Here is a 57,671-nt window from a genome sequence, read left to right as displayed (position 1 = left end):
AGGACGAGAACGGACGGTGGCGGGACGTCACGTCCGCGGAGTTCCGCGACGAGGTCCTGGCCCTCGCCAAGGGGCTGCTCGCCCAGGGCATCCGCTTCGGTGACCGGGTCGCGATCATGTCCCGCACCCGCTACGAGTGGACCCTGTTCGACTTCGCCCTGTGGACGATCGGCGCGCAGGTGGTGCCGGTCTACCCGACCTCCTCCGCCGAACAGTGCTTCTGGGCGCTGTACGACGCCGAGTGCACGGCCGCGATCGTGGAGCACGAGGACCACGCGATGACGATCGCCACCGTCATCGACCGGCTGCCGCAGCTGCACCGGCTGTGGCAGCTGGACTCCGGCGCGGTGCAGGAGCTGTACGACGCCGGCGCCGCCATCGAGGACGAGGTGGTGCACCGCCACCGGCAGGCGGTGACCCCGGACTCGGTCGCGACGATCATCTACACCTCGGGCACCACCGGCCGCCCCAAGGGCTGTGTGATCACCCACGGCAATTTCATGAACGAGGCGGACACCGTCATCGAGCGCTGGGAGCCGGTGTTCCACTCCAAGAAGGGCGACGAGGCGGCGACCCTGCTGTTCCTGCCGCTCGCGCACGTCTTCGGGCGGATGGTGCAGGTCGCGGCGATCCGCGGCGGGGTCCGCTTCGGCCACCAGCCGCAGATGAACGCGGCCGCCCTGCTGCCGGACCTGGCCGCGTTCAAGCCGACCTTCTTCCTCGGGGTGCCGTACATCTTCGAGAAGGTCTTCAACGCCTCCCGCCGCAAGGCCGAGAAGGAGGGCAAGGCGGGCCCCTTCGAGAAGGCCGTCGACGTGGCCGTGAAGTACGCCGAAGCCCTGGAGGCCAAGGCCTGGGGCCTCGGTCCCGGTCCCTCGGCGGGGCTGCGGATGCAGCACCAGCTCTTCGACAAGCTCGTGTACTCCAAGATGCGGGCGGCGATGGGCGGCCGCATCAAACAGGCCATGACCGGCGGCTCGGCCATGGACCGCAGGCTCGGGCTGTTCTTCGCCGGCGCGGGCGTGCACATCTACGAGGGGTACGGCCTCACCGAGTCGACCGCGGCCGCCACCGCCAACCCGCCCGAGCGCACCCGCTACGGCACGGTCGGCCAGCCGATCCCGGGCATGACCGTGCACATCGCGGACGACGGCGAGATCTGGCTGTACGGCCCCACCGTCTTCCAGGGCTATCTCAACAACGAGAAGGCCACCGACGAGACCCTGCACGACGGCTGGCTCGCCACCGGCGACCTCGGCTCCCTCGACGAGGACGGCTACCTCACGATCACCGGCCGCAAGAAGGAGATCCTCGTCACCTCCGGCGGCAAGAGCGTCTCGCCCGGTGTGCTGGAGGAGCGGGTGCGCGACCATCCGCTGGTCTCGCAGTGCATCGTCGTGGGCAACGACCGGCCCTACATCGCCGCGCTCGTCACCCTCGACCAGGAGGCCGTCGAGCACTGGCTGGCCATGCGCGACAAGCCCCGGATGTCCCCGGCCCAGCTGGTGCGCGACACCGACCTGGAGACCGAGGTGCGGCGTGCCGTGGTGGCCGCCAACACCCTGGTCTCCCAGGCCGAGTCGATCCGCACCTTCCGTATCCTGGCGCAGCCCTTCACCGAGGAGCACGGGCTGCTGACCCCGTCGCTCAAGCTGAAGCGCAAGGCGATCGAGACGGCGTACTCGGGCGAGGTCGAGGCGCTGTACCGGGCCTGACGGCCGGGCGGCCGGTCAGCTGATCGTCACGCGGAAGATCTTGTCCGAGCCGTCCGCCGCTCCTCCGTTGTTGTCGCAGTTGGTGGTCGACAGCCACAGCTGGTCGGCGCCCGGCACCTTGGTGACCGTGCGCAGCCGGCCGTAGGTGCCCACGTAGTACGCGGTCGGCGTGCCGACGCTCTCGCTGTCCCCGCTGATCGGGATCCGCCACAGCCGCTCGCCGCGCAGGGAGGCCATGTAGACGACGTTGCGCACGATCGCGATGCCGCTCGGCGAGGCCTCCGACACGTTCCAGGTGGCCTTCGGATTGGTCATCCCCGCGGTGGAGCAGGTGCCCTCGCAGATCGGCCAGCCGTAGTTGGCGCCGGGCTTGATCAGGTTCAGTTCGTCCTTGGAGCTGTTGCCGAACTCCGCCTCCCACAGCCGGCCGCCCCGGTCGAAGGCGAGGCCCTGCGGGTTGCGGTGGCCGAGGCTGTAGACGTAGGTGCCGAACGGGTTGCCGGGGGCCGGCTCGCCGTTTGTGGTCATGCGCAGGATCTTGCCGTTGAGGGAGTTCTTGTCCTGCGCCAGGTCGGGTGTCTGGGCCTCGCCGGTGGAGACGTAGAGGTAGCCGTCGGGGCCGAAGGCGAGGCGGCCGCCGTTGTGGTAGCGGTTCTTCTTGATGCCCTGCAGCAGGACCTTGTAGTCGCTCAGCGTGGTCCCGTCGTACGTCATGCGGACCACGCGGTTGCCCTCGGACGCGGTGTGCATGAAGTAGACGTGGTGGTTCGTCTCCCATTTCGGGTCGACGGCGACGCCGAGCAGTCCGCCCTCGCCGTTGGTGGTGACGGCGTTCGGGACGGTGCCGACCTGCGTCCTCGTGCCGTCCTTGGTGACCTTCCAGACCCGGAAGTCGTCCCGCTCGGTGACCAGCGCGCTCTTGCCATCGGGCATCCAGAAGACGCCCCAGGGGATCGTCCAGCCCGAGGAGAGCGTGGAGACCGAGGACGGGACACCGCCGTCGGTGGCGCACGCCTTGGTGGTGAAGGTGACCGTGTTGCTCGCCGGGGAGACGTTGCCGGCCGCGTCGCGGGCGACGACGTTCAGGCTGTAGGGGCTGTTGCAGGCCAGCCCGGTCAGCGTGGTCGAGGTGCCGCTGGTGACGGACTTGTAGACGGTGGTGTCACTGCGCACGTCGTAGCCGGCGACCGCCCGGTCGTCGGTGGAGGCACCCCAGCTCAGTGCGGCGCTGTTCGCCGTGACGTCCGCCGCGGACAGGGTGCCGGGTCTCGTCGGCGGGGTGGTGTCGGAGCTGGGCCGGGTGGTGCAGTCGACGACGGGGCTCGCCGGGGACGTGTTGCCGGCCGCGTCACGGGCGATGACGGTGAGGTTGTAGGTGGTGGCGGGGGTGAGGCCGGTGAGCGTCTTGCTGGTCGAAGTGCCGGGCGCCTCACCGATCTTGTTGCCGTGCTCGTAGAGGTCGTACGCCGTCACGCCGACGTTGTCGGTGGCGGCGCCCCAGGCCAGCGTGAGCCCGTCCTCGCCGATGTCGGAGCAACTGGGCTGACCGGGACGGCTCGGGGCCTGGGAGTCGGTGGCCGCGTCGACGCCGATGCGGTCGAGGTTGGGACCGCCGGCGGCGGTGGTGGCGGTCGCGCGGATCTTCGCGGAGCCCGCGGTGAGCGGGACGTCGACGGTCCTGGTGGCCCAGGTGTTCCAGTCGGCGGTGGCCGGGAAGGAGACGGCCGGCGACACAACCGTGCCGTTGACGGAGATGTCCATGGGACGGTCGGTGGCGGTCCCGTTGGCGTAGCGGAAGGTGACGGCCGTGGTGCCCGCGGAGGCCGCGCGCACCGTGAACTCCACGTACGAGCCTGTGACGTTGGTGTAGTCGACGAAGCCGGTGCCGGTGTACCCGGTGTGGTTGGTGGCCACCGTGCCCTGGACGACGGTCGCGTCCTCCGCCTGGTAGTCGGTGGCCGCGAGCGCGCTCCCCTGGCTCAGTCCGGTGAGCGGCAGAGCGAGGGCGGCGGCGAGGCCGTAGGGCAGAAGTCTGTTGGTTTTCACGGTTGTTCCCCTCAGCCCGTGTACTGGGTGAAGACCTTGAGGTAGTCGTACGGCTGCTGTGTCACGCCGCTGCACGAGTCGCCGTCGGTGCCCGAGCCGCAGGGGCGGTCGCGGTTGACGGACCAGTACGTGAGGCGCCCGATGTGGTGCTGCTGGGCGTAGGCGAGCATGGTCCTGAAGTCGGCGACGCGGACGCGTTCACCGGAGTCGTCGGTCTTCCCGTTCATCGAGGACAGGCCGATGTGGGCGTAGGCGGTGGCGTCGCTGTAGCCGTAGGCCGACTTGACGCGGGCCTTGAGGCCCTCCATGGCCTGGGTGGTGAGGGTGCCCATGTTCGTGGTGCCGCCGCCGAAGTCGAACGGCATGATGCACCAGACGTCGTTCGCCAGGCCCGAGTTGGCGGCCCGTTTGATCATGTCGACGCCGGTGGAGTCGGGGCCGCTGGTCGTGGTGCCGAAGGTGATGACGGTTTTCAGGCCCGGGTTGTTCGCCTTGACCGTCTTCAGCGCGTCGACGACCCGCTGCCGTACGGTCGCGTTGGACCACTCGGTGTTCTCGATGTCGATGTCGAGGGCCTTCAGCCGGTAGGCGTTGATCACCTTCTGGTAGGCGCCGGCGAGCGCCGAGGCGCTGGAGCACTTCTCGCCGAGCTTCGCGCCGCTCCAGCCGCCCACGGAGACCATCACGTCCCCGCCGGCTCCTCTGATCGCGTTGATCTTCGCCTGGTCGTCGCCGCCGGTGAGCGGACGGGAGCCGTCCCACTTGGGGTTGCAGGTGCCGTCCGAGAGGATGAAGGCGAGGGTGAACCACTTGACGCCGGTCGCCGACATCACGGCCGTGGGGTTCTGGGGGCTGCCCCAGCCGAGGTACTCGTAGGGGGCGACGGCCATCCCCGGTGAAGCCGCCGCCGCCTTGAGGGAGTTGACGGGCTTGACGCGGATGAGCCGGGTCTCGCCCGGGCGCAGGGTCGCGCTGTAGGAGTCCGCGATCACGCCCTTGTGCGAGCCGGACCACAGGTCGGTGACGTCACCGGAGCCGGTGAACCCGGCCTGCGACCAGTTCACGCTCACGGTCGCGTTGCCCGAGGTGCCGGTGTTGAACAGGGCCACGACGTACTGGCCGTCGCTCTCCTTCTTGCTCCAGACCTGCCGCACACCGCTGTCGACGATCCGCTTGGCCGCGACCCCGTCCTGGTCGACGCCGATCAGCCGGTCGTTGGTCAGCATCGCCTTGTCGACGGAGTCGAGGTGGGTGAGGTCGGTGCCGAGCAGCAGCGGCGAGGCCGCCATCGCCCACAGGGTGAAGTGGGAGCGCCGCTGGTCGGCGGTCAGGCCCACCTGGTCGCCGTTGCCGATCTCCAGCGAGTCCAGGTCGTTCCAGCCGCCCGGTCCGGCGTACGGCTGCCAGGAGGCCGCCGCGTCGAAGCGCTTGGAGACGTGGGACCAGTCGGTGAGCGGATAGCCGCTGCCGTTGCTCCCCGGCCCGCAGTAGCACTCCACGTCACCCTGGGTGCGCCAGCTGTTGGCCAGTCCGCGCCAGGTGGTGGCGTCGGCGATCGGGAGGTTGTTGGAGAGCGCGAAGGTGATGGGCCGTCCGGTGGCCCTCAGTGCCTTGTCCCAGGCCCGCACGTCGGGGACGTCCTGGCTGCCGACGCCGTCGATCTTCAGGTAGTCGACTCCCCACGAGGCGAACTGCTTGGCCCAGGAGTTCACGAACTCCTGGGAGCCCGGCTTGGAGTAGTCGATGTAGTACATGTTCTTGCAGTTGTAGTTCTTCTCGGTCCTGGACGTGTCCGCGATGTCCTTCGCGTGGTAGGCGGTGCTCTCGATCGGCGTGTTCTTCGTGACGGCGTTCTTCGCGATGCCCGGGGTCACGTAGAAGCCGAACTTCAGGCCCTTGGAGTGGACGTGGTCGGCCAGGGCCTTGATCCCGCCGGGGAACTTGGCCGTGTCGACGGCCCAGCGGCCGTAGTCGTCGACGACGAAACCGTTGGAGTCGCACTTCTGCCAGAAGTCGTCGAGGTTGACCTGCACGAAGCCGTGGTCCTTGAGGCCACTGGCGACCAGCGCGTCGGCCTGCGCCTTGATCTTGGCCTCGGTCGGTGTGCGGCGCACGAAGCTCCAGCTGGACCAGCCCATGGCGGGCCGGACGGACTGGCCGTTGTCGGAGGCGGCCGCCGGATGGGCGGTGCCCACGAGCGGCACCGCCGCGGCGATGAGCAGGCCCGCCACCGTGGCCGTGAGCGATCTGATACGGATCATGACTGTCCCCTGTTCGCGGGTGTGGCGTACGACGTGCCGATCCACGCCTCGTCGATGCGCAGTCGCTGGTAGCGGGTGGTGTCGGTGGCGGCGGCCCAGGTGGTGTCGACCTCGATGCGGACGTACCGGGCGTTCGCCGCGGTCAGGTCGATGCCCTGGATCCCACGACGGCTGGGGAGTTGCCCTGTCTTGACGGCACTCCCCCAGGTCGAGCCGTCGTCGCTCAGATACACCTTGTAGTCCTTGATCCGCGCCGACTGTTCGGTGTCCGAGCGGGCGTAGGCGACGGAGTCCTCGCGCTGGTTGAGCCCGAGGTACTGCACCTTCTTGGCGGAGCCGAGGTCGAAGGTGAGGTTCACGGGCAGCGTCTTGTTGTTGTCCCAGTAGGTGAGGTGATCGCCGTCGCCCGCGGCCGATCCGGCGTGACCGCTCGCCGAGGCGCTCGCGCTCACCTTGACGCCGGTGAGGATGCCCTGACGGCCTGCGGTGGTGACCTTGAAGACGGTGTCGTACGGGTCCCAGCCGGCGAGCCCGGTCAGGGTGAGCACCCCACCCGACTGCGACCACGAAACCGCTTTGCCGGTGCGGAGGTCGGCGACCGAGGCGATCCGGTAGCCGTTGTCGCGGATGCGCAGCGTGCTGGTGCTGGGCGGGGTCAGGACGTGGAGGTACTGGCGGTTCGGGTCGTCCTTCGCGATGGTCGTCACGCCGTGCGCGCCGTCGTTCCAGAAGCCGGGCTTGAGGCCGCCGTACATGTAGCCGCCGCCCTCGGTGCCGTGCAGGGACTCCCAGATGGGGTCCAGGTAGGAGTCGGCGAAGGTGTTGAAGGCGGCCTGGTTGGCCGGGAACCTGCCGTTGACCTGGGCGGTCTCAGCCATCAGTGCCTTCACGGACGAGCCCGCGTTGGTGATGAGCCGGCCGAGGGTCAGCGCCTTGTCCACGGACGGGTTGGAGCCGTCGAACCACCAGGCGCCGGTGGACGGCAGCTTGAAGTCCGCCTCCGTCAAACGGGGTTGAGCGGTGTAGATGGCCTGCGGATAGTCGTAGGCCGGCGTCATCCCCGTCTTCTGCTCATTGCTGATCATGTCCATGATCGGCGTGTCCTCGTTGTTGTTGCTGAGCGTGTAGCCCGGGCGCTTCTCGTAGATCTGCCGGTAGAGGTCGTGGCTCTCCCAGTACGCGTTGTCGTTGTCGATCCAGAAGCCGCCGAGGTCGGGATAGCGGTCCATGACCTCGAAGAAGTTGTCGTAACTGAACTGCCCGAAGCCGTCGTTGGTGGTCAGGTCGACGTTCTTGCCCTTGTAGGAGGAGTACGCGGCGGAGTCGAGCCACTCGTGGCCGCCCTCGTCGTGCCACTGGGGGTCGTTGGTCATGTAGAGAATGACCTTCAGACCCTTCGCCTTGGCCGCCGTGATCAGCTCGCCGAGGAAGTCCCGCTTGGTGGTGCAGGATCCGGGGATCCTGGACGGCCAGGGGCGGGCGTAGCCGAGGCGGCTGTGGAAGCTGGCGAGGACCAGGTACTGGGAGTGCAGTTTCTGGGCCTCCTTCACCCAGTAGTCCGGGGTCCAGCCACCGTTCGTGACGTCGTTCTCCCAGGTGGTGCAGCTGGTGTGGGCGGGCGCGGTGCGCAGGCCCCAGTGCAGGAAGAGGCCGCCGACGGAGTCGCGGAGGAAGTCCTGGCGGGGGTTGTCCAGGTCGAGCGGCTTCACCGCCGTGCCGCAGTCCTGGCTGCCCGAGACGCGGAGGGCGCCTCCTGAGGTGTCGTGACTGTCCGTCAGGCAGACACCGGAAGCGTCCTGGAGGCCGACGTCGTACGGGGAGTCGCCGCCCTTCTGCGCGGTGAACCGGGTCAAGCGGACGCCACTCGCCGCGTTGGCGATGACCGCCGGGCGGCCGTCGTCCGCGGCGAACTTCACGGAGCTGTCGGTGAACTGGACGTTGTCGGCGTTGTGCAGGTACCAGCCGTACGCCGGCCGGGTGCCGATGGCCTTGGGGTTGTAGTCGTTCGGGTCGTTGTCGGGCACCGCGGTGGACATGGTGCCCTTGCCGCCGGGAACCGTGAGGTCGACGTCGGTGAAGGTCACGCCGTTGATCCGGTGGCCGGTCTCGCCCCACAGGGTCGGGCTGAAGGACGGGCTGCTCCCGGTGGCCGTGATGTCGTCGTACGTGATGTCGCTGATCGATCCGACGCCGGGGCTGTTGCCGCACCGCTTTCGTGTGCCGATCTTCTGCATGATCGGCGAGTGGACGTTCGTCATCGTGATGCCGCGGTAGTGGACGTCGGAGATCTTCGCGCCATCCATGGAGACCATGCCGAGGCCGGACTTGTCGGCGCCGTCGATACGGATGTTCTCGAACCGGTAGTCCGAGAAGTCGCCGCAGGTCTCCGAGCCGAACATGAGGGCGTTGCAGCAACGCGCGGACAGGAAGCTGTCGTTGACGCGGACGTGGCCGTTGGGGAGCTTGGCGCCGAGGGCGTAGTCGCTCTTGAAGACCAGGGCGTCGTCGTTGGCGCTGATGTGCGCGTTCGTCACCGTGACGTTCGTCGTGGAGATGATGTTCCAGCCGTCGCGGTCGCTCGCGGTGTCGATGGTCAGGTGGTCCGAGGTGACGTTCTTGCAGCCGTTGACGAGGGCGGCGAAGTGGCCGCCGCGGCGGAGGGTGAGGCCGTCGCCGATCGTGAGTCCGTCGCACCGGGTCAGGGAGATGATCTTGTCGGCCTCGCCGGACTTCGGGTTGCCGGTGATCAGGTTGCCCATGCCGTCGATGACGCCCTGGCCGACGAAGCCGATGTCGGTCAGCCGGTCACCGTGGATCATGGCGTCGCGGAAGTGGCTGTGCCCGTAGTCCTGGTAGGCGTCGTACGGGTTGGACTCGGCCTTGTCGTAGGTGTCGGCGCCGGAGCCCTGGAGGGTGGCGCCCTTGTCGAGCCGGAGCGTCACATGGCTCTTCATGTGGATGGTGTTCTTCGACCTGTAGTCACCGGGCGGGAAGTGGACGACTCCGCCGCCCGCGGCCGAACTCGCGGCGGTGACGGCCTTGTTGACGGCGGGGGTGTCGTTGGCGGAGCCGTCTCCCTTGGCGCCGTAGTCGCGGACGTCGAAGACGGCGGCGGCCGGGGAGGGTTCCTGCGGGTCCTGCGGACCCTGCGAGGCGGCCTGGGCCGCCGGGTGGCCGAGTCCCAGGACGAGGGCGACGACGAAGAGAACGATCGCCGCTCGGGAGCGGGAGCGGGAGTGTGGATCTGTGGGGGGTCGCAAGGTGACGGCTCCTCAGACGAGTTGGTAGCCGCGCAGGTTGGTCAGCAGCAGGTAGGTGTTCTGGAGGGAGCCGGAGGTGTCGCCCAGGGAGCGGTAGATGCCCCACTTCGGGCGGACGCGGTCGGCGAGGAAGGTGTCGACGCCGGTCTTGGACGCGTCGACGACGGTGGAGCCGCCGGACTTCAGGATCCAGCGGACCGAACCCGCCGAACCGTCGCCGACCTTGATCTGGAAGTCGACGTCGGTCCATTTGTCGTGCAGCGGGTCCAGGTCGGTGCGGCCGACGAGAATGTCGTCGACGGCGAGCTTCAGCTCGATGGTCTGCCTGCCGTTCACCCGGCGCAGGGACTGCACGACGATCGGCGAGGTGCCGCTGCCGGGCTGCTTCATCTGCATGATGTGGGTGAAGGTCGTGGTCGCCTTGAGGGAGCTCGGGATGTACATCGAGTAGGTGAGCCGCCAGGTCTGGCCCTTCGTCCACTTCAGGTAGTTGCCGCCGCTGCCGTTGCGCAGCCCGGTGACCTCCTGGCGCTGGCGGTCGGTGGAGGTGTCGCGGTCGACGGTGTGCATGTCGAAACGCCAGTTGTCGCCGGTGGCGTAGATGTGCGGCTGTCCGGCGGAGTGCGAGTCGGCGCGGTCGTCCTCGATCGTCTCGAAGGCACCCAGGCCGTCGCCGCTCGCGGACGGGGCCCACTTCTGCTGCCAGGAGGCGGCGTGGGCGGTGGTCGCCTGCGGCAGGCCGACCGCGGCCGCCGTGGCGCCGCCCAGCGCGGCACCCAGCAACCCCCTTCGTGATGTGCTCATGACACTAATCACCTCGCAGTTGTTCGTTCATGATCAGGAAGGCGCCCAGGCCGTGGAAGTCGTCGGTGGCCCGGGTGCGGGCGACGTAGTACGCGTAGTCGCCGACGTTGGTGCCGACGGAGATGTCGGCGAGACGGGTGCGTCCGTCCGGGCCGACCGAGAGCCTGGCGAGCACGCCCTCGTAGCCGCGGTGCGCGACGGCCTCGAAATGCCGGTCCAGGTATCCCCGCCGGGCGCCGCGGGAGAGGGCGTAGGTGAACATGCTGGAGCAGGACGTCTCGGTCCAGTTGTCGCTCCGGCCGCCCTTGTCGATCACCTGGAACCAGCGACCGGTCGCCGGGTCCTGGTACTTCTCCAGGCCGGCCGCCAGCTTCCGCAGGATCGCGAGGAGCCGGGGGCGACGGGGCTGGTCCGCGGGGACCGCGTCGAGGACGTCGACGAGCGCCATGGCGTACCAGCCGACCGCCCGGCACCAGTGCTCGGGGGCGAGCCCGGTCTCCGGATCGGCCCAGCTCACGGTCCTCGACTCGTCGTAGGCGTGTCTCAGCAGCCCGCTCGCGACCTGGAGGTGGCCTCCGTAGACGGCGAGCTGCCGCGCCGCCTCGGCGTCCGTGGCGCCGCTCTCGCCGAACTCCTCTCCGTACTCGACGAGGAAGGGGTTCACCATGTAGACGCCGTCCGCCCAGAGCTGGTGGGCGCGGCTCGCGGTGTCGGCGTGCCAGAAGCCGCCGTCGTCCGTGCGCGGGTAGGTGGCGAGACGGTCGAGGATCTTGCGCGCGGCCGTGCGGTAGCGGGCCTCGCCCGTCTCGTGGTGGAGGATCACCAGCAGCCGGCCCGCCTGCATGCTGTCCAGGCTGTTGAACGACTGGCCGATGGAACCGTCCGCGCCGACGAAGCGGTCGACATAGCTCTTGATGTACGCGAGGTAGCGGGCGTCGTGGGTGCGCCGGTAGGTGAGGTACTGGCCGTAGAGATACAGGCCGACCGGGTAGGACCAGCCTCCGATGGTGCTCGGCGTGTAGCGGGCCATGGTGGAGTCGACCATGGCGACGGACCAGTCCGGGTCCGCGCGCGGACCGGTGGAGGAGCCGGCGGGGGAGCCGGTGGGGGAGCCGGTGGGGGAGCCGGCGGGCGGGGGCGCGGCGGCCGGCAGGGTGACCAGGGTCGCGGTGGTGAGCGCGAGGGTCGCCAGAGCGGCGCGAAGACGACGGCGTGTCATGTTCCTCCCTCTCCATGAGCCAGGAGACACGGGAAACATCGGATGAAAGCCAATACGAATTCATATCCGTGAACCGAGTTCAGGATTCCGCTCGGCTGGCGCGATCCAGAGTCGCGGCAGGGCCGTCGGCGGTCAATGGTCTGTACCGAAGACGTCGGATGCATTTCCGGCCAATTTCGGCCATCGCCTGCTGACCGGCGGGTCAGTCGGGACGGATTCCGCGGTCAGGAATGCATCGGGCCTCGTGATCGTTGACGATGGGAGTACCACCTGACGACAACCGTAAGGATCAAGAGCTCGTGAGCAGCAAGGTCCCCCCGATCATCCTCAACAACGGCGTCGAGATGCCCCAGCTGGGTTTCGGTGTCTGGCAGGTGCCGGACGACGAGGCTGAGAGCGCGGTCACCACGGCACTGGAGGCCGGGTACCGCAGCATCGACACAGCGGCGATCTACGGCAATGAAGTGGGCACCGGCAAGGCCATCGCCGCCTCCGGAGTGGCCCGCAAGGACATCTTCGTCACCACCAAGCTCTGGAACAGCGACCAGGGCTACGACGCGACCCTGCGCGCCTTCGACACCTCGCTGGACAAGCTCGGCCTGGACTACGTGGACCTGTACCTGATCCACTGGCCCACGCCCTCCCGCGACCTGTACGTCGACACCTACAAGGCGTTCGAGAAGCTGCACGCGGACGGCCGGATCCGGGCCATCGGCGTCTCCAACTTCGAGCCCGAGCACCTGGAGCGGCTGATCGCCGAGACGTCCGTCGTCCCGGCCGTCGACCAGATCGAGCTGCACCCGCACCTGCAGCAGAGCGCGGCCCGCGAGTACCACGCGGAGCAGGGCATCGCCACCGAGGCCTGGTCGCCGCTCGGCTCCGGCAAGGGCCTCCTGGAGGTCCCGGCCGTCGTGGCCATCGCGCGGAAGCACGACCGCACCCCGGCTCAGATCGTGCTGCGCTGGCACCTCCAGCTCGGCAATGTCGTGATCCCCAAGTCCGTGACCCCGTCCCGGATCAAGGAGAACATCGAGGTCTTCGACTTCAGCCTGGACACCGAGGACCTCGCGGCGATCAGCGCGCTCAACGAGGACCGGCGCCTCGGCCCGGACCCGTCGACGTTCAACGCCGCCTGACGCACCAACGCCTCGGTCGGCGGTGGGCCCCCTGTCACGGGGACCCGCCGCCGGCCGTCGTGTGTCCGGCGTGAGCCGTCAGACGGGCTGTCCGATGGGCCGTACGACCACGGTGTTGACGTCGACGCCCTCCGGCTGCCGTACGGCCCACACGACCGACGCGGCGATCTGGTCCGCGGTGAGCAGATGGCCGGGCGGCAGGCTGCCGTAGCCGTCCCAGAACGGCGTCTCCACCCGGCCGGGCGCGATCAGGGTGACCCCGACGCCGAACTCGGTCACCTCACGGCGGGCGTTCTCGGCGAGCCCGGTCACCGCCCATTTCGTGGCCCCGTAGATGTTGCCGGGCCCGTGGACGAACCCGGCGACGCTGCCGACCAGGACGATCCGGCCGCGGGTCTCCTTGAGCGCGTCGATGGAGGCGCGGATGAGCAGGGCGGGGCCGAGCACATTGGTCAGCACCATCTCGGTCCAGCCGGCGGGGTCTCCCGCCGCCACGGTGTCATGGGTGGCGAAGCCCGCGTTGGCGACCACCGTGTCCAGCCTGCCGAACTCCTTCAGCGTGCCGTCCACGGCGGCCCTGATGTCGCCGTACTCGGCCGCGTTGCCGACGAACGTCAACAGCCCCTGCGGGTTGCCCAGTTCCTCGGCGAAGGCGCGCAGACGCGGCTCACCGCGGCCGGTGACGGCCACCCGGTGCCCCGCGTCGAGCAGTTGCCGCGCGACCGCGGCGCCGATACCGCTGCCGCCGCCGGTGATGAGCGCGACCGGTGAGTCGGACATGTCTTCCCCCTGAGTGCTGCTGTCATCTCGTGGACGGCAGGGAGTACATCAGTTGAAGCGTTCTCGAAGTCAAGAGCCGCAGGTACGGCGGTGGTCGGCCGAGGGGAACCAGCGCCGCCACTCGGTCGCGGTGAAGCCCCGCGACACCCGGGCGCACACCGTCCGGGCTGCCCGGCCCGGAGCCAACGGGAGTGTCCTGTCGGCGAGATGGGGGGTGGCGATGTGCAACTCGGCGCCGTCCGGGGTGAGTCCGAGGGCGAGCGCCGGGGCGTCCCCCACGGGAAGGGCCGCGGGCGGGAGAGCGGGCGTGGCTGTCTCCCACACCTGCACCGAGCCCCCGGGGTCGCTCACGGCCACCAGCGAGCCGTCGGCGGAGAAGTCGAGGGCCAGCTGGTGGCGGTTGGAGCCGCCGCCGCGCAGGACGGCCAGTCTGCGCCAGGAGCGCGCGTCCCACAGGGTGATGCGGCCGCGGACGTCGGCGACGGCGAGCCGGTGGCCGTCCGGGCTGAAGGCGCCCTCCGTGAGCCAGTCCTCGCCCTCGACGCCGCGGCCTCCCCCGGTCCGCCTGCCGGTCGAGACGCTGACGAGGGTGCCCTCCGAGGTCAGGGCGGTACGGCCGGTCGGGTCGACCGTGACGACGGTCTGCCGGTCGACGGCCGGTGCCCGCGCGGCCCGCACCGGCCGGCCACGGGTGTCGAACGCGGCGCTCCGTGCCGCGCTGTCCCGCCAGGCGGTTGCCGTCAGTCCCTGGAGCGAGAGGGTGTGCACCGAAGCGGTCCGCCCCTGTTCACGGTAGCGCAGCACGCCCGCGCCGAGGTCCAGGCGCAGGTCGCCCACCGCGGAGGAGTCGACCGGGAAGGTGAGCAGCGGCTCGCGCGCGCCGTCGTCCGCGGGTTCCGGCAGGCCGGGACGCCACAGCGCGACGGAGCCCGGCGTCCAGGTCAGGGCGTAGTCCCCGGCGAACTCCAGGTACCCGCTGCCGGTCAGGGGCAGCCGGGGCCGTTCGCGTCCGGTCCGCAGGTCCCAGGTCACGATCCCTTCGGAGGTACTGGCCGCCACGCCCCGGCTGTCGGCGGTGAAGGTGAGCTCGTCGCCCCGGCACAGGGCGTCGCCGGTGGCGGCGGCCACGGTGACGGCGGCGGGGCGCGCCTCGCGGGTGTCGAGGACGCGCAGCCGGCCGCCGTGGTCCGTGCACCAGGCGAGATAGCGGCCGTCGGGGCTCTGGGCGGGCAACGCCCCGTCGTCACTGCCGCGTTCGTACCGGAACCGTATCCGCTGCCGCGCCACGTCCCACACCTCCAGCGTGGCCCGCGAGCCGGTCGCGCCGTGGAGGAGACGCCGTACGAGCAGGGTGCCGCCGTCCGGGGCGAACTCCACGTCGACGTCCCGCGAGGCGCCGAGCGGCAGCCGGTACGTCGTGCCGCGGGTGAGGTCGCCGACGAGCAGGCCGGTGCCCTCAGGAGCCATGTAGGCGACGGACCGCCCGTCCTCGCTGACGTCGGTGACGCCCTCGGTCAGCCCCCGGAACGTCACCGACCGCAGCCGGCGGTGGGCCGGCACGTCCCACTGGACGAGCGCGTCGCGCACCACAGTGGACAGGATCCGCCCGTCCCGGCTGAGCCAGGAGGGGGCGTTCTGGGTCCGGGCGTCCTCCCCCTGGTCGGGCTCGGTGAACACGTCCCGCTCGCTCTGCGCGGCGGCCGTGCGCAGGGCCTGCCGGGTCTCGGGCAGGTCGGCGGTCCGCCAGGCGGCCAGGGCCAGCCGCATCGCGGTGCGCGGATCGTCCTGGCGCAGCGTGTCCACGAGGGCGGCGGCCCGGCGGGCCTCGGCCTCGTCGCGCTGCCGTGCGCTGACCCCGCTCTGCCGCCAGGCGGCCGCGCCCGCGGCCATGGCCAGGACCAGCAGGACGGCGAGCGCCGCGGTCAGGGCACGCAGCCGGCGGGCGGCGCGGATCGCGGCGCGGCGGCCGTGTTCGTGGGTCTCGACGCTCGCGGCCAGGAAGTCGCGTTCGAGCCGGTTCAGTTCGCCGTCGCCGCCGAAGGCCTCGCGGGCCCGCGTCAGCCGTGTGCCCCGGTACAGGGCGCCCGCGTCCCGCCCCAACGCGTCCCAGGTGAGGGCGGCTTCGGTGAGTCCGCGGTGCAGGCGCAGCCGTTCACGGTCCTCGGCCAGCCAGCCGCGCAGCCGTGGCCAGGCGCCGAGGAGTGCCTCGTGGGCGAGATCGACGGTGCTGCCGTCGACCGTCAGCAGCCGGTTGCGGACGAGCAGTTCGAGAACCCGGGCCGTCGTCGCGTCGGCGTCGAGTTCCGTGCGGTCCACGGGCCGGCGGGTGTCCTCGGTGCCGTCGCCGGGGTGCACCATCCGCAGCAGCAGGCGGCGCAGCGCGGCGGCCTCGGCGGGGGTGCACCGGGCGTGCACGGCCTCCGCGGTGTGGGCGACGGCGCCGCGGACTCCGCCGACGGCCTCGTAGGCGGCGAGGGTGAGCGTCCTGCCGGTGCGTCGGCGCCAGACCTCGCGCAGCGCGTGGGCCATCAGCGGCAGCCCGCCCGGTTCACCGGCCACGTCCGCGACGATCCGCGCGGTCAACGCCCGCTCCACCACCAGTCGTCGAGCGGCCGCGGGACGGACCACGGCCTCCCGCAACGCGGTCGGCGGCATCGGCCCGAGGAGCAGGGTGGAGTCCCGCAGGGCCTCGGCGAGCGGCCCGTGTTCGGCGCACCGGCCGTAGAAGTCGGCCCGCACGGCGAGCACCGCGCGCAGCCGGGACGCCGGGTCGGCGGCCGTCAGCAACTCCCGCAGAAATCCGGCGCGTTCCTCCGGGTCGGCGCAGAGCGTGAAGACCTCCTCGAACTGGTCGACGACGAGGAGGGTGTCGCCGGGACCGTCGTGCGGGGTGAAGAGGGCCCGGTGGGTGCGCAGGGGGTGGGAGCCGGGGGTGAGGAGGCGGATGGTGGCCAGTTCGGGGCTCCGCGTGGCCGAGGGTGCCCGCAGCGCCGGTATCAGTCCCGCCCGCAGCAGTGACGACTTGCCGCTGCCGCTCGCCCCGGTCACCGCCACGACCCTCTTCGCGGCGGTCGTGCGGGCGAGTTCGGCGATCAGTTCGTCGCGGCCGTGGAAGTGTTCGCCGTCCCCCGGCTCGAAGCGGGCGAGTCCCGGATAGGGACCGTCCTCGTCGTCGGTGTCGTCGAGGACCCGCGCGTCGGCCGACTCGTCGCGGGCCGCCCGCCACCGCGCCTCCCACTCCCCCGGATCACCTCCGCACGCGGAGACGTAGACCAGGAACACGGGCAGGGTCGGCAGCCGTTCGCCGGCCGCGGCGGCGGAGAGGGTGGGCGCCGAATAGCCCGCACGGGCGGCCATGGCGCGGTAGGTCGGTGTGCCCGCCTCGTCGCGCAGCTTGCGCAGCTCGTACGCGAGCCGCTGCACGGCTCCCGCTCCAGGATCGAGCGGTTTCTCCCGGCGCCCCATGTCCGTCTCCCCCTTCGCTCACGACCGTCCCGTGTGTCGGCAACTCCCGCGAAATTGATTGACGCCCCGATCCGGGGCTGCCCAACAATCCGCCGGCCCCTGAACTCGTCGGTGCACGCCCGCTCTTCGGGCCCCGTGCTCCCGCCACGCACCGGAGTCAGCCATCGCCGCCACACACTCACCAGGACCCCTGCTACGGCCGGTCCGGTTGCCGTCCGCCCCGTCCGCGCCCCGCGCCCGGTTCCCCCGGCACACCCTCGTCCCGGCCGTGTTCTCCCTCGCCCTCGGCCTGTGGGGCGTCCGGCGCGACGGCAGCATATGGCGGGACGAGGTGGTGACGTACGACATGGCGCGGCGCTCGCTGCCCGACCTGTGGGCGGCGCTGGGCAACGCCGACGCCGTGCACGGCCTGTACTACCTGTTCATGCACGCCCTGTTCCGGGTGTGCGAGGGTGCGGACCCGCTCCTGGTGCTCCGCCTTCCCTCGGTCCTGGCGACGGCGGTGGCCGCGGCCGGACTCGCCCTGCTGGGTCACCGCCTCGCCGGAACGCGCGCGGGCCTGCTGGCCGGCCTCGCCTTCGCCGTGCTCCCGCCGGTCCAGCGGTACGCGCAGGAGGGCCGCTCCTACGCGCTCGTCTGCGCGTTGGTGGTCTGGGCGACGTACCTGCTGGTGCGGGCGGCGGACCGGCGTACGGCAGGTGCCTGGGCGGCGTACGGCACGGTCCTGCTCCTCGCCTGCCTGCTCCACGAGTTCGCGGTGCTGGCCGTGCCCGCGCACCTGTCGGCTCTTCAGCGTCCGGCCCGCCGCCCCGCCCTGCGGGTGGCCCTCGTGGTCTGCGCCGGTCTGGCTCCCCTGGCCGCGCTGAGCACGCGCCAGTCGGACCAGGTGTCGTGGATCGGCGGCCCGGGGGCGGGCGCGCTGCTCGGCTTCGCCGCGACGACCGCACTGGCCCTGGCGTGTGCCCTCCCGCTCCGGCACGGCCCGCTGCCCCGCCTGGCGCTGCCCCTGACGGTCCTGCCCGCGCTGACCCTGCTGCTCCTGACCCCGCTGAAGCCGCTCTACGTGGACCGTTACGTCCTCTACGGCCAGGCGGGCGCGGCCCTCCTGATCGGGGCGGCCCTCGACCGGCTGGGCCGGACCCGGGCGCTCGTCATGGGCGTGGCCCTGCTCGCGCTGCTGCCGGTCACCCTCCAGGTGCGCACCCCGGACAGCCGCACCGACGATGCCGCCGCGGTCACCCGGGCGATGGCCTCGGTCCGCGCCGACGGCGTCCTCTACCTGCCGTCCCGGCGCCGGGTGTGGTCCCTGGCCGACCCGGGATCGGTGCGGCGGCTGCGCGACCTGGCCCTGGCCCGTGGCCCGGCCGCCTCGGGGACCCTGTACGGCACGGAGGTGACCGCCGCCGTCCTGCGCGCCCGCATGCTGGCGACGGAACGGATCGTCGCGGTCTCCGACCCGGTGGGCGAGCCGCTGGACCCCACACCGCTGGAGCGGATCAAGCGCAGGATCCTGGCCGACTGCTTCGCGCCCGGCCGGGTCCAGGAGGTCCGGGGCGCTCGCGTCACGGAGTACGTCCGCGCGCCTGCCCAGGCCCGCCCTCAGCCGGGCCGCACCGCGGTGTGCACGGTGTGCACGGCCAGCACGAACAGATCCGCCCGGCGGTGCACGCTCGCCGCGTCCTCGGGATCGAGCAGCCGGTCGAGGGTGTCGCGGTCGTCCGCGTCCAACTGCTCCCCGAACACGTCCCGCAGCCGCCCGAGCGACGCGGCGATGTACGCGCGGGCCCGGTCGGTCGTCGGCGCCGGAAGATCCAGCATGAAGCTGCGCGTACCGGTGTGCCGCAGCTCCGCGGCGGCCATCAGCGCGGTCCAGTCCTCGACCTCGGCGACGGAGTCGGGCAGCCCGGCCCGCATCCGGGCGAACCACTCCTCCTCCAGCGCGTCGAGCCGCGCCTGCAGGCCGGGCCGCCCGATCCCGATGTCCCGGGGCAGGAAGCGCGCCGGCAGCCCGCCCTCCATCAGCGCCAGGGTGCCGCCCCGCGCCAGCCGCGCGGCGAACGCGGCGATCCCGGCCCGCTGGTCCCCCAGGTGGTGCAGGCTCCGGCTGGCCCAGAGCAGGTCGACCGGATAGTCCAAGTCGTCGAGGGCTCCGGGCAGTTCACCGGCGAGGGTGCCGAAGCGGTCGGCGACTCCGAGCCGCTCGGCCCGGGCCCGCGCCCGCTCCAGCAGCGGCTCGGCCCCGTCGACGGCGACCACCCTGGCCCCCGGGAACGCCTCGGCCAGCAGACAGGACAGCACCCCGGGCCCACTGCCCGCGTCCACGATCAGGCCCGGCTCGGTCTGCTTGTGCCCGAGCCAGGCCAGGGCCCGCTCGTACAGCGGCGTGAACAGTTCCGCCTGGGTCTGAAGATGCCCGGCCATCCGGGACCAGTCGATGTCGGTGTGGTCGTGGTGGTGACCGCGGGTGTCGTCGTCGTGCGCCATGCTGCCAGCCTCTCGTCGGGACGCGGCCAGCGTGCGCCGACGCACCGCGAAGAAGCCGGCGATGTTGCCACGACGGCAAGAAACGCGGCACGGCGGACGGCACGAAAACGGGATGCGTCCACCGCTGCCGGACCCCCAGGATGACCCCATGGACGACGAACTGGTGGAGCGCTTCCTCGACGACGGATTCGTGAGGATCGAGGGCGCCTTCCCGCCCCGCGTCGCCCAGCACTGCGCGTCGCTGCTGTGGCGGGAGACGGGCTACGACCCTGCGGACCCGGCCTCCTGGAAGGACCCCGTGGTGTGGGTGGCCGGGATGGCACAGGGTCCGTTCGCGGCGGCCGCGAACACCCCGGTCCTGCACGAGGCGTTCGACCTGCTGGTGGGCGAGGACCGCTGGCAGTCCCGCTACTCCCTGGGCAGCTTCCCGTTGCGTTTTCCGCACGCGGAGGAACCCGACGACGCTGGCTGGCACATCGAGGGCAGCTACCTCCCCGAGGGCGCGCCGCCCGGCAGGTACCACACCAACCTGCGCTCCAGGGACCGCGCCCTGCTGATGCTGTTCCTGTTCAGCGAGGTCACCGAGTCCGACGCCCCGACCCGTATCAGGGTGGGCTCCCATCTCGACGTACCCCCGGTCCTGGAGCCGTACGGCGAAGAGGGCGCCTCCTTCCTGGAGTTGGGCCCGAAGGTGGACGAGGCCTCGGCGCACCGCCCGGTCGCCCTCGCCACCGGGAGCCCCGGTGACGTCTACCTCTGCCACCCCTTCCTGGTCCACGCGGCCCAGCCCCACCACGGCACACGGCCGCGTTTCATGGCGCAGCCGCCTCTGCTCCCGGCCGAGCCGTACGGGCCGGACCGCCCGGACGGCGACCGTTCGGCGGTGGAGATCGCGATCCGCCGGGGCCTGGCCAAGGGGAACTGACCGGACCCCGGCGGGGTGTCGCGCCGCGTGCTCGGCAGGTCTAGAGCGCCGGGTACGCGTTCTTCATGAGCTCCTGGAACTGCGCCGAGAACCAGTGCCCCGACAGCGGGGCGTTCGGCAGCGCACCGGACATGTTGTTGTTGTTGCGCGGGTTGCCGGTGTACGTCGGGTCGCACATCCGGTCGAAGCCCTTGCCCTCGTCGTTCGGGACGGCAGAGCTCGCCCCGTCGGACTCACCCGGAGGCTTGATCCACACGTAGGCGTCGATCCCTGCGGCCGGAGCCGCCTTGGGACGCTCGCCGAGACCAGCTCCCGACTGGTTGCACCAGTTGCCGACGTGGATGCGCCGGTCGATCCGGCCCCCCTCGACGTAGGTGTCCACGTTCGTCATGGCACCCGGACCGGTCGGCCGGGCGGAACCGCCCCAGCCGTTGCGGGAGGTGTCGATCAGCATGCCCACGCCGGAGGGGAAGCCCTGGTTCACGGCCTCCTGGCGGAAGGCCTGGGCGTAGGAGAGCTCGTCGGTGTACCGGTTCCAGTCGACCCACTTCGACTCGCGCACGGACTTGCCGCCCACGGAGTCGTTGATGGTGAAGTACTGCTCCTTCAGCGCGCTGTAGTTGGCGGTGTTGGTGATGAAGCCCTGCACGTCGTTGATCGTGGCGCCCTCGGCGGTGGCGGCCTGCTTGATCGTCTGGACGGTCGCGGAGAAGTTGTCGTCCCAGCCGAGCCAGCCGTGGTGGCCGGCGTCCACGTAGTTGTAGACGTTGGGGGCGTCACCGAGCTTGTTGAGCGCGTAGCCGACGCCCTTGACGTAGTTGCCGTTGGCCTTCATCGTGTCGCAGTTCGCGGTGGCGGTGGCCCGGGGCGTGACGTTGGTGACGAGGTTGGGCAGCGAGTCGATCTCGATGGTGTTGACGATCCGCAGCGAGGCGTACTTGGAGTCGGCGAGGATCGCGGCGATCGGGTCGATGTACTGCGTCTTGTACTTGTCGATCTCCGTCGGGCCCAGTTCGCCGTTGGAGGCGAGGGCGGAGCAGTCGCGTCCGGGCAGGTCGTAGATGACCAGCTGGACGACGAGTTCTCCGGAGCCCTTCTGCTTGAGCGCCTCGTCGAGGTGGGCGCGCAGGCCCATCTTGCCGCCGGTGCCGTTGATCGCGGCGATCCGGTCCAGCCACACGCCGGTGGGCTGGTTGGAGATGCGGCTGCCGCCGGGTTCGGCGGCGGCGTTGGCGGCCCACTCGGGGTTCACGTACACCTTGGCGCCCGCGTACGGGTTGTCGACCCGGGTGCCGGGCGTGCCGGGGTCGGTCGGGCCCGGGTCGGTCGGACCGCCGCCGTCGACGTTGCAGGTCACCCCGTCAAGGGTGAAGGTGGCCGGGACGGCGTTGGTGCCGCTGTAGCTGCCCTGGAAGCCGAAGCTGACCGAACCGCCGGTGGCGAGCGTGCCGTTGTAGGACTCGTTGGCCGCGGTGACGGCCGTCCCGCTCTGGCTGATCTTGGCGTTCCAGCCGCTGGTGACCTTCTGGTTTCCGGCGTACGCCCACTTCAGCGACCAACTCGACTTGGCTGTGCTGTTGTTGGTGATGGTGACGGCGGCGGTGAAGCCGGTGTCCCACTGGTTCTGCACCTTGTAGTCCACGGTGCAGGGGACGGCGGCGAGGCCTGCGTCCCCGGGGGCCACGGCCAACGCGGTCCCGGAGGCCCCGGCGACGAGCGCCAGGGCAGCGAGGAGCGCTGTTCTCGTACGACTCATGAGTGCGGGTTCCTTCTCGTTCGCGGATGGTGTCCGCCCGGCGGGTGCTATCCGTTCAGGGCGCGCAGATGGTCACGCAGCCCGGTGCCGAACGCTGTGGGTGTGCCGTCGTAGCTGCTGATCAGGGACGGTCCGGTGGAGCAGTCCCAGGTGTTCCAGGTCCAGCCGAGGTACGACAGACCGCGGTCGTCGAACCACTTCATGACCCGGTCGATGAATCCGTGCGCGCAGGTGTTCTCGCCGATCTCCCCCGCCACGAGGGGGACCTGGGCGGCCACCGGAGCGAGCGTGGAGTTCCAGCAGCTCTCGTCGGCGCAGGAGTTGAAGTTGTACACGTGCCAGGCGGCGGCGAGATTGCCCGCCGGGTCGGCAGGTTTGTACGCCCTCCACTGGCTGAGGTCGTTGGAGTAGGCGATCCCCCCGGCCAGGATGAGGTTGGTCGCGCCGGTGCCCCGGACGCTGTCGACGAGGTCCTGCATGCCGGCGACCTCGTACCCGATGCCCGGGCAGCTGCCGCCGTCCCGCCAGCACTGCCACGCCTGGGTGGTCGTGGCGGTGGCGCGGTCCGGGTAGGGCTCGTTGAACAGGTCGAAGACCACCGTGCGGTCACTCTTGAAGGTGTTGGCCACCGAGGCCCAGAAGGACGGCGTGTACTGCATGTCGGGCATCGGTTTCTGGCAGCTTGCGTGCACGTCGGAGCAGCCGGCGGAGTTGCCGGTGTACTGCCCGTGGGTCCAGTGCAGTTCGACCACGGGTGTCATGCCGTGCGCCTTGACCTTGGCGACCAGGCCCTTGACGGCGTTGATGTAGTTCGCCCCGGCGTAGGCCGGGTCGATGTTGCTCAGGCCGAGCCAGCACTCCTCGTTGAGGGGAATGCGGACCGTGTTGGCCTTCCAGTCGGCGATCGCCTTGACGGAGGCGTCGTCGACCGGGCCGTCGAAGATGCCCCGGCCCTGGACGCACATGAACTCGCCACCGGACCGGTTCACGCCGAGCAGACGGCGGGTCGCGCCGGCGGAGTCCACGAGCTTGTTGCCGGAGACCCGGAGCGCGGGGGGTGTCTCCTGGGCCGGGTCCGTGGGCTCTGGTGTGGGTGAGGGCTCGGCAGCCGTGTTGCAGCCGGCGCCGTTGAGCTTGAACGAGGTCGGTACGGCGTTGCTCCCCGACCAGGACGCGATGAATCCGGCGCTGACGCTCGCTCCGGTGGCCAGGGAGCCGTTGTAGCTCTCGTTGGCCGCGGTGACCGTCGTACCGGACTGGGACCATTTCGCGTTCCAGCCCTGGGTGAGCTCCTGGCCGCCGGCGAAGTCGAAGGCGAGGCTCCAACTACTCATGGCGGCCGTGTTGTTGGTGATCCTCACGGCACCCTGGAAGCCGCTTCCCCACTGGCTGGTGACGGAGTACTCCACCGAGCAGGCAGGGGCGGCCCCGGACGCTGAGACCACCGGCACCGTCACGGCCCCGACAAGGGCGACCGCGCCGGCAACGGCTGAGAGTACTGAACGCGGGGGGTGTCGCATGAGCGACTCCTTGCAGATCAGCGCGCCGTTACGGACGCGTCGACTGATGGAATCGCTCCCACTGGTGTCAAGGAAGGTAGCGCCAAGTGACGGCAAAGAACAGAGGGGTCACTTGACTTTCCTTCAGCCCCGTTCGTCGAATCTTTTCGACTCTTCACGAGCCTTGACCCCTTGAACCCCCGTCCTCACTATGGGAGCGCTCCCACTGGTTCAAGCCTTGACTTCTCCGAGCCGCACAAGGAGGAACCAGCAATGCCCCCCACCAGGAGACGCCGGACCGTTCGGCGATTGTGGACCGCTGTCGTGGCGGCCATGGCACTGCCGTTCGCGATGCTGAGTGCGGCTTCAACTCCCGCACAAGCAGCGGCAGTTCAGTGCAGTGTCGACTACAAGACCAACGACTGGGGCTCCGGCTTCACCGCGGATCTGACGATCACCAACCGCGGCACGGACGCCATCAACGGCTGGACCCTGAGCTACAGCTACGCGGGCAACCAGAAGCTGAGCAACGGCTGGAACGGCACCTGGTCCCAGTCCGGCCAGGCGGTCACGGTCAAGAACGCCACCTACAACGCGAACATCGCCGCGGGCGCCGCCGTCACCACCGGGGCGCAGTTCACCTACAGCGGCAGCAACGCCGCTCCCGCCAACTTCGCGATCAACGGCACCAGTTGCACCGGCGCCCACCAGCCGCCGATCACCGTGCTGACCAGCCCGGCCGCGGGCGCGGTCTACACCCAGGGCAGCGCGGTACCCCTGGCGGCGACGGCCGCGGCCGCGGACAACGCGACCATCAGCAAGGTGGAGTTCTACGACAACACCACGCTGCTCGGCACCGACACGACCTCGCCGTACTCGCTCTCGGTCTCAAGCTTGACCGTGGGCGGTCATTCACTGCTGGCGAAGGCGTACGACAGCCTGGGCGCGTCCGGTGAGTCGACGCCGGTCGGCATCACGGTCGCCTCGGGTCCCGCCATCGTCGCCTCGGCCACCCAACTGGCCGTCCAGCAGGGCAAGACGGGCACGTACACCGTGAAGCTGTCCACGCAGCCCTCGGCCAACGTGACCGTCACGACGGCCCGCACGAGCGGCAACTCGGGTCTTTCGGTGACCGGTGGGGCCTCGCTGACCTTCACGCCGTCGAACTGGAGCACCGCCCAGACGGTGACCATCACCGGCAACGCCTCCGGGACGGGCGCGGCGACCTTCGAGTCGACGGCGACCGGGCACGCGAAGGCCTCGGTGAATGTCACCCAGATCGCGGCGACGGGCACCTACAACGCGCGCTTCCTGGATCTGTACGGCAAGATCACCAACCCGGCGAACGGCTACTTCTCCCCCGAGGGCATCCCGTACCACTCGGTCGAGACGCTGATCGTCGAGGCGCCCGACCACGGCCACGAGACGACCTCGGAGGCGTACAGCTACCTCCTGTGGCTGCAGGCCATGTACGGCAAGGTGACCGGTGACTGGTCCAAGTTCAACGGTGCCTGGGACATCATGGAGAAGTACATGATCCCCACGCACGCCGACCAGCCGACCAACTCCTTCTACAACGCCTCCAAGCCGGCCACCTACGCACCCGAGCTGGACACCCCGAACGAGTACCCGGCCAAGCTGGACACCGGGGTGTCGGTGGGTTCGGACCCGCTCGCCGGTGAGCTGAAGAGCGCGTACGGCACGGACGACATCTACGGCATGCACTGGCTGCAGGACGTCGACAACGTCTACGGCTACGGCAACTCGCCCGGCAAGTGCGAGGCGGGACCCACCGACACCGGACCGTCGTACATCAACACCTTCCAGCGCGGTGCGCAGGAGTCGGTGTGGGAGACGGTGCCGCAGCCGACCTGCGACCAGTTCAAGTACGGCGGCAAGAACGGGTACTTGGACCTGTTCACCGGTGACTCCTCCTACGCCAAGCAGTGGAAGTTCACCAACGCCCCGGACGCCGACGCGCGCGCCGTGCAGGCCGCCTACTGGGCCGACAAGTGGGCCAAGGAGCAGGGCAAGGGCTCCGACGTCTCCGCCACCGTGGGCAAGGCCGCGAAGATGGGCGACTATCTGCGCTACGCCATGTACGACAAGTACTTCAAGAAGATCGGCAACTGTGTCGGTCCGTCCACCTGCCCGGCCGGCACCGGCAAGGACGCCTCGATGTACCTGCTGTCCTGGTACTACGCCTGGGGCGGCGCCACCGACACCTCGGCGGGCTGGGCCTGGCGCATCGGCTCCAGCCACGCGCACGGCGGCTACCAGAACCCGATGGCGGCCTACGCGCTGAGCTCCTACGCCGACCTCAAGCCGAAGTCGGCCACCGGAGCGGCGGACTGGAACACCTCGCTGGGCCGCCAGCTGGAGTTCTACCGCTGGTTGCAGTCCGACGAGGGCGCGATCGCGGGCGGCGCGACCAACAGCTGGGCGGGACGCTACGCGACTCCCCCGGCCGGGAAGTCGACCTTCTACGGCATGTACTACGACCAGCAGCCCGTCTACCACGACCCGCCGTCCAACCAGTGGTTCGGCTTCCAGGCGTGGTCGATGGAGCGGGTGGCCGAGTACTACCAGCAGACGGGGAACGCGCAGGCCAAGACCGTCCTCGACAAGTGGGTCAAGTGGGCGCTGTCCCAGACCACGATCAACCCGGACGGCACCTACCGGATCCCCTCCACGCTGCAGTGGTCGGGCCAGCCCGACACCTGGAACGCGTCGAGCCCCGGCGCCAACAGCGGCCTTCACGTCACCGTCGCCGACTACACCAACGACGTCGGGGTGACCGCCGCGTACGCCAAGACCCTGACGTACTACGCGGACCGCTCGGGCGACACGGCCGCCGCGACGACCGCGAAGTCCCTGCTCGACGGCATGTGGAGCAACTACCAGGACAGCCTGGGCGTCGCGGTGCCGGAGGACCGCGCGGACTACAACCGCTTCGACGACTCGGTGTACGTCCCGAGCGGCTGGACCGGGACCATGCCGAACGGTGACGCGATCAACTCGTCGTCGACCTTCGAGTCCATCCGCTCCTTCTACAAGAACGACCCGGCCTGGTCGAAGATCCAGGCGTACCTCGCGGGCGGCGCGGTGCCGTCGTTCACGTATCACCGGTTCTGGGCCCAGGCGGACATCGCCCTGGCCATGGGTTCGTACGCGGAGCTGCTCGAATAGCCCCCGCCAGGCGCTCCGCGCGGAGGCGGTGCTTTGCGACTGCGGGTCCGCTGTGGCCGGCCGCGCAGTTCCCCGCGCCCCTGGAGGGGCGCACACAGCACCGTCTCCGGCGCGGAACCGCTTGAAGGCTCCACGTACGAGGCCCCGCCACCGGACGGCGGGGCCGACCGGCCGGGCGGCCCCCTCCCGCACTGGGGGTCGCCCGGCGACTCTCGCGCCGTACGGAAAGCGCTTACCCCCCACGCTCCCCCCTTTCCGGAAAGGACTCCCCCGTGCGAAGAACCCGCATCCTCACGGCCGTGCTCGCGCTCGCGGCCGGGCTGCTCGCCGGCACCCCACCCGCACTGGCGGCCGACAGCCCCGCGAAGGTCTCGCTCGCCGCCGACACGTACACCTGGAAGAACGCCCGGATCGACGGCGGCGGTTTCGTGCCGGGCATCGTCTTCAACCGCAAGGAGAAGAACCTGGCGTACGCCCGCACGGACATCGGCGGGGCATATCGCTGGCAGCAGTCGACGAAGACGTGGACGCCGCTGCTGGACTCGGTCGGCTGGGACGACTGGGGGCACACGGGTGTGGTCAGCCTCGCCTCCGACTCCGTGGACCCGAACAGGGTGTACGCGGCCGTGGGGACGTACACCAACAGCTGGGACCCGAAGAACGGCGCGGTCATGCGGTCCTCGAACCGGGGCGCGAGCTGGCAGAAAACCGACCTGCCGTTCAAGCTCGGCGGCAACATGCCGGGGCGGGGCATGGGCGAGCGGCTGGCCGTCGACCCGAACAGGAGCAGCGTGCTGTACCTGGGCGCGCCGAGCGGCAAGGGGCTGTGGCGGTCCACCGACTCGGGCGTGACCTGGGCGCAGGTGGCGAACTTCCCCAACGTCGGCAACTACCAGCAGGATCCGGGCGACACCAGCGGATACGCCAGCGACAACCAGGGCATCGTCTGGGTCACCTTCGACGAGTCGACGGGGACGTCCGGGAACGCCACGAAGACGGTCTACGTCGGGGTCGCCGATCTGCAGAACTCGGTGTACCGCTCGACGGACGCGGGCGCGACCTGGACACGGCTCGCGGGTCAGCCGACCGGCTATCTGGCCCACAAGGGCGTGCTGGACGCGGCGAACGGCTATCTGTACCTCTCCTACAGCGACAAGGGCGGGCCGTACGATGGCGGCAAGGGCCAGGTGTGGCGGTACGCGACGGCGACCGGCACCTGGACGAACATCAGTCCGGTCGCGGAGGCCGACACCTACTACGGCTTCAGCGGGCTGACGGTGGACCGGCAGAAACCCGGCACGGTCATGGCCACCGCCTACAGCTCCTGGTGGCCGGACACCCAGATCTTCCGCTCCACGGACAGCGGGGCGACCTGGACGAGGGCGTGGGACTACACGTCGTACCCCAACCGCGCGAACCGGTACACCATGGACGTCTCCTCCTCGCCGTGGCTCACCTGGGGTGCGAATCCCTCGCCGCCCGAGCAGGCGCCGAAGCTCGGGTGGATGACGGAGTCGCTGGAGATCGACCCCTTCGACTCGAACCGGATGATGTACGGGACAGGGGCGACGCTCTACGGCACGGAGAACCTCACGAACTGGGACTCCGGCGGGCAGTTCGCCATCAGGCCGATGGTCCAGGGCCTGGAGGAGACGGCCGTCAACGACCTGGCGTCGCCGCCCTCGGGCGCCCCGCTGCTGAGCGCCCTCGGTGACATCGGCGGCTTCCGGCACACGGACCTCACCAAGGTCCCGTCGATGATGTTCACGTCCCCGAACTTCACCACGACCACCAGCCTGGACTTCGCCGAGACGAACCCGAACACGGTGGTGCGGGCGGGCAATCTGGACTCGGGCCCGCACATCGCGTTCTCGACGGACAACGGCGCCAACTGGTTCGCGGGGAGCGACCCTTCGGGGGTCAGCGGGGGCGGGACGGTGGCCGCCGCGTCGGACGGCAGCCGCTTCGTGTGGAGCCCGGACGGCGCCGGCGTGCAGTACACGACGGGCTTCGGCTCGTCCTGGTCGGCGTCGAGCGGGATCCCGGCCGGGGCGGTCGTGGAGTCGGACCGGGTGGACGCGAAGACCTTCTACGGCTTCAAGTCCGGCAAGTTCTACGTGAGTTCGGACGGCGGGGCGACCTTCACGGCGTCCGCGGCGACCGGACTGCCCGCCGGGGACAGCGTGCGCTTCAAGGCGCTGCCCGGCGCGAAGGGCGATGTCTGGCTGGCCGGCGGGGCGACCGACGGGGCGTACGGTCTGTGGCACTCGACGGACGGGGGCGCGAGCTGGACGAAGCTGTCGAACGTCGACCAGGCCGACGCGATCGGCTTCGGGAAGGCGGCGACGGGGGCGTCGTACCAGACGCTCTACACCAGCGCGAAGATCGGCGGTGTCCGTGGCATCTTCCGCTCGACGGACAAGGGCGCGAGCTGGACCCGCATCAACGACGACGCCCACCAGTGGGGTTGGACCGGTGCGGCCATCACCGGTGATCCGCGGGTGTACGGCCGGGTGTACGTCTCGACGAACGGCCGGGGGGTGATCTACGGCGACTCCTCCGACACCGGCGGCGGCACCGGCCCGACGGACCCGACCGATCCCACGCCCACCGGCGCCTGCGCGGTGACGTACAAGGTCACCAACCAGTGGTCGGGCGGCTTCCAGGCGGATGTCCGGCTCACCAACACGGGGGCAGGCGCCTGGACCGGCTGGGCACTCGGCTGGACTTTCCCCAACGGCCAGACCGTCTCCCAGACCTGGAACGCCGAGACCGCCCAGTCGGGCGCGACGGTGACCGCGAAGAACGTCAACTGGAACGCCAACGTGGCGGCGGGCTCGTCGGTGAGCTTCGGCTTCACGGGCACCTGGTCGGGCACCAACGGCAGACCGACGGCGTTCAAGGTGGGCGACCACAGCTGCGCGGTGAGCTGAACCGATCGGGGGCGTGCGCGAAGAGGCCCCGCCCGGCGGCACCGGGCGGGGCCTCAGCGTGTCCGCTTCAGGGGGTGTAGACCGTCGGCCGGGGTGCCGTCGCCATGCCGTTGCCGAGGAAGAAGCTCGGGTGCGGTGGCTGGTTGTAGGCGGTGTTCTGCCAGGCCAGGCCGGTGCGGTACATCGTGTCGTGGAGCAGGGTGGTGATCTTCGTCGCCGTCTCGATCGGGGTCGAGTAGATCCGCAGGGCCCTGTTGTCCGACGTCGGCCAGACGACCTCCTCGCGCCAGTCGCCGAGGATGTCGCCGGACAGCGACGGGGTCGCCTTGGTGCCGTTGTTGGAGTGCACCGACGCTCCGGTCAGCAGGCGGGTGTCCGACGAGGTGCCGTACTTGTCGATGTGGGTGCCGTCGAGGAGTTCGCGGACCGTGTCGCCGTCCCACCAGGACAGGAAGTTCACCGAGGACGGCTCACGGCCCTTGGTGGCACCGGCCTCGTCGCGGATCGAGGAGTCGGAGGCGGACCAGACCTCGGCGCCGTCGTTGCCCGCCCAGATGTCCCCGGCCACGCCACGGCCGTTGTCGCAGCACGCGGCCAGTTTCCAGTTCACCGTGCCGTTCGCCGGGTTGATGTACAGCTCGGCCGGCTGGGAGGCCGATTCGGAGACCTTGAAGTACTCCAGGCCCGGGTGGGAGGGGTCGAGGTCGCCGAGGTGCTGGGCGTCGCCGTGGCCCGTCTTCGTGGTCCACAGCCCGTTGCCGTTGTCGTCGACCGCCATCGCCCCGTAGACGATCTCGTCCTTGCCGTCACCGTCCACGTCACCGACGGACAGACTGTGCGAGCCCTGGCCGTCGTAGCCCTTGCCGCTGTTGGTCGACGAGTTGGTGTCGAAGGTCCAGCGGCGGGTGAAGGCGCCGCCCCGCCAGTCCCAGGCCGCGATCACCGTGCGGGTGTAGTAGCCGCGGGCCATGACGAGCGACGGGCGGGCGCCGTCCAGGTACGCCGTCCCCGCGAGGAAGCGGTCCACCCGGTTGCCGTACGAGTCGCCCCACGACGACACCGTGCCCCGCGCCGGGACGTAGTCGACGCTCTGCATCGCCTTGCCGGTCTGTCCGTTGAACATGGTCAGGTACTCGGGGCCGGACAGGACATAGCCGCTGGAGTTGCGGTGGTCGGCGGACGCGCTGCCGATCACCGCGCCGGTGCCGTCCACCGTGCCGTCCGCCGTCTTCATGGCGACCTCGGCCTTGCCGTCGCCGTCGTAGTCGTACGCCTGGAACTGCGTGTAGTGCGCGCCGGAACGGATGTTGCGGCCCAGGTCGATCCGCCACAGCCGGGTGCCGTCGAGCTTGACGCCGTCCAGGATCGTGTTGCCGGTGTAGCCGGACTGGGAGTTGTCCTTGGCGTTGGTCGGCTGCCACTTGAGGACGAAGTCCAGCGCCCCGTCGCCGTCGAGGTCGGCCACGGACGCGTCGTTGGCCTCGTAGGTGTAGGCGACGCCGTCCGGGGTCGTACCGCCGGCCGGCGGGCTGATGGGCACGTCCTTGTAGCCGCCGCGGAGTTGGACCGCGTGGACGGAGTCGGCCTGCTCGACGCCGCCCACGATCGCGCGGACCGTGTAGTCGGCCTCGGCGGGCGCGCCGGAGTGGAACCAGTTCGTGGAGCCGGTGACCGGGGCCGAGTTGACCTTGGTGCCGGCGCGGTAGACGTTGAAGGAGACGTCGTTCGGGTCGGTGCCGAGCCAGCGCCAGCTGACCAGGTTGCCGCTGCCGGTGTGCACGCTGACGACGCCCCGGTCGAGCTTCTCGACCTGGCGGGCGGTGGCGGCCTCGGCCGTACCGGGTGACAGTGCGGTCAGGCCGGCCGCCACGAGGGCCACGGCGGCGGTCGTGGCCGAGAGGAGGACTCGGCGTCTGCGGTGCGGGCCGGGTCGCGGGCTTGCGTGCGGGTGCGGGTGCTGCACGGGGTGAACCTCCGAAGCAGTGGGGACGGACGGGTTCCGCCCCTCAGTCGCCGCTCGCGGAGGTCGCGTTGCCGTATCTTTCGGCCAGTTCGGCGACCGTCCGGGCCATCCGTTCCCGCAGCTCGGGGGGTTGCAGGACCTCGATGCCGGTGCCCAGGCGCAGGAATGCGCCATGCGCGTGCTCGACGGACTCGACGGGGACGCGGGCCACGGTCCAGCCCCGGGAGTCCGTGCGTTCGGGGACGGCCCTCGGCAGGGTCACCCCCGGAGCCAGGCGTACGACCGCCTCGCCCCGGTACAGCCGGTCGTGGAAGTCGCGCTGGTACGCCGTCCAGTAGGCGGCCAGGTCGAAGTCCTCCGGGCGGGCGAACTCCTCTTCCAAGGTGGTGAGTTCGAGGATCTGGTCGACGCGGAAGGTGCGCGGGCCCGGACCGGCGACCACGTACCAGCGCCCCGCCTTCGAGACCAGCCCGTACGGCTCCAGACGGCGCCGGACGTCCGTCGGCTCACGCCAGCGGCGGTACACGACATCCAGAACGCGGCTGTTCCATACCGCCTCCGCCACCTCCGGCAGATACGGCGCCTCCTCGCCGTCCGCGTACCACCCGGGCGTGTCCAGATGGAAGCGTCCGCTGATCCGGTCCGCGTGGCCCCGCAGTTCCGCCGGCAGTGCGGCCCGCACCTTCAGCTGGGCCGCGGCGAGCACCGGGCCGAGGCCCAGCTCTGCGGCGGGCCCCGGGGCTCCGGCCAGGAACAGCGCCTCGGCCTCGGCCGCGGTGAGGCCGGTCAGCCGGGTGCGGTAGCCGTCGAGGAGGCGGTAGCCGCCGGCGTGGCCCGCGTCGCCGTAGAGCGGGACCCCGGCCGTGCCGAGTGCCTCGACGTCCCGGTAGACCGTGCGCACGGACACCTCCAGCTCCTCGGCGAGCTGGGCGGCGGTCATCCGCCCCCGGGTCTGGAGCAGGAGCAGGATCGAGACGAGACGGCCGGCCTTCACGTCCCCAGGATCCCAGACTCCACTGACAGGGGATGTCAGTGAAGGGGGCCTAGCGTCCCGCCATGAGCTTCACCGAGAAACTCCTCACCGTGCTCCCGCCGATCGAGGTCGCCGGGCGGCACGTCAAGCGCTACCACGTGACCGCCGACCCGGCCGGCATCGCGCCGGACGTCGAGAAGGCCGCGTACGAGATCCTCCCGGAGCTGCTGCCGGAGCCGGACGGCACTCCGCCCGCGACCTTCGTGGTGCTGCACCGCGGCAACGACGACGGTGCCTATCTGAACGCGTACAGCTGGGTCTGGGACAACGTCCTGCATTTTTGCGGTGCCTCGGCCGGCCAGCCGGTGCTGGGCTGCCCGGACGACGACCCGACCCGCTTCGTCCGGCCCGAACTGCCCTGGATCGGCTGTGTCTTCGAGCTGCCCCCGATCCTGCACGAGCGGAACGCCTGGGTACGGCACCTGCTCACGCCCGAAGTCCCCGACCTGGCCGCCTACTTGGCCGACTCGTTGCCCGATGGAACCACCGGAGGCCGCTCATGAGCAGCCCGCACGACTTCGCCTTCCTCCACGGCGAGTGGGAGGTCGCGAACCGCCGCCGCACCGACTTCCTGGATCCGGAGAGTCCTTGGGAGGAGTTCTGGGCGACCAGCAGTTGCCGGCCGCTGTTCGGCGGGGCGGCGAACCTCGACGAGATCGACATGCCGTACCTCGCAGCGCAGGGCGCGACCCTGCGTCTCTTCGACCCGGAGACCCGGCTGTGGTCGCTGAACTGGGCGGCGAGCCGCACCGGGAAGCTGTTCCCGCCGGTGACCGGCCGGTTCGAGGGCGGACGCGGCGAGTTCCACGGCGACGACACGCACGACGGGAAGGACGTGCGGGTGCGGTTCGTGTGGGCGGACGTCTCCCCGGCCGGCGCCCACTGGGAGCAGGCGTTCTCCGTCGACGACGGCCGGACCTGGGTGACCAACTGGACCATGGTCTTCAGCCGGCCTTCCGGAACGCCCGGACGCTGAACACCGGTTCGGGGCGCGGGAGTTCCTGGTCGGGCAGCTGTTCCAGCCGCTCGGCGAACCGTTCGGTGAGCGGATCGCCGGGCGGCAGCCGGGTGAACCAGCCGCGCCTCAGGTCGGCGGCCGTGCGCCGGGGACTGCGGCCCTGACCGCGGCCCGTGAAGCGGGCCCGTCCGGTCGGGTGCAGGAGGTGGGCGGCGGCGTAGGACTCGACGAGCGGTGCCGCGTCCGGGGCCGGGCGGCGCGGGCGCGGGGCGAGGACGGCGTCGATGTCGCTGCCGACGTCGTGGGCGGCGGCCTTGTCGACGGTGGTGACGTACACCCCGCCCGGCCTCAGGACCCGGGCGCACTCGGCGACCACGGCCCGGACGTCCTCGGGCCGGTCGAGGAGGTGCAGCAGCCACACGCTGGTGACGGCGTCGAACACGCTGTCGGGGAACGGCAGCGCGCGGCTGTCGGCCAGCACCACCGCTCCGGGCAGCCGTACGGCGGCCGTGCGGGCCATGCCGTAGGTCAGGTCGGCGCCCGTCACCCGGGTCCCGGGCCGGGCGGCGGCGAGCCTGCGGGTGACGATGCCGGTGCCGCAGGCCACGTCGAGGAGGCGCCGGGTGTCCGCCGGGATCAGGCCGAGCACCGCCTCCGCGGCCGCGGCGGCCCTGGGCTCGCCGCCGCGGGTGGCGTCGTAGGCGTCTGCCTCCTTGTCGTAGTCGAGCACGGGCTCACCGGGCTCCGTGACCGGCGGCGAGCGCCTCCACCCGCCGGGCGAGCTCGAAGTCCTTCTCGGTGAGGGCGCCGCCCGCGCTGTGCGTGTGCACGGACAGCGTGACGGTGTTGTAACCGAGGGTGAGGTCGGAGTGGTGGTCCAGCTCCTGCTGGACCTGGGCGATGTGCACGACCAGGGCGGTCGCGGCGAAGTGGTCGCCGAGACGGTACGAGCGGGTGAGGCGGCCGTCGTCGACGGACCAGCCCGGCAGTTCCGCGAGCCGGTCCTCGATCTCCTTCTGCGACAGGGGTTCGACAGGCATGGCCTCGCTCCTTCCTGGGGGGGTCGGGGTGTCTTCAGCGTCCCACAGCCGTGCCGCTGCGGCCCTGGTCAGCCGGGTTCCCGGTGGCCGGGCGAGGACACCTACGCCCGCAAGGTCATCGGCGGGACGGTCCCCGGCGGCCGGGTGCGTCACCCGCAGGGCGACCCGCTCCCGCATCCGCTCCCGCGCCCGCTCCTCGGCTACCGTCGTAGACATGACCCTTGATCCCTCCGGTGCCGCCACCCGCTCCGACCTGGGCGTCGGTCCGCTCCTGCGTGCCTGGCGGGAGCAACGGCGGGTCAGCCAGCTGGAGTTGGCGCTGCGGGCGGACTCCAGCGCGCGGCACATCAGCTTCGTGGAGACGGGACGGTCCCGGCCGAGCGAGGAGATGGTGCTCAGGCTCGCCGAGCATCTGGAGGTACCGGTCCGTGAGCGCAACGCGCTGCTGCTGGCGGCCGGTTACGCCCCGCGTTTTCCGGAGACCCCGCTGGACGACCCGGCCCTCGACGCCGTGCGCGAGGGGATCGAGCGGCTGATCCAGGGCTATGAGCCCTACCCGGCCCTGGTCTTCGACGCCTCCTATCACGTGGTGGCCGCGAACCGGGGGATCATGATGCTCCTCGACGGCATCCCGGAGTCCCTGCTCCGGCCCCCGCTCAACACCATGCGGCTGACCCTGCACCCGCAGGGGCTCGCCCCGCGCATCCGCAATCTGCGGGAGTGGCGCGGCCATCTGCTGGAACAGATGCGGCGGCAGATCGCCCTGCGCCGCTCGGAACAGCTGCGGGAGCTGTACGAGGAGGTGGCCGCCTATCCGGTGCCGGGTCCGGAAGGGGCCGACGACGGACCGGCCGAGCCGGTCCCCTACTTCGCGCTGCCGATGCGGATCGAGCACGAGGGCCGGACGCTGTCGTTCGTCTCGTCCACGTCCACCTTCAACACCCCCATGGACGTCACCGTCGCCGAGCTGGCCATCGAGACGTTCCTCCCGGCCGACCCCGCGACGGTGAAGTACCTTCACACGCTGCTGCCCTGACGGGCCTTCAGTCCCGTGTACTGGAGCAGCGCGAACCCGAGGACGGTGACCGCCTGGAGCACGGTCCACACCGCACCGGCCGTGCTCGGTGACAGCCACAGTCCGAGGGCGGCGCAACTCAGGGCGGCCCACAGGAGGTTGGCCTCGACTACGGCGCGCACGGCCGGCGCGGGCGGGCGGTCGCGCGAGGCGAGCAGGCCCACGACGGCACCGTACGCCACGAGAAAGGCCCCGAGTCCGGGCAGCAGCCCGGAGTCGACGCCCACGAACCGGGCGACCGGCCCGGACAGGACGAGATACACGAGACAGTTCGCGCCGGTCACCACCGCGTCCAGAGCGAGGAAGCGACGCAGCATGGTGTGCGGGTCGGTGGTCCTGGCGAGTGCGGCGAGCCGGGTCGCGGACATGCGGGATCACCCTCCGTCGAAGTGGGAAGCGAGCAGGCCGGAGCCCAAGGGGCCGGCCGGGGAAGCGGGTGGCGGATCCCGGACCGGAGTGCGCCGGCCCGGAACCCGTGCTCACCACGATGCCGGGCGCCCGGCCCGCGGTCGATTACCCGGGAGGTAAGGAAGGAAGCGGTCGTGACCGGTGAGACCGGCACGGGAACATGGCACACTGCACGCAAGCTTCGACGCGTAGGGGAGGCGTGGCGTGAGTGAGCGGCGACCTGCGCCGACCGTGGGCCAGGTGGTGCTCGGCAGACGGCTTCAGGAACTGCGGGAGGCGGCCGGCCTCAAGCGCGAGGAGGCCGCTCAGGCACTGCGGGTGGCCCCCGCGACCGTACGGCGGATGGAGATGGCCGAGGTCGCCCTGAAGATCCCCTATGTCCAGGTGCTTCTGGAGACGTACGGGGTGCCGGAGGACCAGGTCGAGACCTTCGTCGAGCTGGCCGAGGAGGCCAACAGACCGGGCTGGTGGCAGCGGTTCCACGACGTGCTGCCCGAGTGGTTCAGCCTCTATGTGAGCCTGGAGGGCGCGGCCGGGATCATCCGCTCCTACGAGCCGCACTTCGTGCCCGGACTGCTCCAGACCGAGGACTACGCGCGGGCCGTCATGGAGGCCGGGACGATCGGGCAGTCGGGGCCCGGGGCGCTGGAACGCCATGTGTCGCTGCGCATGGCCCGGCAGCAACTGCTGGAGCGCCCGAACGCGCCCCATCTGTGGGTGATCATGGACGAGACAGTGCTGCGCCGCCCGGTCAGCATCCGCTCCCAGGTGATGCGCGAACAGCTGGACAAGCTCCTGGAGTTCGCCGAGCGCGACCGTGTCACGCTCCAGGTGTGCGAGTTCGAGGAGGGCCCGCACCCGGGGACGTACGCGCCCTTCTCGCTGTTCCGCTTCTCCGAGCCGGAGCTGCCCGACCTGGTCTTCACCGAGTACCTCACCGGTGCGCTGTATCTCGACTCCCGTCAGGAGGTCGCCACGCACCTGGAGGTCCTGGACCACATGTCGGCGCGAGCCGCGTCGGCCGAACGCACGAAGAAACTGCTGCGGGAGCGCCGCGAGGACTTCTGAGCGGGGCAGCACGACGCACAGGGTCTCCACCACAGGGCCTCACACACAGGGGAGAGGACACCGCATGACCGGATCCGACGCCGCGATACCCGCCATCGACACCAGTCGGCCGCACCCGGCCCGGGTGTACGACTGGTGGCTGGGCGGCAAGGACAACTACCCGGTGGACGAGGAACTGGCCCGCCGGATCCTCGCCGTGGACGGCGCGGCGGTGCGCGGGGCGCGCGCGAACCGGCGTTTCATGCACCGGGCGGTGCGGACGGCCGCCGAGGCCGGCATCCGCCAGTTCCTGGACATCGGCACCGGCATCCCCACCGAGCCCAATCTGCACCAGGTGGCACAGGAGATCGCCCCGGAGTCGAAGGTCGTGTACGCGGACAACGACCCGATCGTCCTCCGGCACGCGCAGGCCCTGCTGCACAGCACTCCCGAGGGCGCCACGAACTACGTCCACGCCGACGTCCGCGAACCGGACACCGTTGTGCGGCTGGCCGCCGAGACGCTGGACTTCTCGGAGCCGATCGCCCTGTCCCTGGTGGCGCTGACCCATTACCTGAGCGACGACGCGTACGGGCTGCTCAAGCGGTACGTCGACGAGCTCGCCCCGGGCAGCTTCGTGATCCTCTCCCAGGTCACGCCCGATCTGAGCCCCGAGGTCATCGCGAAGGCCGCCGAGCAGTTCCGCCGCAGCGGCACCCCCTTCTTCCCGCGCTCGCTCGCCGAGTTCTCCCGCTTCTTCGACGGTCTGGAGCTGCTCGGCCCCGGGGTGATCCCGGTGTCGGGCTGGCGTCCGGGCCCGGAGGACGTGGCGGCGCAGGCGGAGGGCATCGTGCCGGTGTACTCGGGGGTCGCCCGCAAGGTCTGACCCGTACGGGTGCCGTGAACGGGTGCGCTCCCGCGCCCCGCCCTAGGTTCGAAGGAGCCGCGGGCAAGCCAAGGGAGCGCACGTGACCGACACCCGGACACCGCCGAAGGAGCCCGGCGCGGCGCTGCTGCGGGCGGGGCGGTTCTTCCGGCCGGGCAGGGCGGCCCCCGACCTGCACAGCATCGGGCTGACCGGCGGGCGCGAGGCGGACGCCTTCTACCGGGACCGCTGGAGCCACGACAAGGTCGTGGACTCCACGCACGGCGTGCACTGCACCGGCTGCCCGCGCCGCTGCCGGCGGGCCCGCGGACGGACCGGTGCAGCCTCGGTCACGAGAGGGATCCCGGCATGGGCGGGGACGGGCCGTCCGGGCAGGACTCGGGGCGCGGGCAGCTGCCGCCGGTGTCGGTGGAGAACTTCCACGTGCTGCGCAGACGGCGGACCACGGACGACGCGGAGGAGGCCTTGATGCCCTCGGACGCAGTGCTGTACCAGGCGGCGGCGCTCTGCCTGACGTATCCCGACGACGACTTCCGCGCGCGGCTGCCGCTGCTGCGCGAAGCCGCCCCGCAGCTGCGGGAGTTCGTCGACCACGCGGCGGTGACGCCCGCGCCGGAACTGGCGGCGCACTACGTGCAGGTCTTCGACTCCGAGAACCGGCACAGTCTGTATCTGAGCCGGTGGCAGGACGGGGACACCCGGCGGCGCGGGATGTCGCCGGTCCGCTTCAAGGAGGTCTACCGGGCGGCCGGGCTGGAGTTCACCGGCGAGGAGCTGCCCGACTTCCTCCCCGCCATGCTGGAGTTCGCGGCTCGCACGGGGGACCTGTGCCTGCTCACCGAGCACCGCGACGCCCTGGAGCACCTGCGCTCCCGGCTCACCGCCTTCGGCACACCGTACGCGACGGTCCTGGACGCGGTGTGCGCCACGCTTCCCTCGGGGGCGCGCCGATGACCACCCTCCCGTGGCTGTACCTGTTCCGCCCGTACGTGATCCACCGCAGCCGCGACCCCGGACAGCCGGGGCCGCGGCCGGAGCGGCGGGGGTGGGAGCGGACGGAGAACTGACGGTCTCTCAGGCGGCGCCGCCCTTCTGGTCCTTGTCGTCGTCCACGATCTCCGCGTCGACCACGCCCTCCTCCTCCTGCGGTGGGGAGGCCGACTCGTCCTGCGGGGGCTGCTGCTGGGCCTGGGCGTACATCGCCTGGCCCATCTTCTGGCTGACGGAGGCGAGCTTGTCGACCCCGCCCCGCAGGGTGGCGGTGTCGGCGTTCTCCTCCAGGAGCCGCTTCAGTTCGGAGACCGCCGACTCGACCTCGGTCTTCGTGTCCGCGGCGACCTTGTCGCCGTTCTCGCGCACGAACTTCTCGGTCTGGTAGACGAGCTGCTCGGCCTGGTTGCGGGTCTCGGCGGCCTCGCGGCGGTTGCGGTCCTCCTCGGCGTACTGCTCCGCCTCGCGCATCATGCGGTCGATGTCGTCCTTGGGCAGCGCCGATCCGCCGGTGACCGTCATCTTCTGCTCGCGCCCGGTCGCCAGGTCCTTCGCCGAGACGTGCATGATGCCGTTCGCGTCGATGTCGAAGGCCACCTCGATCTGGGGGACCCCGCGCGGAGCCGGCGGCAGGCCCGTGAGGTCGAAGACGCCGAGCTTCTTGTTGTACGCGGCGATCTCGCGTTCGCCCTGGTAGACCTGGATGCCCACCGAGGGCTGGTTGTCGGTGGCCGTCGTGAAGATCTCCGAACGGCGGGTGGGGATCGTGGTGTTGCGTTCGATGAGCTTCGTCATGATGCCGCCCTTGGTCTCGATCCCCAGGGACAGCGGGGTGACGTCGAGGAGCAGCACGTCCTTCACGTCGCCGCGGATGACACCCGCCTGGAGCGCCGCCCCGACCGCCACGACCTCGTCGGGGTTGACGCCCTTGTGCGGGTCCTTGCCCGTGAGCTCCTTGACCAGGTCGGTCACCGCGGGCATCCGCGTCGAGCCGCCGACGAGGATCACGTGGTCGACCGCGGAGAGCTTGATGTTCGCGTCCTTGACGGCCTGGTGGAAGGGCGTCTTGCAGCGGTCGAGCAGATCCGCGGTGAGCTCCTGGAACTGCGCGCGGGTCAGCTTCTCGTCGAGGTGCAGGGGGCCCTCGGCGGAGGCGGTGATGTAGGGCAGGTTGATCGTGGTCTCGGAGGACGACGACAGCTCGATCTTCGCCTTCTCGGCCCCCTCGCGCAGCCGCTGCAGGGCCATCTTGTCGTTGCCGAGGTCCACGCCGTACTGCCCCTTGAAGCGCTTGACCAGGTGCTCCACGATCCGGTGGTCCCAGTCGTCGCCGCCCAGATGCGTGTCGCCGTTGGTCGCCTTGACCTCGATGACCCCGTCGCCGATCTCCAGCAGGGACACGTCGAAGGTGCCGCCGCCGAGGTCGAAGACCAGGACCGTCTGCTCCTCGCCCCGGTCGAGGCCGTACGCCAGGGCCGCCGCCGTGGGCTCGTTGATGATCCTGAGCACCTTGAGGCCGGCGATCTCCCCGGCCTCCTTGGTGGCCTGGCGCTGGGTGTCGTCGAAGTAGGCGGGCACCGTGATGACGGCGTCGGTGACGTCCTCGCCGAGATAGGACTCGGCGTCCCGCTTCAGCTTCTGCAGGACCCTCGCCGACAGCTCCTGCGCCCGGTACCGGGTGCCGTCGATCTCACCCTGGTCCGGGAAGCGCCAGCTCCCGTCGCCCATGTGCCGTTTCACGGAGCGCGCGGTGCGCTCGACGTTGGTCACGGCCTGCCGCTTGGCGACCTCGCCCACCAGCACCTCGCCGTTCTTGGCGAAGGCCACGACCGACGGTGTGGTCCTGGCCCCCTCCGCGTTGGCGACCACCGTGGGTTCACCGCCCTCCAGTACGGCCACCACCGAGTTCGTGGTGCCGAGATCGATCCCGACCGCACGTCCCATCGCTGTCCCCTTCCGCCAGGAGTGTCGCCACGGAGTTCCGCCTGGGAGCCTTCCCGCACTCCAGCACAAAACTTGAGTGCGCTCTTGTCAATGGTGCGGGGGGCCTGCTCAGTGGGACGAGTACCCCGGCGAACGCACCTCGTGCGGTTCCCCGCGCAGCGCTACGGCCCGTCGCGGCCGGTCGGTGATCAGGACGTCCACCCGGGGGTGGTCGAGGAGGGTACGCATCAGGGTGTCCTCGTTGACCGTCCAGACCATGGTGAACAAATCGTGGCGGGACGCCTCGCGCAGCACGTTGGCGCGGGCCAGCCGGTGGTGCACGGCCACTCCGCTCGCGCCGCAGGCGCGCACCCGGCGCATCGGCAGGAGCTCGCTGAGGCGGACCCCGGCCAGCCGGGAGCTGGCGATCTCCCTGCCGTCCCGCCCCAGCGACAGCGCGGTGCGCACCTTCGGGAAGGCCCGCGTGACGGCCGCGACGGAACGGTCCTCCAGGGTGGTGGCGACGAAGCCGTCCGCACCGAGCAGGGTGACCGCCCGGTCGATCAGCTCACGCTCGTAGCCGGTCTCCTTCAGGTCCAGGTGGCCCACCATCCGCCCCGCGATCAGGGACATGACGTCGTCGACGACCGGCACGGGATGTCCGGCACGCTCGCTGAGCTCGGCGTACGGGATGCCGGCCAGCGGCGGCCCGTCCGGCCCCACCCGGGCGTCGTGGTGGACGACGAGGACCCCGTCCGCCGTACGCCGGATGTCGAACTCGACGTACTCCGCCCCGGACCGCAGCGCGTCCTCGTAGGCCTCCCAGGTCGCGCCGGCGGCACGCTCGGACCCGCCGCGGTGGGCGGAGACGGCGGGGCGTCGGGACATAGGGCGGTCAGCCTCCGGACGGTGGGCGCTGGGCGGGGACCGGGGCGGCCGGGGTCAGCAGGGGGCCGGAGCGCCTGCCGGTGCGGATGATCCGGACGTAACCGATCACGGCGAGCACGAGGAAGGGCACCCAGGCCAGCAGGTACGCCGGGAGGTACCGCGCGTCGAAGACGGAACGGTGCGGGTTCACGGTCGTGGCGTTGGCGCCGAAGAACGCGAGCAGCAGGGTCGGCGGCAGGGCGATCAGGGTGGCGACCGCGACGAGCACCGACACCGTACGGTCCCGGCGGTCGTCGCGCTCCGAGAGCTCCGCGTCCAGGGCCGCCGAGCGGGCGCTGATCACCGAGGTCAGCCGCTCGACCATGCGGGCCGAGTTGTCCAGGCTCTCGCGGATGCCGAGCGCGTCCCGCAGGGAGGACTGGAAGGCCTCCATGACCATCTCCGGGATCAGCAGACTGTCGACGTACGCCTCCACCCCGAAGGCCAGGTCCAGCTGGAGCTCGTTGACGCCCGCGGACAGCTGGGAGATCAGCGAGCGGATCTCGTACGGCGAACTCGCCGAGGCCTGTTCGTTGGCCCGCATGGTCTCGAACGCGGCCAGCCGGGTGCGCTGGAGCACCGCGAGCGCGGAGACCATGCCGATGGCGACCAGGATCAGGCCGTTCTCCACGTGCTCGGCCCAGCCGACGTGGACGGAGACCCCGCGGCCGTGCGCGGAGAGCGTGGCGCCGTGCGCCCTCAGGTGGGGCGGCTCCGACGTGGCCGTCCGGCCGCGGTACACGATCTGGTTGAGCACGACCGACTGCCGGGCCGCGTCGACACCGAGCAGCTCTTCGCGCAGCTCCCCGCCGGGGAAGACGAGTTGGTGGACGTTCTGGCCGAAGGCGAGGGGTTCGCGGGCCGCGAGCCGACGGCTCAGCACATCGAGCAGCGGCCGGTCGCCGAGGGTGATCAGGTCCCGGTCGAAGCAGGTGTCGGCGAGCCACGCGGCCAGGGCGTCGGGGGCTGTCCGGCCGGCGAACGCGCAGTCCAGGATCAGGGTGATGTCACCGCGCGGGGTGACGAGCACGGCCAACTCGGCGGACGCCAGGGCGAGTCCGCGGTGGCCGTGGGGCAGCCCCAGCTCCCCGGGTGTCACGTCCTGCACGAGCACCGGCACGGGAAGCACCGCCCCGCTGGACTTCAGATGCAGGGCGAAGCGTCCGAAGTCGAACCGGTCGACCAGGCTGCCGAGCGAGGGCCCGCGCGGGTCCAGCCTGCCGCTGAGGCTGAACAGCACCAGGACGCGGGTGAGTTGACGGGTCCCGGAGTCGAGTTCCGCCGTGCCGCCTGCCGTTGTTCCCGTAATCATCGCGTCCCTTCCCCACCCTGGACGTCGCGCCCGAGTCGGGCAGCGCGCAGACCGCTCCGGACGAGCGGTCTGCGCGGCCCGGTGCCTCGGCTCAGGCGAGCTTCGCGTCCAGCGTGATCGGTACGGCCTTCAGGGCCTGGCTGACGGGGCAGTTGGCCTTGGCGTCGGTGGCGGCGGCGAGGAAGCCGTCCTCGTCGAGGCCCGGCACGGTGCCCTCGACGGTGAGGTGGATGCCGGTGATGCCCTCACCCGGCTGGAAGGAGACGTCGGCCGAGGTGACGAGCTTGGTGGGCGGGGTGCCCGCGCCGTTCAGGGCGTGCGACAGCGCCATCGAGAAGCAGCTGGAGTGCGCGGCGGCGATCAGCTCCTCGGGGCTGGTCTTGCCGTTGGCGTCCTGGGAGCGCGAGGCCCACGTGACCGGCTGTGCCTCGATGGCACCGGAGGAGTCGAAGTTGACGACACCGCTCCCCTCGAGGAGGTTGCCTTCCCAGACGGTGTGTGCGGAGCGCGTGGTAGCCACGGTCAGTCCTTTCGTGTGGTCCCGCTGACGGGGGTGTGCGGGAACCATCCGATCACACTACGGCTCAGCTCACGCGGAAGACCGGCCCCCGTGCGGTGAACGGCAGCCTGGCCCCCTGCGGGATCAGATAGGCGTGCTCGCGGCGGACGCGCAGCACATCGCACCAGCCGTCGGTGATCACCAGCACGGGCGCGCTCGCGGGAAAGTCGTCGGCGCGGTGCAGGAGGTCGATGCCGGGCTGCAGGACGGTGCCGCCACGGCCGTGCACCCGGACCCGCTCGGCGATCTCGGTCACGGGCAGGTAGCCGGCGTCGTGCGGGGCCGCGTCGCAGAACACCACCCGGGCGGCGGGTACGTCCCGGGCGCCGGCGTACGAGGCGATCGCGCCGAGTGCCTTGCCGAGCAGGGTGCGGCTCATCGAGCCGGAGGTGTCCAGGACCACGCCGAAGGTGCAGCGGGCGATCTCCTCGGGCGGGAAGTACCGGCCGGCGCGCGGGATGTCGGGGGTGGAGGACTGGCGGCGCGAGGGACGGGCGTAGGACCGCGCGGCCTGTGGGCTGGGCACGAACTCGTCGAACCAGCGGGCGAGTTGCGCGTCCCAGGGCAGCGGCGGATGGCTGAGCGCGCGGATCTCCTCGACCAGGGCGCCGGGCAGGAAGCCGCGCTCCTGCCGCTGGTGCAGGTCGAGGCCCTGGGCGAGGCCACGGCGGTAGAACTCGTCGAGGTCGACGTAGTCGCGGGGCGAGCCGAGCGGGCCGCCGAGGATGTCGCCGGCGCCCTTGCCGCGCAGCGTGGCCAGCCGGCGCATGCGGCGCAGGTCGCCGGCGACGCGGTCGTAGACCTCCTCGGAGGAGAGGCCGGTGAGCTCGGGGTCGTGCAGCAGGCCCTCGGGCATGGTGCCGATCCGCATCTCGTTCAGCCAGCCGTTGATGACGTAGTCGCAGGCGACGTTGAAGAGGTAGGGGTCGCGGGTGCCGCAGCGGTCACCGTGGCGCAGGGCGGCGTGCAGCATCTCGTGGGCGAGGACGAACCGCCATTCCTCGTCGTCGAAGCGGCGCAGGGGGTTGATGTAGATCTCGGCGGCCTCGGGGTTGACGGCGGCGATCGCGATGCCGTGGGCACGGGCGAGTTCGACGTCGGCGACCAGTTTGATGCCGGCCGCGATGCCGCCGAGCAGCGGGTACGAGGAGATGAACCAGCTCAGGGCCTGTTGCCAGGGGCGCAGCGTGGGCGCCTCGCCGTCGAGGGAGTCGCGCCGGCCGCCCGCCATGTCCATCGCCGCCGACACGGTCCGGGTCAGGGCGGTGGCGAACGCCAGCTGCCAGTCGGGCGGCTGGGACCAGCCCGCCCACCGGAGCAGCAGCTGGTCGGGCTCGGGGCCCGCGGTGCCGCAGTGCTCGTAGACGGCGGGGATGCCGTCCCGGCGCCAGCGGGCGGCGAGCTGCTCCTCGTCGCCGTCGGGGTAGGAGGCGGGCAGGTGCTCGGGGGTCCTGCCGACCGTGAAGCCGAGCAGGAAGCGGTTGACGACGACACAGCGGGCGGCGAGGTCGAAGCGGTCGGGCTGGGTGCGTTCGCCCTGCACCGCCGGAACGTGTCCGAAGCCGAGGTGCAGGACGGCGTGGGCGAGGGCCCAGGCCCAGGCGGCGGGTTCGGCGAGGCGGTCGGGGTGGGCGTGGACGTCTCCGTCGGAGTCGACGACCACCAGCCCGTCCCGGGGGGCGAACCGGCACTCCTCGCGGCGGCAGACGTCGAACTCGACGGCCGCGAGGGCCGGGTTGACCCGCATCAGCCGCATCCCCTCGGCGAACGCCTCGCCCGCGAGGTCCCGCTTCTTCTTCGCGGGGCTGCGGCTCACCGCCGCGCCTCCACCAGACGGGGCATGTCCCGGGCCGCCTCGACGAGGAACCAGGAGGGCAGAACCGGGTTGCCGTCGGCGTCGGAGGCGATGACGGTCTGGGCCACCTCGACGGAGATCTCGGCGAGCTGGACCAGCAGCGACTTGGCGCGGTACGCGGTCTGGCGGCCGTTCGCCGACATGTGCTCCTTGCTGACCGGGAGTTCCTTGACCAGTCGGCCGCGGAAGGACTCGGCGAGGTAGTAGAGCAGGTCGCGGTCCTCCAGGCGGTTCGGCCAGCGGGCGTCGCCCTTGATGATCGCCTCGATGCCGAACCGGCTGCGCACGATCTTGACGTAACCGCAGAACGCGGTCGCGTGCCGGGGGGTCAGCGTGCCGTGCGCGAGGACTTTCAGGGTCTCCTCGTCGAGGTCGAGGCCGAAGGAGTGCAGCGCGTCGGAGAGCATGTGCCAGGAGCGGGGCGTGGAGAAGGGCTCCTCGGTCTTCGGCGGCTTGGACCACAGGTGGTCGGGCCGGTCGGTGAGGTGGTCGAGGATCCAGGGGTGGATGCCGTTCTCCGCGGCCCACACCAGCCAGTCCTTCGCGGACGCCTCCAGATGGACGTGCGTGAGGCGGTTGACGAGGGCGGAGGCGATGGGCCGGGCGAGGGCGTTGTCGGTGGCCCGGTTGCCGGCACCGATGACGATGGAGCCCTCGGGGAGTTCGTAGTCACCGATGCGGCGGTCCAGGATCAGCGAGTAGAACGCCTTCTGCACATCCGGTGTGGCCGCGTTCAGCTCGTCCAGGAACAGACAGTACGGCTCGTCACGGGCGATGGACCGCGGCGGGCAGAACACCGACCGCCCGTCGCGGATCTGCGGCACCCCGATCAGGTCCTCGGGGGCGAGCTGCGTACCGATCAGGCTCACGCACTCCAGCCCCAGCGACGCGGCGAACGCCCTGACGAGGGACGACTTGCCGATGCCGGGGGCACCCCAGACGAAGACGGGCCTGACGGTGGCGAGGCCGAGGAGGAGATCGGGTATGCGGGAGGGCGAAACGGTGACGGCAGCCTGCAAAGCGGTGGCTCCAGGGGTGTTCGAGAAGAGGGCGACTCGAACAGTGTCGTCGCCGGGCCAAGGAGACGCAGCCGAATTTTCCGGGCCGACTGCACCCACCAGGGGCGCGGGGAACTGCGCGCCCAGCCCCCCACCGCCCCGCAGACGAAAGACTACGCGGCCTTCTCATCCGCCTTCTGCACCGGCACTTGAGGACCCCCGGCCTCGTCGAGCCACCCCCGCAGCACCCGATGCACCTGCTCGGCCCCGGCGATGCCCTCAGGCGGCGAGGACAGGGCAAGCGGCGACAACAGGAACGGCTTCCCCTGAGCCCCGCCCAGCCCCCCGTGCGACCCGATCTGCTCCTCGAACGCCAGCACTTCCCCCTCCGCCGGGTCGTACCAGGAGTTGACCATGATGTCGGCGGTGTGCGGAAAGGAGTGCGTACGCCGTACGGCATCCACCGCGCCGGGCCCGAAGTCGGCCAACGGCCCCGGATTCTCGTCCAGTTGGTCCAGCGGGATCTCGGTGCCGAAGGGGCCGAGGACCACCCCGCCGTGCTCCTCGCTGCGCACCAGGAGGAAGCCGATGCCGGGATGGTTGGCGAGCGTGGTCAGCAGGGCCGGGTGCCGCGCGTCCAGTTCCTCCTTGGTCATCCGGTGGTGCACGTCGGGGAAGGAGACCAGCCCGAGGTTGCCGGAGGCCAGCACGATCGGCTCGGAGCCGCGGGCAGGCCGGTACTCCTCGCGCTTCTCCTTGCCCGGCCGGCGCAGCGCGGCACGGACGGCGGCACGGGCCTCGGCCCCGCTGTGGGTGCGCTCGGCCTTGCGCGACACGGGCAGCCCGCAGCCCGCCCGGACCAGGTCGCCGAGGGTGAGCCCGTAGCGGGCGCGGAAGGTCTCGCCGGGGCTCTGGCCGTGGTCGGACAGGACGACGATCCGGTACGGGCGCGGGGCGTGCTCGGCGACGTTCTCGATCAGAGCCAGCGAGCGGTCCAGACGCTCCAGGACCCGCGCGGCGTCGCGGCTCGTCGGCCCGGAGTGGTGGGCGACCTCGTCGTAGGCGACGAGGTCGGCGTAGACGGCCGTGCGGCCCGCGAGCATGTCGCCCATGACGGCGGCGACCACGACGTCGCGTTCCACGACGGTCGCGAAGGCGCGGACGAGCGGGTACAGGCCCCCGCGGCCCACCCGGGGGCGCTCCTTGCGGGCCCGGGCCCGGATCGACTGGCCGATCTCCCGGCCGACCTCGGCGAAGAAGGACAGGGCGGTGCGCACGGCGTTGGCGGGGTCGGAGAAGTAGGCGAAGTAGCCGGCCCGGGAACGGGTCTCGCGGCTGCGACGGCGGGTGGCGATGGACAGGACGAGGGCCTGTTCCTCGGCGCCGCCGGAGAAGAGGTTGCCGCGGCTGGCGCCGTCGACGCCGAGCAGTCCGCCGTGTCCGGCCTGCTCCACGGCTCGGCGCTGGAGCTCGACGGCGCTGGTCGGGCGGTTGCAGACCATCACCTCGCCGCGGTCCTTCTCGTACCAGCGGAAGGCGGGGACGTCGTGGTTGCTGCCGTGCAGGATGCCGAGCTGGCTGGCGCCGGTCTGGCTGGACCAGTCGGTGCGCCAGGAGGTGAGCCGGTGGGTGGGGCGCACGGCACGGCCGGGGGTGTCGCCGTGCCCGATCCAGCGGGCGATCGTGGGCATCAGTCCCTCGCCGACGGCGGCCAGCAGGACGTCGTGGCCCACGCCGTCGAGCTGGAGGAAGACCGTGCCGGGGGTGGCCGGGCCCAGCGGGCCGCCCCTGCGGCGGCGGTCAGCGAGACGGTACAGGCGGCGCCGGTAGGCCTCGTCGTCGCGCACCGCGAGGGCACCGCCGGTGGCCGAGGCGACCGCGGACATCACGGCGGCGACCACCACCGCGGTCTCCGGGGCGGCGTCGCCGCGCTCGGCGGGGTTCAGGCGCAGGGCGAGCAGCAGCAGCGCCCCGTTGAGGAAGAAGACGAGCATCCCGAGCACGAGGGTCGGGACCAGCAGGAACAGCCGGACGAGCAGCGGCCACACGACGGCCGACAGCACACCGAAGGCGCCGGCGCCGAACGCCGCCGTGACCGCGATCCGGGTCGCGCTGTCACCGGTCGGGGACTGGAGCCGGAAGTCCGGCAGGATGCCCGCCAGCACCAGCATCGTCAGGGTGGAGACGACCCACACCGTGACGCTCCGCCCGACCTGACTGGCCACCCGCCGCCAACGCGCCGCACCCACGCCCCGTACACCTCACGTCCTGGCCCGTCGTCGGTGCGGGCGCTGGGACCAGCGTGTCATACGGGTCCGACAGTCAGCGTCCGTCGTATCCCGCCGTCGGCATCGACAGCCTGCGGTGCACCCTGGCCTTCATCTGGGCGTCGTAGAGGGGCTCGGCGAAGCCCACGGTCTCGACCCGTACCCCGCGGCGGGCGCACTCGGCGGTGAACTCCTCCACGGAGGACAGGGCGCTCTCCAGGACCCGGCGGCTGGGGGCCACGAAGAGGTCCCGGCCCGCCCGCACCCCGTCCCACAGCACGCAGTGGTCGGCGCGCAGGCCCCGCACCAGCAGTTCCCGCCGCACGGTGTACCCCCGCTCCGCGGCCCAGCGCGCACACATCGCGTGCTGGCTGCGGGAGTCCACCAGGAAGGGATCGGCGTCCAGCTCCTCCAGCGGCGTCAGACTCGCGATCGCCGTGACATGAACCGCTCCCATGGTGTCCCCCTCACCTCCGGGTTTCGCCGCCGACCCTACTCCAGCCCGTAGGCTTCGGGGAGTCGCGCGAAGGAGGCAAAGAGGTGCCGGTGGAGATCACCTGGTGGGGCCACGCCACCTGCACGGTCACGGATTCGGACGTACGTGTGCTCACCGACCCTCTGTTCGCCCGCCGGCTCGCGCATCTGCGCCGGCGGCGCGGCGCGGTGCCCCCCTCCGAGGCCCGTCGTGCGGACGTGGTCCTCGTCTCCCACCTGCACGCCGACCATCTGCACGTTCCCTCGCTGGCACGGCTGGAGCCGGGCACGCGCCTGCTCGTGCCCCGGGGCGCACCACGTCAGGTGCCGGGGCTGCGCCGGCTCACCCAGCTACGGGTGGAGGAGGTGGCGCCCGGTGACGAGCGGCGCGTCGGCGACCTCCTGATACGCGCGGTGCCGGCCTGCCACGACGGGCGGCGGCTGCCGGTCGGTCCGCACCGCTCCCCCGCGCTCGGTTACGTCGTCGAGGGCTCGGCGCGGACGTACTTCGCCGGGGACACCGGGCTGTTCGACGACATGGCCAAGGAGGTCGGGCCGGTCGACGTGGCGCTGCTGCCGGTCGGCGGGTGGGGCCCGTATCTCGGGGACGGTCACCTCGACGCGGGGCGGGCGGCCCAGGCGCTGGCCCGGCTGGGGCCGCGCAGTGCGGTGCCGGTGCACTACGGGACGTACTGGCCGATCGGGATGGACGCGGTGCGGCCGCACGAGTTCCACGCGCCGGGCGCGGAGTTCGTGCGGCAGGCGGCCCAGGCCGCGCCGGACGTGGACGTGCACCGGCTGGAGCACGGGGAGAGCGTGCGGCTGGAGGTCGCCCGGTGACGTGGCTCGCAGCCGCCACCACGGGGGCGACGCCCGGGGCCGCCGGACAGGCGATCGGGTACCCGACGCTGTTCCTGCTGGTGTTTCTGGGGGCGCTGGTGCCGGTGGTGCCGACGGGGGCGCTGGTGAGTTCGGCGGCCGTGGTGGCGTTCCATCAGACGGCGCCGCTCTCCCTGCTGTTCGTGTTCGTCACGGCCTCCGCCGCCGCGTTCCTCGGGGACATCGCCCTGTACTGGCTGGGGCGGCGCGGGATGAAGTCGAAGAACGGCTCGCGGTGGCTGGAGGCCCTTCGGTCCCGGGCACCGGAGGAGCGGCTCTCGCAGGCGCAGGGGAAGCTGGCCGACCACGGGGTGGCCGTCCTGGTGCTGTCCCGGCTGGTGCCGGCGGGGCGGATCCCGGTGATGCTGGCCTGCCTCATGGCCGAGTGGCCCCTGCGGCGGTTCGTCCGGGGGAATCTGCCGGCCTGTCTGGCCTGGGCCGTGACGTACCAGCTGATCGGGATTCTGGGCGGGTCGTTGTTCGAGGAGCCCTGGGAGGGTGTGCTGGCGGCGGTCGCGCTGACCGTGGCGATCAGCGCGGCGCCGACGGTGTGGAAGCGGGTCCGGCCCTAGGGGTGTTCCAGCACGCGTGAGCCGCCGACCGGCAGGTCCCACAGGTCCTCGCGGGCCAGGCCCGCCTTCGCCCACGCCGCCCGCACCCTCGTCAGCGGTTCCAGCACCGGCTCCGCCGACAGCACGAACGTCGCCCAGTGCATGGGGGCCATGCGGCGGGCGCCCAGGTCCTGGGCCGCTCGCACCGCCTCCTCCGGATCGCAGTGGACGTCGCTGAGCCACCAGCGGGGGTCGTAGGCGCCGATGGGCAGCAGGGCCAGGTCGATGCCGGGGTAGCGGTGGCCGATGCGGGAGAACCAGTGGCCGTAACCCGTGTCGCCGGCGAAGTAGACGCGCTGCCCGTCCTGGGCGGTGAGGACCCAGCCGCCCCACAGCGTGCGGCAGGTGTCGGTGAGGGAGCGCTTGGACCAGTGGTGGGCGGGGACGAAGTCGAAGCGGACGCCGCCCAGTTCGGCCGCCTCCCACCAGTCCAGTTCGGTCACCGCGGTGAAGCGGCGGCGGTGGAACCAGCGGGCCAGGCCGGCCGGGACGAAGACCGGGGTGTCGCGCGGCAGGCGGCGCAGGGTCGGGGCGTCCAGGTGGTCGTAGTGGTTGTGGCTGATGACGACCGCGTCGACGCGCGGCAGGGCGTCCCAGTCGATGCCGACCGGGGTGATGCGGGCCGGGGTGCCGAGGATGCGACGCGACCAGACCGGGTCGGTGAGGACGGTCAGACCGCCGATCCGCACCACCCAACTCGCGTGTCCCGCCCAGGAGACGGCGACCGTGCCGGCGTCGACGGCGGGCAGCGGGCCGGGGGCGTAGGGCAGCTTCGGGATGTCGGCGAGGCCTTCGGGCCCCGGGCGCACGGAGCCCTCGCGGGCGAAGCGGGCCATGGCCTTCAGGCCGGGCAGCGGGGCGGTGAGGCGGTCGTGGAAGGACCTCGGCCACACTCTGCGCTCCCCCGGCGGGCGGGGTGCGGCGAGCGGCGGGGCCGCGGGGGCGAAGGAGGTGGGGGCCGGGGGCTCGTCGGCCACTCGCATCCCGGTGGTCGACTCGGACTGCTGTGTCATCGAGGAGGCTCCCATCGCCGAGCGTCGTCGCGGAGGTCGTCGAAGACCGACTCCAGGGTGGTCAACGCGCGTTGCACGTGTGGCAGTTCCAACGGCGCGGGTGCGGTGAGGCATTCCGCGCGTTCCTCGTCGGTTCCGCCGAGCAGGGGGCCGGTCGACAGCCGTACGCGCAGCGCGCCGAGGTCGTCGCCGAAGCGGTGGCCGCCGGGCGCCGGCATGCCGAGCCGGGCGGTGAGGAAGTCCTCCAGGTCCTGGGCGTCGCCGACGCCCCGCGCGAGGAGCGCGGGCCGCAGCGGGCCGAGGTCGACGTAGAGGTGACGGCCGGCCCGCGGAGGCCGGCAGAGCGCGCCCGCGCCGACGGCCACGGAGTGCGCGGCGGCGGCCACGCGCGCGTGGAGGTGTCCTACGGCGGCGCGGCGGGCGGTGACCGGTTCGGGCTCGGTCAGGGCGTGGGCGGCGGCCGCGGCCACGGGGGCGGCGACGCGGGCGCCGAGGGCGGTCAGGATGTCCAGCACGCGCGCGCGAAGACCGTCGCCGTCGCCGTTGGCCGGGAAGCGGGCGAAGGCGGCGGGCCAGCCGGTCGGGAGCAGGCTGCCGGCCAGGTCGGTGACGACGGTGACCCGGGCGGGCAGCATCTCGGCGGGGCTGAGCAGGACCGTCTCGGTCGGGGCGTGCACGGTGTCGCGCCAGGTCTCGTCGCTGACCAGGTGCAGGCCCTCCCCCGCGGCGGCCTCGACGGTCGCGTGCAGCACCTCGGGCGGGGCGACGGTGGCGGTGGGGTCGTCGGCGACGGAGAGCACCAGCAGCCGCGGGTCACCGCCCTCGGCGCGCACCCGGCGCACGGTCTCCAGGAGGGCGTACGGATCGGGGACACCGCCGCACTCGGCCGGTGTCGCCACGTGGAACACGGGTCTGCCCAGCAGGCGGGCGTACGGCGCCCACCAGGCGGCACAGGGGCGGGGCACCAGCACGTCACCGCCGAGCGCGGCGGTCAGGGCGAGCAGCAGGGAGGGGGCGCCGGGGGCGGCGGCCACGTGGTCGGGTTCGGCGGGCAGGCCGCGCCGGGCCGTGTAGGCGCAGGCGGCCTCCAGGAGCGGGGTGCCGCCGCCGACCGGTTCGGCGCGGGGGCGGGCGGCCGCGGCGGCGAGGACGTCGGCGAGCTCGGGCAGGACGGGCAGCCCGTCGTCGGGCAGCGGAGGGCCGTAGCGGACGGGGCCGTGGCCCTCCGGGTCGGTCCGCATCGTCACCTCCGTAGGGCGCTGTCCGGTGGCTCGTCCGGTCCGCCGTCTCGTTCTCCCGCGCCTGGCGCGCTCCTCGCGCTCCGAGTACCCACGGCGCCGCCGTCCCATGGGCGCGGGTGCGGGTTGCGACTGTCACACGGGCCCGGGGTTTCGCTCTCAGGCGTCCGCCGGGGAACCCTTGCGGCGCAGCCGGTACACGGCGCCCGCGGCGGCGGTCGCGATCAGCAGTCCGCCGGTGACCAGGGCGGGCACGGAGTCGCTGAAGGAGCCGCCCTGACCGGCGCGCACGGGTCGCTGGACGACCGCGGTGTCACAGGTCTCGGTGCGCGGCTCGGGGCACGGCCGGTGGCTGCCCTCGGCGGGGGTGCCCCGGGTGACGGTGAAGGTGGCGCTCCAGGCCTTGCCCGGTGCGCGGTCCGCGGTCGGGCAGGTGCCGTCGACGGTCCACGCGGAGTCCGGGCCGACACCGCCGGCACCGTCCTGGAGTTCCTGGTCGGCGGAGACGCGCGCGGTGCCGCTGTAGGCGGGGCCGGAGACCTGGTCGTCGTTGCCGGGCACCAGCTGCAGCCGTACGGTCTGCGACTCGAAGGCCTCCGAGGTGGCGTCGACGGTGGCGGGCGGTGTCCCGGTGCCGGGATCGCAGGAGACGGACACGGTGACGGTGCCGCCCGGCTGGACGCTGCTCGGGCTGACCTCCGCCGCCGGATCCGCGAGGGCGCTCGGCGCGGCGGCGCCCAGGGTGAGCCCGAGCGCGGGCAGGGCGAGGGACAGGGCCCGGAGACGGGCGGTGCGGCGCATGGGGTGGACTCCTTCGGCCGACGGCTGCGGGGCCCGTCGTCGGGCGTCGGGGTGTCGACGACTGGACCGAGGGCACGACGGTCGCACCCACCGCCATCACAGCCCGGCCCTCCGCGTCCCGCGCGCGGCCGGAGGCCATTGGCGGGACGGGGAGGGCCGAGTGGGTGACGCCGGGGCCGCGGGAGTCCGGCGCGCTGCCGTCAGCCGGCCGCGTCGCGCATGATCTGCTCGCGCAGCCGTCCGCAGCAGCGGCTGATCAGCCGGGACACGTGCATCTGGGAGATGCCCAGCTGCTCGGCGATCCGGCTCTGCGTCATGTCGCCGAAGAAACGCATGTACAGGATGGCGCGCTCCCGTTCGGAGAGGGCGGCCAGCCGGGGCTTGACGGACTCGCGGTCGACGACCGTGTCCAGTGCGGGATCGAGGGAGCCGAGGGCGTCGGCGAGCGAGTAGCCGTCCTCGCTGCCGGGCAGTTCGGCGTCGAGGGAGAGGGCGGTGAAGCTCTCCAGGGCCTCCAGGCCCACCAGGACGTCCTCCTCGCTCATGTTCGCGTGCTCGGCGATCTCGGCGACGGTGGGCCTGCGTCCCGGGATGGTCTGGGCGAGGTCCTGGGAGGCGAAGCGGACGCGGTTGCGCAGGTCCTGGACCCGGCGCGGCACGTGCAGGGTCCACATGTGGTCGCGGAAGTGCCGCTTGATCTCGCCGGTGACGGTGGGGACGGCGTAGCTCTCGAAGGCGTTGCCGCGGGCGGGGTCGTAGCGGTCGACGGCCTTGACCAGGCCGAGGGCGGCGACCTGGCGCAGGTCGTCGAAGCTCTCGCCGCGGCTGCGGAAGCGTCCGGCGAGCCGGTCGGCCATGGGCAGCCAGGCCTCGACGATCTGTCCGCGCAGGGTGGCGCGCTCGGGTCCCGGGGGCAGTGCGGCGAGCCTGCGGAAGGCCTCGGCCGTGTCGGGTGCGTCGTCGTGCGGGTGGTGCTTCGCGCTCACTGGAGTGGGCATGTGCGTCGCAACTCCCTAGATCGTGCTCTGGGGTGTGGACGATCGGCGTGGGAAGCAGTCCGCGCAGGGACAGGCGCGGCCGCGGCGGCCGTTGACCGCTCCCACGGACGTGCCTCCGGTCCGAAGCACTGTGAGTGCGCCTGCCCCCGGCCCCGCGGGGCAAACCCCGGGTCCGGCGGTCGCCGCGTGCGCCCGCTCCCCCGGTCCGACTGGTGTCCCCCGCACAGTCAGGGCTGACCGGGCTCACAGGGCTTCAGGGCGACGGTGCGGGAGTTCCTGCCGGGGCGGGAGAAACAGCGGCCGTCGGGAGGGCGGCCGGTTCGAGCCGGTCGTCCCCCGGCTCCGAGAGCATCAGTTCCTCGTAGCGGCCCAGCGCGAGCACCGCGGCGAGCATGAGGATCGGTATGAGCGCGGCGAGGACCACCATCGCCATGTCCTTCCCAAGGGAGCTGCGCGGGGGGTCGGGAACGGGTCTCCCGGCTTCCGTCCGGCAAACCCCGTGTCGGCGTCCGGTGCACGGGTACGCGGTGCGGACCCCGAAGATCTGGAGGGAGACATGCAGCGAGGCAGCGATCGGCTGAGCCGCCACCGCGACGACGAGATGAAGCACGAACTCCAGGGTCTGCTCCGCTCCGGGCACCCCACCCGGAGCGAGGAGTGGAGCGACCCGGAGCCGACCGCCGACGACGATCCGCAGGTCTGGGGCGGCCCCGTGGCGCCGGGCAGCGTCGGGGCGTCGCTGGAGAACGTCCGACTGGAGCTGGCCCGCCTCCTGGGCCGCAGCTCGTTCCCCGCCACTCCTGTGGAGCTGGTGCGGATACTGCGCCGCAAGAACGCCCCCGACGCCCTCACCGAGGCGGTGCAGGCTCTGCCGCGCAAGGAGCGCTACGCCCATGTCCAGGAGCTCGCACGGGCGCTGACCCGGACGGAGGGCACCCCGTGACGGCGGAGCTCGTGAGGGACGTGATGACCCCCGGTGTGGTGGCCGTCCGTCCGGACGCCTCGCTGGTGGAGGCGGCGCGGCTGATGCGCGCGCAGGACATCGGCGATGTCGTCGTGGCCGACGGGCAGCACGTGGTGGGGATGCTCACCGACCGGGACATCACGGTCCGGGCCGTCGCCGACGGCGTCGACCCGCTGACGGTGAGCGCCCGGTCGGTGTGCACACCGGATCCGCTGACGGTCGCCCCCGGCGACCCGGTGACCCAGGCGGTGGCCCTGATGCGGGCCCACGCCGTACGGCGGCTGCCGGTCGTCGAGGACGGTCTGCCCGTCGGCATGGTCAGCCTCGGGGACATCGCCGAGGCCCGGGACCCCGGTTCGGCCCTGGCCGACATCGCCCGCGCGGACCCGGACGACGGGGCGGCCGAATGAGCCGGACCGCGGATCCCGGCGGTACCGGCGCCACCGTCGAGCGGCGCGTCCACGACCTCCTGGGGTCCCCGCCGCGCGCCGCGCTTGCCGTGCAAGGAAAAAGCTGTCCAGGAAAGGACGTTGACCCATCATGCGTATCGCGTTTCTGACCGCGCCCGAGGGCGTCGAGCAGATCGAGCTCACCGATCCGTGGCAGGCGGCGGTGGACGCGGGGCACGAACCCGTGCTCGTCTCGACGGAGTCCGGGAAGATCCAGGCGTTCAACCATCTCGACAAGGCGGACACCTTCCCCGTGCAGGAGGTCGTGGGCGAGACGTCCGCGGACTCCTTCGGCGCTCTGGTGCTGCCCGGCGGGGTGGCCAACCCGGACGTCCTGCGGGCGGACGAGCAGGCCGTGGCGTTCGTGCGGGACTTCTTCACCCAGGGCCGCCCGGTGGCCGCGATCTGCCACGCGCCGTGGACCCTCGTGGAGGCGGACGTCGTCCGGGGCCGGGTGCTCACCTCCTGGCCGAGCCTGGAGACGGACATCCGCAACGCGGGCGGCACCTGGGTGGACGAGCAGGTGAAGGTCTGCGACCACGGGAACAACAAGCTGGTCACCAGCCGTAAGCCGGACGACCTCAAGGCGTTCTGCGAGACGTTCCTCGACGTGTTCTCCCGGGAGGCCGCCTGATGGACTCCGCCGAACACGAGCAGCGCCGGCGCGAGGGTTTCCACGCCGACGACCCGACCGCCGGGCCGCTGACCACCGACCAGGGCGTCGAGGTGGACCACACCGACGACTCGCTCGCCGCCGGTGAACGCGGTCCCACCCTGCTGGAGGACTTCCACTTCCGGGAGAAGCTCACCCGCTTCGACCACGAGCGGATCCCGGAGCGGGTGGTGCACGCGCGGGGCGCGGGCGCGTACGGCTGGTTCGAACCGTACGAGTCCTGCGCCGAGTTCACCCGTGCCGCCTTCCTCCAGGACCCGGCGGTGCGCACACCCGTCTTCGTGCGGTTCTCGACCGTGCAGGGCCCGAAGGGTTCCGCGGACACCGTGCGGGACGTGCGCGGCTTCGCCACCAAGTTCTACACGTCCGAGGGCAACTACGACCTGGTCGGGAACAACTTCCCGGTCTTCTTCATCCAGGACGGCATCAAGTTCCCCGACTTCGTGCACGCGGTGAAGCCGGAGCCGCACAACGACATGCCCACCGGCGCCTCCGCGCACGACACCCTGTGGGACTTCGTGTCGCTCCAGCCGGAGACCCTGCACGCGATCATGTGGCTGATGTCGGACCGGGCGATCCCGCGCAGTTACCGCATGATGCAGGGCTTCGGCGTGCACACCTTCCGGTTCGTGAACGCGGACGGCAAGGGCACCTTCGTGAAGTTCCACTGGACGCCGAAGCCGGGCGTGCACTCGCTGGTGTGGGACGAGGCGCAGGAGTGCCAGGGCCGCAACCCGGACTTCAACCGGGGCGACCTGTGGGACGCGATCGAGGCCGGCGAGTACCCGGAGTGGGAGCTCGGTGTGCAACTGGTGCCTGAGGAGGACGAGTTCGCGTTCGACTTCGATCTGCTCGACG

At 71.5% G+C, this 57,671-nt stretch carries 45 protein-coding genes and 2 pseudogenes (2 of these 47 cut by a window edge); 19 read left to right on the top strand and 28 right to left on the bottom strand.

Annotation, left to right across the window (positions count from 1 at the left end; genetic code table 11):
- Positions 1–1,715 carry the 3' portion of an AMP-dependent synthetase/ligase gene (locus AQI94_RS27915; RefSeq protein WP_062229986.1) on the top strand. The gene continues 112 nt to the left of window position 1, outside the view, so only the last 1,715 of its 1,827 coding nucleotides appear in the window; its start codon lies off the left edge, out of view; the stop codon is at positions 1,713–1,715.
- 15 nt (positions 1,716–1,730) lie between these two features.
- Here AQI94_RS27915 and AQI94_RS27910 read toward each other — a convergent pair whose 3' ends face one another.
- From AQI94_RS27910 to AQI94_RS27890, 5 genes are read right to left on the bottom strand one after another with little or no spacing between them, the layout of a single operon-like run.
- Complete coding sequence (locus AQI94_RS27910) at positions 1,731–3,761, bottom strand: PQQ-dependent sugar dehydrogenase (protein ID WP_031060147.1); 2,031 nt, start codon at positions 3,759–3,761, stop codon at positions 1,731–1,733.
- 11 nt (positions 3,762–3,772) lie between these two features.
- Complete coding sequence (locus AQI94_RS27905; protein ID WP_031060149.1) at positions 3,773–6,022, bottom strand: alpha-galactosidase; 2,250 nt, start codon at positions 6,020–6,022, stop codon at positions 3,773–3,775.
- On the bottom strand, positions 6,019–9,282 hold the full coding sequence (locus AQI94_RS44140) for a glycosyl hydrolase family 28 protein (RefSeq protein ID WP_225890273.1): 3,264 nt from the start codon (positions 9,280–9,282) through the stop codon (positions 6,019–6,021). Before AQI94_RS44140 ends, AQI94_RS27905 begins: the two co-directional genes overlap by 4 nt.
- Positions 9,283–9,294: 12 nt before the next feature.
- Positions 9,295–10,086, bottom strand: a complete 792-nt coding sequence (locus AQI94_RS27895; protein WP_031060155.1) for a heparin lyase I family protein — start codon at positions 10,084–10,086, stop codon at positions 9,295–9,297.
- 4 nt (positions 10,087–10,090) lie between these two features.
- Positions 10,091–11,305, bottom strand: a complete 1,215-nt coding sequence (locus AQI94_RS27890) for a glycoside hydrolase family 88/105 protein (RefSeq protein ID WP_031060158.1) — start codon at positions 11,303–11,305, stop codon at positions 10,091–10,093.
- 299 nt (positions 11,306–11,604) lie between these two features.
- On the opposite strand from AQI94_RS27890, the gene AQI94_RS27885 reads away from it, so the two are divergent.
- The gene (locus AQI94_RS27885) at positions 11,605–12,441 is read left to right on the top strand and encodes an aldo/keto reductase (protein ID WP_031060160.1); all 837 of its coding nucleotides are present in this window, start codon (positions 11,605–11,607) and stop codon (positions 12,439–12,441) included.
- Positions 12,442–12,519: 78 nt separating this feature from the next.
- Here the strand turns inward: AQI94_RS27885 and AQI94_RS27880 are convergent, their stop codons facing one another.
- Positions 12,520–13,221: an SDR family oxidoreductase gene (locus AQI94_RS27880; RefSeq protein ID WP_031060163.1), complete on the bottom strand. Its 702-nt coding sequence runs from the start codon at positions 13,219–13,221 to the stop codon at positions 12,520–12,522.
- 69 nt (positions 13,222–13,290) lie between these two features.
- Positions 13,291–16,686, bottom strand: a complete 3,396-nt coding sequence (locus AQI94_RS27875; RefSeq protein ID WP_063801639.1) for an nSTAND1 domain-containing NTPase — start codon at positions 16,684–16,686, stop codon at positions 13,291–13,293.
- 346 nt (positions 16,687–17,032) lie between these two features.
- On the opposite strand from AQI94_RS27875, the pseudogene AQI94_RS45785 reads away from it, so the two are divergent.
- Positions 17,033–17,491 (top strand): annotated as a pseudogene (locus AQI94_RS45785) (glycosyltransferase family 39 protein); the annotation flags it as partial.
- A 794-nt stretch (positions 17,492–18,285) separates the two neighbouring features.
- Here AQI94_RS45785 and AQI94_RS43155 read toward each other — a convergent pair.
- Positions 18,286–19,170 carry a class I SAM-dependent methyltransferase gene (locus AQI94_RS43155; protein ID WP_078903008.1) on the bottom strand — a complete coding sequence of 295 codons (885 nt, stop codon included), beginning with the start codon at positions 19,168–19,170 and terminating at the stop codon, positions 18,286–18,288.
- 112 nt (positions 19,171–19,282) lie between these two features.
- Between AQI94_RS43155 and AQI94_RS27865 the strand changes: the two genes are divergently transcribed.
- A complete protein-coding gene (locus tag AQI94_RS27865) occupies positions 19,283–20,095 on the top strand; it encodes a phytanoyl-CoA dioxygenase family protein (RefSeq protein WP_031061160.1) in 813 nt (270 codons plus the stop codon).
- A gap of 40 nt (positions 20,096–20,135) precedes the next feature.
- Here AQI94_RS27865 and AQI94_RS27860 read toward each other — a convergent pair whose 3' ends face one another.
- Positions 20,136–21,851, bottom strand: a complete 1,716-nt coding sequence (locus AQI94_RS27860) for a glycoside hydrolase family 6 protein (protein ID WP_031061157.1) — start codon at positions 21,849–21,851, stop codon at positions 20,136–20,138.
- A gap of 47 nt (positions 21,852–21,898) precedes the next feature.
- Positions 21,899–23,371, bottom strand: coding sequence for a cellulose binding domain-containing protein (locus AQI94_RS27855; protein ID WP_031061156.1), 1,473 nt, complete (start codon positions 23,369–23,371; stop codon positions 21,899–21,901).
- A gap of 252 nt (positions 23,372–23,623) precedes the next feature.
- Between AQI94_RS27855 and AQI94_RS27850 the strand changes: the two genes are divergently transcribed.
- Complete coding sequence (locus tag AQI94_RS27850) at positions 23,624–26,539, top strand: glycoside hydrolase family 48 protein (RefSeq protein ID WP_062229984.1); 2,916 nt, start codon at positions 23,624–23,626, stop codon at positions 26,537–26,539.
- A gap of 272 nt (positions 26,540–26,811) precedes the next feature.
- Positions 26,812–29,472, top strand: coding sequence for a cellulose binding domain-containing protein (locus tag AQI94_RS27845; RefSeq protein ID WP_031061837.1), 2,661 nt, complete (start codon positions 26,812–26,814; stop codon positions 29,470–29,472).
- A 67-nt stretch (positions 29,473–29,539) separates the two neighbouring features.
- Here AQI94_RS27845 and AQI94_RS27840 read toward each other — a convergent pair whose 3' ends face one another.
- Positions 29,540–31,435: a rhamnogalacturonan lyase gene (locus AQI94_RS27840; RefSeq protein WP_062229983.1), complete on the bottom strand. Its 1,896-nt coding sequence runs from the start codon at positions 31,433–31,435 to the stop codon at positions 29,540–29,542.
- Positions 31,436–31,478: 43 nt separating this feature from the next.
- A complete protein-coding gene (locus tag AQI94_RS27835) occupies positions 31,479–32,429 on the bottom strand; it encodes a helix-turn-helix transcriptional regulator (RefSeq protein WP_031061827.1) in 951 nt (316 codons plus the stop codon).
- Positions 32,430–32,491: 62 nt separating this feature from the next.
- Between AQI94_RS27835 and AQI94_RS27830 the strand changes: the two genes are divergently transcribed.
- Positions 32,492–32,971, top strand: coding sequence for a hypothetical protein (locus AQI94_RS27830; protein ID WP_031061824.1), 480 nt, complete (start codon positions 32,492–32,494; stop codon positions 32,969–32,971).
- A complete protein-coding gene (locus tag AQI94_RS27825; RefSeq protein ID WP_031061822.1) occupies positions 32,968–33,444 on the top strand; it encodes a hypothetical protein in 477 nt (158 codons plus the stop codon). The genes AQI94_RS27830 and AQI94_RS27825 overlap by 4 nt, the downstream gene beginning before the upstream one ends.
- On the opposite strand, the gene AQI94_RS27820 is transcribed toward AQI94_RS27825, so the two are convergent.
- Together AQI94_RS27820 and AQI94_RS27815 are read right to left on the bottom strand one after the other, a co-directional pair.
- Positions 33,413–34,156: a class I SAM-dependent methyltransferase gene (locus AQI94_RS27820; protein WP_062229982.1), complete on the bottom strand. Its 744-nt coding sequence runs from the start codon at positions 34,154–34,156 to the stop codon at positions 33,413–33,415. The two genes, AQI94_RS27825 and AQI94_RS27820, sit on opposite strands and share 32 nt — an antisense overlap.
- A gap of 4 nt (positions 34,157–34,160) precedes the next feature.
- Positions 34,161–34,466 carry a 4a-hydroxytetrahydrobiopterin dehydratase gene (locus tag AQI94_RS27815; RefSeq protein ID WP_031045703.1) on the bottom strand — a complete coding sequence of 102 codons (306 nt, stop codon included), beginning with the start codon at positions 34,464–34,466 and terminating at the stop codon, positions 34,161–34,163.
- Positions 34,467–34,680: 214 nt separating this feature from the next.
- Between AQI94_RS27815 and AQI94_RS27810 the strand changes: the two genes are divergently transcribed.
- A complete protein-coding gene (locus AQI94_RS27810; RefSeq protein ID WP_031045705.1) occupies positions 34,681–35,502 on the top strand; it encodes a helix-turn-helix domain-containing protein in 822 nt (273 codons plus the stop codon).
- On the opposite strand, the gene AQI94_RS27805 is transcribed toward AQI94_RS27810, so the two are convergent.
- Positions 35,484–35,909 (bottom strand): hypothetical protein, encoded by a 426-nt coding sequence (locus AQI94_RS27805; protein WP_031045708.1) that lies wholly within the window; start codon positions 35,907–35,909, stop codon positions 35,484–35,486. The two genes, AQI94_RS27810 and AQI94_RS27805, sit on opposite strands and share 19 nt — an antisense overlap.
- Before the next feature lie 244 nt (positions 35,910–36,153).
- Between AQI94_RS27805 and AQI94_RS27800 the strand changes: the two genes are divergently transcribed.
- The 4 genes and pseudogenes from AQI94_RS27800 (at position 36,154) to narJ (ending at position 38,836) form a co-directional block, all read left to right on the top strand.
- On the top strand, positions 36,154–37,017 hold the full coding sequence (locus tag AQI94_RS27800; protein ID WP_031045716.1) for a helix-turn-helix domain-containing protein: 864 nt from the start codon (positions 36,154–36,156) through the stop codon (positions 37,015–37,017).
- Between the two features lie 64 nt (positions 37,018–37,081).
- Positions 37,082–37,882 (top strand): SAM-dependent methyltransferase, encoded by an 801-nt coding sequence (locus tag AQI94_RS27795; RefSeq protein ID WP_031045718.1) that lies wholly within the window; start codon positions 37,082–37,084, stop codon positions 37,880–37,882.
- 82 nt (positions 37,883–37,964) lie between these two features.
- Positions 37,965–38,171: pseudogene (locus tag AQI94_RS46415) on the top strand (hypothetical protein); the annotation flags it as partial.
- A gap of 179 nt (positions 38,172–38,350) precedes the next feature.
- On the top strand, positions 38,351–38,836 hold the full coding sequence (gene narJ, locus AQI94_RS27790) for a nitrate reductase molybdenum cofactor assembly chaperone (RefSeq protein ID WP_031045720.1): 486 nt from the start codon (positions 38,351–38,353) through the stop codon (positions 38,834–38,836).
- 120 nt (positions 38,837–38,956) lie between these two features.
- On the opposite strand, the gene dnaK is transcribed toward narJ, so the two are convergent.
- From dnaK to AQI94_RS27750, 8 genes are all read right to left on the bottom strand, one after another.
- A complete protein-coding gene (gene dnaK, locus AQI94_RS27785; protein WP_031045723.1) occupies positions 38,957–40,816 on the bottom strand; it encodes a molecular chaperone DnaK in 1,860 nt (619 codons plus the stop codon).
- Positions 40,817–40,924: 108 nt separating this feature from the next.
- The gene (locus AQI94_RS27780; RefSeq protein WP_031045726.1) at positions 40,925–41,683 is read right to left on the bottom strand and encodes a glycerophosphodiester phosphodiesterase family protein; all 759 of its coding nucleotides are present in this window, start codon (positions 41,681–41,683) and stop codon (positions 40,925–40,927) included.
- A gap of 7 nt (positions 41,684–41,690) precedes the next feature.
- Complete coding sequence (locus tag AQI94_RS27775) at positions 41,691–43,034, bottom strand: hypothetical protein (protein WP_031045728.1); 1,344 nt, start codon at positions 43,032–43,034, stop codon at positions 41,691–41,693.
- Between the two features lie 91 nt (positions 43,035–43,125).
- Positions 43,126–43,554: an OsmC family protein gene (locus AQI94_RS27770; protein WP_031045731.1), complete on the bottom strand. Its 429-nt coding sequence runs from the start codon at positions 43,552–43,554 to the stop codon at positions 43,126–43,128.
- A gap of 64 nt (positions 43,555–43,618) precedes the next feature.
- Positions 43,619–45,349, bottom strand: coding sequence for a vWA domain-containing protein (locus tag AQI94_RS27765; protein ID WP_225890277.1), 1,731 nt, complete (start codon positions 45,347–45,349; stop codon positions 43,619–43,621).
- Between the two features lie 56 nt (positions 45,350–45,405).
- On the bottom strand, positions 45,406–46,467 hold the full coding sequence (locus tag AQI94_RS27760; RefSeq protein WP_031045734.1) for an ATP-binding protein: 1,062 nt from the start codon (positions 46,465–46,467) through the stop codon (positions 45,406–45,408).
- 152 nt (positions 46,468–46,619) lie between these two features.
- The gene (locus AQI94_RS27755) at positions 46,620–48,695 is read right to left on the bottom strand and encodes a phage holin family protein (RefSeq protein WP_107064255.1); all 2,076 of its coding nucleotides are present in this window, start codon (positions 48,693–48,695) and stop codon (positions 46,620–46,622) included.
- 73 nt (positions 48,696–48,768) lie between these two features.
- On the bottom strand, positions 48,769–49,170 hold the full coding sequence (locus AQI94_RS27750) for a hypothetical protein (RefSeq protein ID WP_031045739.1): 402 nt from the start codon (positions 49,168–49,170) through the stop codon (positions 48,769–48,771).
- 83 nt (positions 49,171–49,253) lie between these two features.
- Here AQI94_RS27750 and AQI94_RS27745 point away from each other — a divergent pair, with 83 nt between their 5' ends.
- Both AQI94_RS27745 and AQI94_RS27740 read left to right on the top strand, forming a co-directional pair.
- Entirely contained in the window at positions 49,254–50,027 is a 774-nt protein-coding gene (locus AQI94_RS27745; protein WP_031045741.1) for an MBL fold metallo-hydrolase, read from the top strand.
- Positions 50,024–50,638: a DedA family protein gene (locus AQI94_RS27740; protein WP_031045744.1), complete on the top strand. Its 615-nt coding sequence runs from the start codon at positions 50,024–50,026 to the stop codon at positions 50,636–50,638. Before AQI94_RS27745 ends, AQI94_RS27740 begins: the two co-directional genes overlap by 4 nt.
- Here AQI94_RS27740 and AQI94_RS27735 read toward each other — a convergent pair.
- From AQI94_RS27735 to AQI94_RS44690, 5 genes are all read right to left on the bottom strand, one after another.
- The gene (locus AQI94_RS27735) at positions 50,635–51,690 is read right to left on the bottom strand and encodes an MBL fold metallo-hydrolase (protein ID WP_031045747.1); all 1,056 of its coding nucleotides are present in this window, start codon (positions 51,688–51,690) and stop codon (positions 50,635–50,637) included. The two genes, AQI94_RS27740 and AQI94_RS27735, sit on opposite strands and share 4 nt — an antisense overlap.
- The gene (locus AQI94_RS27730; RefSeq protein WP_062229981.1) at positions 51,687–52,931 is read right to left on the bottom strand and encodes an aminotransferase class I/II-fold pyridoxal phosphate-dependent enzyme; all 1,245 of its coding nucleotides are present in this window, start codon (positions 52,929–52,931) and stop codon (positions 51,687–51,689) included. Before AQI94_RS27730 ends, AQI94_RS27735 begins: the two co-directional genes overlap by 4 nt.
- A gap of 156 nt (positions 52,932–53,087) precedes the next feature.
- Positions 53,088–53,729 carry a hypothetical protein gene (locus AQI94_RS27725; RefSeq protein WP_031043303.1) on the bottom strand — a complete coding sequence of 214 codons (642 nt, stop codon included), beginning with the start codon at positions 53,727–53,729 and terminating at the stop codon, positions 53,088–53,090.
- A 200-nt stretch (positions 53,730–53,929) separates the two neighbouring features.
- Complete coding sequence (locus AQI94_RS27720; protein WP_031043300.1) at positions 53,930–54,727, bottom strand: RNA polymerase sigma factor SigF; 798 nt, start codon at positions 54,725–54,727, stop codon at positions 53,930–53,932.
- Positions 54,728–54,980: 253 nt separating this feature from the next.
- Complete coding sequence (locus AQI94_RS44690) at positions 54,981–55,160, bottom strand: hypothetical protein (protein ID WP_158806229.1); 180 nt, start codon at positions 55,158–55,160, stop codon at positions 54,981–54,983.
- A gap of 123 nt (positions 55,161–55,283) precedes the next feature.
- Here AQI94_RS44690 and AQI94_RS27715 point away from each other — a divergent pair, with 123 nt between their 5' ends.
- The 4 genes from AQI94_RS27715 to AQI94_RS27700 form a co-directional block, all read left to right on the top strand.
- The gene (locus tag AQI94_RS27715; protein ID WP_031043297.1) at positions 55,284–55,670 is read left to right on the top strand and encodes a DUF2795 domain-containing protein; all 387 of its coding nucleotides are present in this window, start codon (positions 55,284–55,286) and stop codon (positions 55,668–55,670) included.
- Positions 55,667–56,101, top strand: coding sequence for a CBS domain-containing protein (locus AQI94_RS27710; protein ID WP_031043294.1), 435 nt, complete (start codon positions 55,667–55,669; stop codon positions 56,099–56,101). The genes AQI94_RS27715 and AQI94_RS27710 overlap by 4 nt, the downstream gene beginning before the upstream one ends.
- A gap of 130 nt (positions 56,102–56,231) precedes the next feature.
- Entirely contained in the window at positions 56,232–56,774 is a 543-nt protein-coding gene (locus AQI94_RS27705) for a type 1 glutamine amidotransferase domain-containing protein (RefSeq protein WP_031043292.1), read from the top strand.
- Positions 56,774–57,671: the beginning of a catalase gene (locus AQI94_RS27700; RefSeq protein ID WP_031043278.1), read on the top strand. The gene runs 1,202 nt beyond the window's last position; only the first 898 of its 2,100 coding nucleotides appear in the window; it begins with the start codon at positions 56,774–56,776; the stop codon falls past the right edge of the window. Before AQI94_RS27705 ends, AQI94_RS27700 begins: the two co-directional genes overlap by 1 nt.

Source organism: Streptomyces pseudovenezuelae (genome assembly GCF_001513955.1).
Classification (GTDB): Bacteria; Actinomycetota; Actinomycetes; order Streptomycetales; family Streptomycetaceae; genus Streptomyces; species Streptomyces pseudovenezuelae.
The sequence above is the reverse complement of the archived record's forward strand: the minus strand, read 5'-3'. Positions and strand labels throughout refer to the sequence as shown.

Bases quoted from the DNA above. Each gene is read 5' to 3' on its own strand.
- AQI94_RS27905 (WP_031060149.1), bottom strand. From the start codon at position 6,022: ATGATCCGTATCAGATCGCTCACGGCCACGGTGGCGGGCCTGCTCATC.
- AQI94_RS27895 (WP_031060155.1), bottom strand. From the start codon at position 10,086: ATGAGCACATCACGAAGGGGGTTGCTGGGTGCCGCGCTGGGCGGCGCC.
- AQI94_RS27890 (WP_031060158.1), bottom strand. From the start codon at position 11,305: ATGACACGCCGTCGTCTTCGCGCCGCTCTGGCGACCCTCGCGCTCACC.
- AQI94_RS27880 (WP_031060163.1), bottom strand. From the start codon at position 13,221: ATGTCCGACTCACCGGTCGCGCTCATCACCGGCGGCGGCAGCGGTATC.
- AQI94_RS27875 (WP_063801639.1), bottom strand. From the start codon at position 16,686: ATGGGGCGCCGGGAGAAACCGCTCGATCCTGGAGCGGGAGCCGTGCAG.
- AQI94_RS43155 (WP_078903008.1), bottom strand. From the start codon at position 19,170: ATGGCGCACGACGACGACACCCGCGGTCACCACCACGACCACACCGAC.
- AQI94_RS27865 (WP_031061160.1), top strand. From the start codon at position 19,283: ATGCGTCCACCGCTGCCGGACCCCCAGGATGACCCCATGGACGACGAA.
- AQI94_RS27860 (WP_031061157.1), bottom strand. From the start codon at position 21,851: ATGAGTCGTACGAGAACAGCGCTCCTCGCTGCCCTGGCGCTCGTCGCC.
- AQI94_RS27855 (WP_031061156.1), bottom strand. From the start codon at position 23,371: ATGCGACACCCCCCGCGTTCAGTACTCTCAGCCGTTGCCGGCGCGGTC.
- AQI94_RS27850 (WP_062229984.1), top strand. From the start codon at position 23,624: ATGCCCCCCACCAGGAGACGCCGGACCGTTCGGCGATTGTGGACCGCT.
- AQI94_RS27830 (WP_031061824.1), top strand. From the start codon at position 32,492: ATGAGCTTCACCGAGAAACTCCTCACCGTGCTCCCGCCGATCGAGGTC.
- AQI94_RS27825 (WP_031061822.1), top strand. From the start codon at position 32,968: ATGAGCAGCCCGCACGACTTCGCCTTCCTCCACGGCGAGTGGGAGGTC.
- AQI94_RS27815 (WP_031045703.1), bottom strand. From the start codon at position 34,466: ATGCCTGTCGAACCCCTGTCGCAGAAGGAGATCGAGGACCGGCTCGCG.
- AQI94_RS27810 (WP_031045705.1), top strand. From the start codon at position 34,681: ATGACCCTTGATCCCTCCGGTGCCGCCACCCGCTCCGACCTGGGCGTC.
- AQI94_RS27805 (WP_031045708.1), bottom strand. From the start codon at position 35,909: ATGTCCGCGACCCGGCTCGCCGCACTCGCCAGGACCACCGACCCGCAC.
- AQI94_RS27795 (WP_031045718.1), top strand. From the start codon at position 37,082: ATGACCGGATCCGACGCCGCGATACCCGCCATCGACACCAGTCGGCCG.
- narJ (WP_031045720.1), top strand. From the start codon at position 38,351: ATGCCCTCGGACGCAGTGCTGTACCAGGCGGCGGCGCTCTGCCTGACG.
- dnaK (WP_031045723.1), bottom strand. From the start codon at position 40,816: ATGGGACGTGCGGTCGGGATCGATCTCGGCACCACGAACTCGGTGGTG.
- AQI94_RS27780 (WP_031045726.1), bottom strand. From the start codon at position 41,683: ATGTCCCGACGCCCCGCCGTCTCCGCCCACCGCGGCGGGTCCGAGCGT.
- AQI94_RS27775 (WP_031045728.1), bottom strand. From the start codon at position 43,034: ATGATTACGGGAACAACGGCAGGCGGCACGGCGGAACTCGACTCCGGG.
- AQI94_RS27765 (WP_225890277.1), bottom strand. From the start codon at position 45,349: ATGCGGCTGATGCGGGTCAACCCGGCCCTCGCGGCCGTCGAGTTCGAC.
- AQI94_RS27750 (WP_031045739.1), bottom strand. From the start codon at position 49,170: ATGGGAGCGGTTCATGTCACGGCGATCGCGAGTCTGACGCCGCTGGAG.
- AQI94_RS27735 (WP_031045747.1), bottom strand. From the start codon at position 51,690: ATGACACAGCAGTCCGAGTCGACCACCGGGATGCGAGTGGCCGACGAG.
- AQI94_RS27730 (WP_062229981.1), bottom strand. From the start codon at position 52,931: ATGCGGACCGACCCGGAGGGCCACGGCCCCGTCCGCTACGGCCCTCCG.
- AQI94_RS27725 (WP_031043303.1), bottom strand. From the start codon at position 53,729: ATGCGCCGCACCGCCCGTCTCCGGGCCCTGTCCCTCGCCCTGCCCGCG.
- AQI94_RS27720 (WP_031043300.1), bottom strand. From the start codon at position 54,727: ATGCCCACTCCAGTGAGCGCGAAGCACCACCCGCACGACGACGCACCC.
- AQI94_RS44690 (WP_158806229.1), bottom strand. From the start codon at position 55,160: ATGGCGATGGTGGTCCTCGCCGCGCTCATACCGATCCTCATGCTCGCC.
- AQI94_RS27715 (WP_031043297.1), top strand. From the start codon at position 55,284: ATGCAGCGAGGCAGCGATCGGCTGAGCCGCCACCGCGACGACGAGATG.
- AQI94_RS27705 (WP_031043292.1), top strand. From the start codon at position 56,232: ATGCGTATCGCGTTTCTGACCGCGCCCGAGGGCGTCGAGCAGATCGAG.